Raw genomic sequence first — 43655 nt, 5'->3', positions numbered from 1 at the left:
GGCACACTATTGAGTTCTCAAACATCACTGTTGCAAAACCGTTCCACACTATTGTCTAGCGTAGTTCGTGCTTTGTAACTGGAATTTAAATCTTAGACCAACTTTTAAACCAAAGTCAACCTAGAGTTTAACTCCCTGTCACCTGCTCTCGCGGTGACTCGGATTAATTTACATACCGCTCTGACTTTCCACAAATCCCCTGCTAAACGCGCAAAACCCGTCACCGGTTGGTGACGGGTTAACTTTCGAAGCCGCTGTTTGCTGCATTTAATGGGTTCTAGACGAACCTGGCGCCGGCGAAGTTCTTCTTACCGCGGCGCAGGACCAACCAGGCCCCATGCAGCAAGTCACTCTCGGACGGCTCCCACTCGGAATCGCTTACCCGCTCGTTGTTGACGTAGGCGCCGCCTTCCTTGATGGTGCGGCGGGCCGCGCCCTTCGAATCCGCCAGGCCGCTGGCGACCAGAAGGTCCACGATGGTGCGGGGCTGGCCGGGCTCGATCTCGGCGACCTCGGTCTCGGAGAGGGCACCCCGCAGGGTCTCCTCGTCCAGGTCCGTCAGGTTGGCCTTGCCGAACAGCGCCTGGGCGGCGAGCTCCACAGACTTCGTTGCTTCCTTGCTGTGGACCAAGTCGGTCATCTCCTGGGCTAGGCGGCGCTGCGCCTCGCGCTTGTACGGCTCGGTCTCTACCTTCTGCTGGTACTCGGCAATCTCTTCCTGGTTCAGGAAGGTGAACCAACGCAGGTAGTCAATGACCACGGAGTCGCCAGCGTTCAGGAAGTACTGGTACCAGGAGAACGGGGAGGTCTTCTCCGCATCCAGCCAGAGCTTGCCGCCGCCGGTGGACTTGCCGAACTTCTGGCCATTGGCGTCGGTGACAAGCGGTACGGTCAGGCCGTGGACCTTGGCGCCGTCAACGCGTCGGTTCAGGTCCACGCCGGAGACGATGTTGCCCCACTGGTCGCCGCCGCCGATCTGCAGGATGCAGTCGTAGTTGCGGCGCAGCTGCACGTAGTCGTTAGACTGCAACAGCATGTAGGAGAACTCGGTGTAGGAAATGCCATCGGCCTCCAGGCGGCGCTTGACGGTGTCACGATCCAACATCGTGTTCAGGGAGAAGTTCTTGCCCACGTCGCGCAAGAAGTCGATGACGGACATGTTCATCGTCCAGTCAGCGTTGTTGACCAGGGTCGCTGCGTTTTCGCCCTCGAAGTCGACGAAGCGACGCAGCTGGCACTTGATGGCACCGAGGTTCTTCTCAATGACGTCCTCGGAGAGCATGGAGCGCTCCCCCACGTCGCGCGGATCCCCGATAAAGCCGGTGGCACCGCCCGCCAGGGCCAGCGGGTGGTGGCCGGCTTCCTGGAAGCGGCGCAGCATGATCATCGGGACTAGGTGGCCGGCGTGCAGGGAATCCCCGGTCGGGTCAAAACCGCAGTACAGGGTGATGGGCTGCTCGCAGGCCTCGCGCAGGGCCTCAAGGTCCGTGGACTGGTTGATCAGGCCGCGCCACTGCAACTCATCGATGATATTCATGAAAAATCGTCCTTCTAGTCGATCTCGTCTGGTGTAGTTTCCGGGGTGCCGCTGGGGCCAGGTTTAGGCCGGCCACTTCTTGGCCTCGTCGGCCAGCATGACCGGGATGCCGTCCTCGATGGGATAGGCGATCCCCAAACGCTTGTTTACTAGGACCTGCTGGTCCTCGATATACTCCAGCGGGCCTTTATCCTGCGGACAAACCAAGATGTCTAGGAGGGCGGGGTCACAACTCATGCCCATCATCGTACCCGTTGCGCTTCCACCCCGCGGGCTTGGCCCCGCGATTCCCAGCGGCGGGTTTCCGATTGGCTTCTCGCCCCAGTTTCGGCGCGGGTTTTCGCTGGGGTGGTCAGGGCCGGCGGCGGGCAAGACTAAACCCCGCTTCCCTATCGGCGTGTGCACCACTGGGAGGCGGGGTGGTCGGGCGCGCGGGTTCTAGGTTGAACCGCTGCCGGTTAAATCAGGGACGGGACGTTCGCCACGAGGGAGAACAGATCCTTGGGATCGTCCGGGTTGGCAATGATGTCGATGTCGGTCTCCAGCTCGGTGCCCTTGACCGCGTCGCGGACGTAGCGCAGGGCGGAGAAGTCGTTGATGGCAAATCCCACGTCGTCGAAGAGGGTGATCTGCTCGTCGTCATCGCGGCCGGTCGCCTGGCCGGTCAGGACCTGGTAGAACTCCGTGACCGGGAAGTCCTCCGGCATCTGCTGGATTTCGCCCTCGATGCGGGTCTGCTCCGGGAACTCGACGAAGACCTTGGACTTGTCCAGGATGGAGGCCTCCAGCTCGGTCTTGCCCGGGCAGTCGCCGCCGACGGCGTTGAGGTGCACGCCTGGGGCGACGTGGCGCTCGGCCAGAATCTGGTTCTGGGCCTTGTCCGCGGTGCAGGTGGTGATGATGTCGGCGCCCAGCACGGCCTCATCGACGCTGTTGCAAGCAGTGATGTTGAAGCCGAGCGGCTCCAGGTTGCGCTTGAACTTCTCGACGGCGTCCGGGTCAATGTCGTAGATGGTGATGTCCTCGATGCCCAGCACGCCGCGGAAGCCCAGCGCCTGGAACTCGGACTGGGAACCGGCGCCCACCATGGCCATGCGCTTGGAGTCCTTGCGGGCCAGGTACTTGGCCACCATCGCGGAGGTCGCGGCCGTGCGCAGCGCGGTCAGCAGGGTCATCTCCGCCTCGAAGGTCGGGTAACCGTTGTCCACGTCGGCGAGCACGCCGAAGGCGGTCACGGTTTGGAAGCCGCGGGCCGGGTTCGACGGGTGGCCGTTGACGAACTTGAAGGCGTACTCCTCGCCGTCCGAGGTCGGCATGAGCTCGATGACGCCGAACGGGGTGTGGGAGGCCACGCGCGGGATCTTGTCGAAGCGCTCCCAGCGGCGGTAGTCGTTCTCGAGGTACTCGACCATGCCGGTGATGATGTTTTCCACGCCGTCGCGCTGAATCCAGCGCGCCATGTTCTCTACGTCGACGAATTTAACCATTGTTTCTCAATCTTCCTTTCTTAACTAACGATGCCGTTTTCTTGAGCGCCGGTCCGTATCCCAACGCTCAATAGTCACCGTTAGAGATCCTACTTACTTTTGATTGCGCGGGTGCAGGTCCGTCTGCGGGGCAGCCGGGAAGCTGGACGTCGGCAGGTGCTTAGCGCGGCGCTCATCTGCGATAGCCCGGATGCGGTCACGCCAGGCGAACCACATCACCATGAAGACGGGGACCAGCAGGATGGAGGCCCCCAGAGCGTAGGTGCCGATCGGGTAGTCGAAGGCCATCAGGACGATGACCACGCCGATAAAGACCAGTGTGGCCCAGTCCCCGACCGCGCCGAAGGGCGAGCGGTATCCCGGACGCGTGTAGCGTCCGCTCTTGGACAAGCGCACGAACTTCAGGTGCGCCAGGGCGATCGCTGCCCACGATGCCAGCGTTCCCAGCGCCGCCAGGTTCAGCACGATTTCGAAGGCCGCCTCTGGGACGATGAAGTTCAGGAACACGCCTGCCAGGCCCACGAAGGCTGCCATGACGATGCCTCCGTAGGGCACGCCGGACTTGGATATCCGGGCGCCGAACTTCGGGCCGGAGCCGGCGGTCGACATGTTGTACATGATACGGCCTGTCGAGTACAGGCCGGCGTTCAGCGAGGAGATCGCCGCGGTGATGACCACCAGCTGGAAGATCGGGGCCGCAGCCGCGATGCCCAGGGACTCAAAGAAGGTCACGAACGGCGAGACGTTCGCAATGTATTCGGTGTACGGCAGGACCAGGGTCAGTAGCAGCACGGAGCCGAAGTAGAAGACCAGGATGCGGACTAGGACGTTGTTGACCGCTCGCGGGATGTGCTTCTCGACGTCCTTGGTCTCACCACTGGTGGTACCGACCAGCTCGATGCCGGCGTAGGCGAAAACCACGCCCTGGATGACGATGACGGCCGGGATGAAGCCGTTCGGCAGCCAGCCGCCGGCATCAGAAATCAGGCTGAACCCAGTCGGGTCGCCGCTCGGGTGGCCGAAAATGACCACGCCGATAGCCACCAGCATGAAGATGAGCAGCGCGACGACCTTGATCATGGAGAACCAGTACTCGAGCTCGCCGAAGATCTTCACCGACATCATGTTGAACAGCAGGATGCCGCCGATGACCAGTAGCGCCAGCACCCACTGCGGGATGTCTTCGATCCAGTGGGTGTACTGCGAGAACCACTTGATGTAGAGGGCCACGGCCGTGGCGTCGGCAACCAAGGTCATAGCCCAGTTGCCCCAGTAGAGCCAGCCGGTCACGAAAGCCGTCTTTTCGCCGTAGAACTCACGGGCATAGGAGACGAACGAGCCGGAGCTCGGGCGGTAGACAATCAGCTCGCCGAGCGAGCGCAGGATGACGTAGCCGAACATACCGCAGATGAGGTAGAGCACGGCCAGCGAAGGACCGGCCTGTTCAAGGCGGGTACCGGTGCCCAGCAAGAGGCCGGTACCGATGGCGGAACCGATGGCAATCATCTGGAGCTGGCGGTTGCCCATCCCCTGTTGCAAGCCATGGTCCTCAGAGGCATAGACGTTGCGCTCTGCCTCGTGGGGGGCTGACTCGGAGCCCGTTGGATTGGTTGTCATTGGTAGGCTTTCTAAATCTGTCCACGTTTAAGTAGCACGGATCACATCCGCTTCGGTGAACTGTAGTACAGCGTTCGCGTTTCTGTGACTGGACGCACCCTCCAACGTCTCGTTTCTCAGACTTGTGCCGGACACACCCCCGCCACCACAGAAAACAAGACGCCGTACGGTGAGAACCGCTAGCCCCGAAAGTGGTAGAACTACCCGAGCGATCAACAAAACCGGCGCGGCTTCGTCGTCTCCCGTAGGAGGCAACGAGACCGCGCCGGTTCGCTAATGGCGGCTGGGCTAGCTAGCGGCCCCTATTTCTGGGCGCCGAGGATAACCGGCGTACCGGCCCAGGCTTTCGCTTCGGCGTTGCGCTGGGCAACCAGCTCGCGCTGCTCCGCCACGCGCACGCCTGCGGTACCGCCCTTGGTGGAGCGGGAGGCGACCGCGCCATCGATGGTCAGCACCTCGCGGACCTCGGGCTTCAAAGCCTCGTGGATCCCGTTAAGCTCCGCGTCGGTGAGATCGATGAGGTCGACGCCACGCTCCTCGGCAATCCGCACGCACTCGCCGGAGGCCTCGTGCGCCTGGCGGAAGGGCACGCCCTGGCGCACCATCCACTCGGCCAGGTCCGTGGCAAGCGTGAACCCGCGCGGGGCGAGCTCGCGCATGCGGTCCTCGTGGAAGACCAGGGTGCTGACCAGACCCGTCATCGCCGGCAACAGCAGGTTGAGCTGGGCGACCGAGTCCACGATCGGCTCCTTGTCTTCCTGCAGGTCGCGGTTGTAGGCCAGCGGCTGCGCCTTGAGCGTGGCCAGCAGGCCCGTCAGGTTGCCAATGATCCGGCCGGTCTTGCCGCGGGTGAGCTCGGGGACGTCCGGGTTCTTCTTCTGCGGCATGATGGACGAGCCCGTCGACCAGGCATCATCCAGGCTGACGTAACCGTATTCCGGCGTGCACCAGTAGATGATCTCCTCGGCCAGGCGAGACATGTCGATGGCCGTCTGCGTGAGGACGTAGGCAGCCTCCGCAGCAAAGTCGCGCGAGGCGGTCGCGTCCAGCGAGTTCTCCGCCGCCGCGTCGAAGCCTAGTTCCTCGGCGATGGCCTCCGGATCCAGCGCCAGCGACGAGCCCGCCAGGGCGCCGGAGCCGTAGGGAGAAATCGCCAGGCGCTTGTCTAAGTCCTGGAAGCGCTCGATGTCGCGCAGCAGCGGCTGGGCATGGGCCAGAAGCTCGTGGGCCAGCAGGATGGGCTGGGCGGCCTGCGAGTGCGTCTTGCCCGGCATGATGGCCTCCGGGTGCGCACCCGCCTGCTCGACCAGGGCGTCGACCAGCTCGGTGATTTGCGCCGTGATATCGCGGATCGCGTCGCGGACCCACATGCGGAACAGGGTCGCGACCTGGTCGTTGCGGGAGCGGCCAGCGCGCAGCCGGCCGCCGACCTCCGGGCCGACGCGCTCGATGAGCCCGCGCTCCATGGCGCCGTGGACATCCTCGTCGTGCGCGTTCGGCGTAAACTCGCCGGAGGCGACGTCCTTGCCCAGCTGCTGCAGCCCGGAGATCATGGTCTCAAAGTCGGCATCGCTGAGCAGGCCGGCCTTGTGCAGGACGCGGGCGTGGGCCTGGGAGGCGAGCACGTCGTAGGGCGCCAGGACCCAGTCGAAGTGGGTGGACACGCTGAGGGCAAACATCGCCTCAGAGGGCCCGCCGGAGAACCGGCCGCCCCAGAGGGCGCCCTCGTTCGTCTTGTGGGGCTGCATCTACTTCGCCCCCGTGCGGAAGCCGCCGTCCCGGTCGCGCTGGTTAGAAATCTGCGTGGATAGGCCGTGCAGCTGTACGAAGCCCTTGGCCGCGGTCTGGTCGAAGGCGTCGCCGGTGTCGTAGGTGGCCAGGTCGAAGTCGTACAGGGACTGGCCCGAACGGCGGCCGTTGACCACGATGGAACCGGCGTGCATGACCATGCGGATGTCGCCGGTGACGTTCTCCTGGGAGGACTGGATGAACTGATCCAGCGCCTTCTTCAGCGGGGAGAACCAGAGGCCGTCGTAGACCTCCTCGGACCAGCGGGCGTCGGTGAGCCGCTTGTAGCGGGCCAGCTCACGCTCAACGGTCACGTCCTCCAGCGCCTCGTGGGCCTTGATGAGTGCGGTAGCGCCCGGGGCTTCGTAGACCTCGCGGGACTTGATGCCCACCAGGCGGTCCTCGACCATGTCCAGGCGGCCGATGCCCTGGGCGCCGGCGCGCTGGTTCATCTGCTCGATGGCCTGCAGGACGGTCACCGGCTGGCCGTCGATGGCCACCGGCTTGCCCTTCTCAAAGGAGATGACGACCTCGTCCGGGGCGTTGCCCAGGCCCGGATCCTCGGTGTAGGCGTAGAGGTCCTTTGTCGGCGGGTTCCACAGATCCTCCAGGAAGCCGGTCTCGACGGCGCGGCCCCAGACGTTCTGGTCGATGGAGAACGGCGAGGAGGCGGACTGCTCGATCGGCAGGTCGATCTCCTCCGCGAAGGCGATGGCCTTGTCGCGGGTCCAGGCGTAGTCACGGGCCGGGGCGATGATCTCCAGGGACGGATCCAGCGCGCGGAAGGAGACCTCGAAGCGCACCTGGTCGTTGCCCTTACCGGTGCAGCCGTGGGAGACGTGGGTACCGCCGTGCTCTTGGGCGGCCTCGACCAGGTGCTTGACGATGAGCGGGCGGGAGATGGCGGAAACCAGCGGGTACTGCTTCATGTACATGCCGTTGGCCTGGATGGTCGGCAGGCAGTATTCCTCGGCGAACTCGTCCTTCGCGTCGATGACGATGGACTCGACGGCGCCGCAGTCTAAGGCGCGCTGGCGGACCGACTCCATGTCTTCTCCCCCCTGGCCGAGATCCAGCGAAACCGCGACGACGTCGCCGCCGGTCATCTTGGCCAGGTACGGGATGGCCACCGAGGTGTCCAGACCGCCGGAATAGGCCAGCACTACGCGTGCACTCATTGCAAATCTTCTCCTTCTTGAGAACGGTTGTCTGCAATTAATTCATCTGGATAAATATTATACACCGGGAGCGCGGGGAACAAACTCCGCAACCCCGCGTGTCACCCCTGGTGCTGGTGCGCCGGCGCTACTCGCTCGCGGAGCTGCGGCCGGTCAGGCGCTCCCCTAGCTCCTTGCCGGCCAGCGGCTCGCGCGCCAGGACGAAGACCGTGTCGTCGCCGGCGATGCACCCGACGACGTCCGGCAGGCCCACGCGGTCGATGAAGCTGGCCAGGTACTGCGCCGCGCCGGCTGGGGTGCGCAGCATGGCTATATTGCCGGAGTGATCGTGGGAGACCACCAGCTCGTCGACCATGCGGCGCAGCTTCTCGCGCGGGCCGTTGACCTGGTCGTCAAAGTCTTCGTATTCGCCGCCGACCTTGTAGAAGGAACGCCCGCCGTCGCGCTTGACCTTCTTCGCGCCCAGCTCGTCCAGGTCGCGCGACAACGTCGCCTGGGTAATATCGATCCCCTCGTCCAGCAGCAGGTCAGAGAGCTGCACCTGGCTGGTCACCCGGGTCTTGCCCAGGATCTCCAGGATTTTGGCCTGACGCGCGTTCCGGGTACTCGGCACGGTCATGATTCTAGCTGTCCTTTCGTTCCAACAACCACGTCAGCAACGCCTTCTGGGCGTGCATCCGATTTTCTGCCTCATCGATGACCCGTGAGGCCGGCCCGTCGATCACCTCGGCCGTCACCTCGTTGCCGCGGTAGGCCGGCAGGCAGTGCAGGAAGATGGCGTCATCGGTCGCGGCAGCCATAATGTCCTGGTTGACCTGGTACGGCAGGAACGGGGTGCGGCGGTCCTTGCCGTCGCCCTCCTGTCCCATGGACACCCACGTATCCGTGATCACCACGTCGGCGCCGACCCCGGCCGCGACGTCATCACTGACAACGACGTTAGCACCGGTGGCCTCGGCCCGTGCGCGCGCCCGGTCGATAAAACGCTGCTCCGGCTGGAACTGCGCCGGCGCGCAGATGGTGATGTCCATACCGACCGTGGCAAACCCCAGCAGGTAGGAGTTGGCCATGTTATTGGCGCCGTCGCCGTAGTAGACCGCCTTCTTCCCGCGGAGTTTTTCTACCCCGCCAAAGTTCTCGGCGCAGGTGACCAAGTCCGCCAGGATCTGACACGGGTGCAGGTCGTCTGAAAGCGCGTTAATCACCGGGACCGTAGCGGTTTCCACCATGTCCACCAGGTTCTGGTGGGCGAAGGTGCGCCAGACGATCGCGGAGACATACCGCGACATCACCGCGGCAGTGTCCTGGATGGACTCCCCTTTGCCGATCTGGGTCTCCGAGGTATCCGAAACCACCGCGTGGCCGCCCAGCTGCGGCACGCCCGCACCGAAGGAAAAGCGCGTGCGCGTCGAGGTCTTATCAAAAAGCACCGCGACGGTCTGCGGGCCTTCCAGGGGCCGGTAGCCGTACGGGTCCTTTTTCATTTTAAGGGCCAGGTTCAGCACCTCGGCCTGCTCCTGCGGGCTCAGTTCATCATCGGCCAGGAAGTGCCGAAGCTTTGCGCTAGTAGTCATATCGTTGGTTGTCCTTTCGGTGTGTCTTGGATCTTATTTTATAGCCGCGCATGCATAAACCACAGCGACTTGCGGACACGTGTCGCCGCTAGGTGGATTGCTCGCTAGCTAGCTCGCCCAGGATCTCGGCTATTCCCTGGACTGCGAAGTCGATGTCGGCGTCGGTGATGACCAGCGGCGGGCACAGGCGCAGCACGTGCTCGTTGGGGGCGTTGAGCAGCAGTCCGTGGGCGTATCCGGCCGGCACGGCCTTCTTCGCCAGCGGCTGGTTGAGTACCACGCCCAGCAGCAGGCCCTGGCCGCGCACGTAGTCCACCTGCTCCAGGGCGGTCAGCCTTTCGCGCAGCGCGGCGCCGGCATCCTTCACGCGCTGACAGAAGGCCTCGTCGACGTGTTCTATGACCACCTGGGCGGCCGCCGCGACCACAGGGTTGCCGCCGAAGGTCGTGCCGTGCGAGCCGGGCGTGAACAGCTCGGCCGCCTTGTCCCGGGCAATCGTCGCACCCATCGGCAGGCCGCCGCCCAGCCCCTTAGCCAGGGTGATGACGTCGGGCTGGATGCCCGCCTGTTGGTGGCAGAAGAACGAGCCTGTGCGGCCGATGCCGGTCTGCACCTCGTCGATAATCAGCAGGATGCCGTGCTCGTCGCAGAGCTCTCGGGCGGCGCGCAAGAATTCCGGCGTGGCGGGCACGACGCCGACCTCGCCCTGGATGGGCTCGCAGATGATGGCGGCCGTATCCGCCGAGTCTTGCTCCACCAGGGTACGCAGGTAGTCGATGTCGTTGTAGGTGAAAAACTCCACCCCGCCGGGCAGCGGGCGGAAGGCACGCTGCTTGTCCGGCTGGCCCGTTAGCGCCAGCGATCCCATGGTCCGGCCGTGGAAGCCACCGTGGGCCGCCAGTATCCGCCGCCGCCCGGTCAAGCGGGCAAGCTTGAAGGCGGCCTCGTTGGCCTCCGCCCCGGAATTGCAGAAGAACACGCGGGCGCTGGCATCGCCCACCTTGTCCCGCAGGGCGGCCGCGACCTGGAGGGTCGGTTCGGAGGCGCACAGGTTGGACACGTGGCCCAGGCGGGCAATCTGCTGGCTGACTGCGGCGACGATGTCGGGGTGGGCGTGCCCCAGCGCGTTCACGGCGATGCCCGCCACCAGGTCAAGGTAATCCTTGCCGGCGTCGTCGGTCACCCAGGCACCGGTCCCGCTGCGCAGGGTCAGCGGCGGGGTGCCGTAGTTGTTCATCATGACGTCATTCCACTGCGGCGTGGTGCTCATTTCGCGTCGTCCTTCCTAAAGACCGTTCCGGCCGGGTAATTGTTGATCTGGTAGTCGTTGGGCAGCACCATCGTGCCGATACCGCCCATGGTCATCAGCTCGAGGAGCACGGTGTGGGCCTGGCGGCCGTCGATGACGTGCGCCGCCTTCACACCGCCTTCCACCGCCTTGAGACAGGCCTCCATCTTGGGGATCATCCCGGTGTCCAGTTGCGGCATGAACTCGCGCAGTTGGCTGGCCTCCAGCTTGGAGACCAGCGAGTCCGGGTCCGGGTAGTCGGTGTAGAGGCCCTCGACGTTGGTCAGCATGACCAGGCGCTCCGCGCCCAGGCCGACGGCCAGCTCGCCGGCGGCTATGTCGGCGTTAATGTTGTAAACCTGACCGTCGTTGCCCGGGGCGATGGTGGAGACCACCGGGATGCGCCCGGCGTCGATGATGTCGCGCACCGCCGCCGGGTTGACCTCGGTGATTTCGCCGACCAGGCCAACGTCGCAGCCCTTGCCGTCGATAGTGACCTCGCGGCGACGGGCCCGGAATAGCCCGGCGTCCTCCCCCGAGGTGCCCACCGCGTAGGGCCCGTGGGAATTGATGAGGTTGACCAGCTCCCGGCCGACCTGGCCGAAGAGCACCATGCGGACTACCTCCATGACCTCCGGTGTGGTCACCCGGAAGCCGCCGCGGAACTCGCCGTGCAGTCCGACGCGCTCCAGCATCGCGTTGATCTGCGGACCGCCGCCGTGGACGACCACGGGCTTGGCGCCCACCGTGCGCAGGAAGACCATATCGGCAGCGAAGGCCTCCTTGAGTGCGTCGTCCACCATGGCGTTGCCGCCGTATTTGACCACGACGCTCTTGTCGCGGAAGTGCTTGAGCCACGGCAGCGCCGCCGCCAGGACCTGGGCCCGCTGCCCGTCGCTGAACTTGTCCAGGCCGGGCTGGCCCGCCTCGGCGCCCGCGGTTGTGCCATTTTCCATTGCTTCTACTCCCCTAGTTCTTCTTGCACCTCAGTGTTTTACTCATCCCGCGCGCTGCTAAGAGCTGTAGGCGGAGTTGATCTCGACGTAGGCGTGCGACAGATCCGTCGTGCGCACCGTCGCGTGGCCTGCCCCGCCCGTTCCCAGGTCGACGGCGACGTCGATGTCCGACCCGCTCAGGTCCACCTCGCGCGCGGTCGGGGTGCCCGTGGTGTTCTCGCAGACCACATGGTCGTTGAAGCGCACGGCGATGCCGTCCGGGTCCATCGCCACCGGCGCCATGCCGACGGCGGCCAGCACCCGGCCCCAGTTCGGATCGGAGCCGAACATCGCGCATTTGAAGAGGTTGTCGCGGCCCAGCGTGCGCGCGGCGACCAGGGCGGCGGCATCGTCGTGGGCGCCGGTGACGGTGATCTGCACGCGCTTGGTCACGCCCTCGGCATCGGACTGCATCTGGGCGGCGATTTCGGCGCAGACTTCGTGGATAGCGGCGTTGAGCTCGGCCTGTTCGGGAGTGACACCCGCCCGGCCTGAGGCCAGCGCCACCACCGTGTCGTTGGTGGACGTGGAGCCGTCGATGTCCAGGGTGTTGAAGGTCTGCGGCATCGCCGCCTCCAGCGCGGTCTTCAGCTGCGCGGAAGTCACGTCGGCGTCGGTGGTGACAACGGCGAGCATCGTCGCCAACGACGGCGCCAGCATGCCTACGCCCTTGCCCATCGCGCCGACGGACCAGCCTTCGCGCTTAACCGCGGCCTGCTTGGGCACCGTGTCGGTGGTCATGATGGCTTCTGCGGCCTGGCCCGCCGCCTCCGGCGTTGCGCCTGCCCCCTGGGCGACCTGCGCGCCCAGCTTGTCGATGCCACCGGTAACCACCGGCATGTCCATCACTTCGCCGATGATCCCGGTCGAGCAGACCACCACCTCCTGCGGCTCTACCCCCAGCGCCTGCGCCGTTTCTTGGGCCATGGTCTCGGCGTCCTGGTCGCCCTGGGCGCCATTGCAGGCGTTCGCGTTGCCGGAGTTAATCACCACGCCGCGCACGCTGCCGTCGGCCACGACCTTCCGGCTGTATTTGACGGGCGCGGCCACGACCTGGTTCTGGGTAAAGACCGCGGCGGCCGCGCTGGACGGGCCCTCGTTGACGACCAGCGCCATGTCGGGCTTGCCGGAGGGCTTGAGCCCGGCGGTCGCGGCGTAAGCGCTAAACCCAGCCGGGGTCACGACCCCGCATTCGTCCGGGGCGGCGTTTGTTTCTAGGGTGTGGGTGTGCATGGGGTTCTCCTACAAGGTGCTTTAAATTTTTGGGGAAAGGAATGGCGGCGCAGAGGATTCTCCCGCCTTTAGGGCAGGACGGCGGTGCCGTTAAGCCCGGCCGTTTCCTCCCAGCCGAGGGCGAGGTTGAGGCACTGCACTGCGGCCCCGGCGGTGCCCTTAATCAGGTTGTCGATGGCGCAGGTCATGATCAGGCGGCGCGCCACCGCGTCGACGTGGACCTGGATGTGGGCGAAGTTCGATCCGACGACGTGCTTGACCTGGGGCTGCGCGCCGTGCGGCACCAGCTGACAGAAGGCCTCGTCCGCGTAGGCCGCTGCGTAAGCGCGCCGGGCGGCGTCCTCGACGGCGGCGGCATCCTCTGCGGCGTCGGCGGCCAGCGGAGCGGTCACCGTGGCCAGGATTCCCCGCGTCATGGGAGCGAGCACCGGGGTGAAGCTGACGGTCACGCCGGCCGCGATTTCGGAGAGGTTCTGGACCATCTCCGGGGTGTGCCGGTGGGTGCCGCCCGGGCTGTAGGCCTTGACGTTGCCAATGGTCTCGGAGCCGCTGAAGGCCACCGCGGCCTTCTTACCCGCCCCCGAAAGACCCGTCACGGCCACGACGTCGAAGTTCGGCTCAATGATGCCGCCCTGCAGCGCCGGGAAGGCCGCCAGCGTGACAGCCGTCGGGCAACACCCCGGCACGGCCACGCGGCGCGCCGCGGCGATGGCCTCTCGGTGGCCGGGCAGCTCCGGCAGCCCGTAGGGCCAGGACCCGGCGTGCTCGGTGCCGTAGTAGTTATCCCAGGCGGTCGGGTCTTGAAGCCGGAAGTCGGCGGCGCAGTCGATGACCAGGACCTCGTCCGGCAACTGCTGGGCCAGGGCGGCCGAGTGCCCGTGGGGCAAGGCCAGGAAGACGACGTCGTGGCCGGAAAGGGTCTCGACGGTCGTGTCTTCTAGCGTGCGGTCGGCCAGTTCGGGCAGGTGAGGGAGCGCCTCGGCCACGCTAGCCCCGGCCTGAGAGTGCGCGCACAGCGACCCGATGGTCAGGTCGCCACGGCGGTACGCGGGGTGGGCGAGCAGGAGGCGGAGGATTTCGCCACCGGCGTACCCGGTGGCGCCAGCTAGTGCGACGTGAATACTCATAGCGGCGAGCATAGCTAAATATGCATCCAGATGTAAGTTATGCACCTAAAGTGCGAGACTTTTGCCGATTTCTAGCGCTTTTACTCCCCCCGAAAATGCATAACCCCCCGCCGCTGGGTGCGGCGGGGGTAGGTGCGGGCGAGGACTTAGGCGCGGATCTGGGCGCCCAGCTCCTGCTCGGCCAAGGCAGCGGCCGCCTCGCGGTGCGCGTTGACTTCCTCGTCGGTCAGCGTGCGGTCCGGGGCGCGGAAGAGCAGCTTGAAGGCGAGCGACTTCTTGTCCGCCCCCAGCTGCTCGCCGCGGAAGACGTCGAAAAGCTCCACGGACTCGAGCAGCTCGCCGGCACCCTTCGCGATGACGCGGCGGACCTTTTCAGCCGGCACGTCCTCCGCGACGGTCAGCGCGATGTCCTGGTGCAGGGCCGGGAAGGCCGAGAGCACTGGCGCCGGGAAGCGCTCGTCCAGCGGCAGGGCCGTGACATCCAGCTCCATGGCGCAGGCGCGCTCCGGCGCGCCCAGCTTCTCCAGCACCTGCGGGTGCAGCTCGCCGGCGTAGCCGACGACCTTTTCGCCCACCTTGAGCGCGGCGCAGCGGCCCGGGTGCCACGGCAGCTCGCTAGCCGCCTCCACGTCCAGCTCCACGCCGGCCGCGCGGGCCACGACGCGGGCGGACTCGATGGCATCCGCGTAGGTGTAGGCGCGGCCCTCGCCCCACGGGCCCGGGTTATCCGCGAAGCCGGCGGAGACGGTAGCCACGTGCAGCGGCTGCTCCGGCAGGGTGCCCAGCAGCTCGGCCAGGGTCTCCTCGTCCGGGCGGGAGGCGACCGAGGGCATCGGAGTGGCATCCGCGCGGCGGAAAGAAACCTGCTGCAGCCCGTAGAGGCGCAGGTTAGCCTGGCCGCGGGAGACGTTGCGGTTGAGGGCTTCCAGCATGTTCGGCAGCAGGGTCGTCGACAGCTGAGCCTTGTCGGCCTCCAGCGGGTTCTGCACGGCGACGGTCTGGCGGCGGGCATCGTCGGCAGCCAGGCCCCACACGTCGAAGGTGTCGTTGGCCACGAACGGCGACGGGATGATCTCCGCGTAGCCGGAATAGGCCAGGCTGTGCCCGATCGCCCGGCGACGCTTCTGCGCCGGGGTTAGGCCGCGGCCGCCGCGCGGGGTCGGCAGGATGGACGGGATGTCGGCCAGGCCCTCCAGGCGCAGGACCTCCTCGATGAGGTCGACATCCATGCCAATGTCCGTGCGCCAGGTCGCCGGGGTAACCGAGAGGACGTTCGAATCCGCGTTCTCAACCTGGCAGCCGACCTCCTCGAGGCGGGCAGTGACCGTCTCGCGGGAGTAGTCGACGTCGGCGTAGCGGCCGGGCATATCCACCGGCAGCTCGATGGCGGCCGGCTGGGCAACCTCCCCGACAAGCGTGCGGCCGGCCTCGATGGTGCCGCCTGCCAGCTGCTGCAGCAGCGCGCAGGCGTAGTCCAGGGCCACTTCGGTAAGTGCCGGATCCACGCCGCGCTCGAAGCGGCGGGAGGCCTCCGAGGACAGCTTGTGGCGGCGCGAGGTCCGCGCCACGGTGATGGGATCCCAAATGGCGGCCTCGAAAATGACGTCGGTCGTCTCGTCCGAAATCTCGGAGGTGGTCCCGCCCATCACGCCGGCCAGGGACTGGATGCCGTTGTCGTCACAGATGACGACGTCCTCGGCGTCCAGGGTGCGGTCGACGTGGTCCAGAGTCTGGAATTCCTCCCCCGCCTCGGCGTTGCGGATAACCAACCCTCCGGAGACCAGGTTAGCGTCGAAGGCGTGCATCGGAGAGCCCAGCAGCAGCATGATGTAGTTGGTGATGCCGGTCGGCAGGTTGACGCTGCGCTGGCCGGAGAGCATGAGCTCGCGCTCCAGCCAGAACGGGGTGCGCGCGTTGGGGTCGATGCCGGTGACCTTGCGCAGGCCGAAACGCTGCGCCTTAGTCTCCTCCCGCAGGTCGACCGGCAGCGCGCCGGCGGCATCGTCGGCAGCCGGTACGTTTGCGGTATCGATGCCCGCGGCGGCCGGATCCGCGGCTAGGTCGCGGTAGTCGGCGTCGAAGGCGGAGGCCACCTCGCGGGCCAGGCCGCGCACCGACAGCGCGTAGCCGCGGTCCGGGGTGATGTTGACGTCGAAGACGGTCTCGTCCAGGCCGATGACCTCGCGGGCGTCGCGGCCGACCGGGCCGGCCTCCTCGCCGAGCGTAATGATGCCGTCGGCCTTCTCGCCGAAGCCCAGCTCCGCGGCCGAGGCCAGCATGCCGTTGGAGATGTGGTCGTAGGTCTCGCGCGCGGCGATCTTGAAGCCGCCAGGCAGCTCGGCGCCCGGCAGAGCTACGACCACGAGGTCGCCCTCGCGGAAGTTGCGGGCGCCGCAGATGATCCCCTGCAGCTCGCCGCTGCCGTTGGCCTCGCCCACGTTGACCTGGCAGTAGCGGATCGGCTTCTTGAAGCCGGTCAGTTCCTCAATCTCCTCGACTCGGCCGATGACCAGCGGGCCGGTGGTTTCCGGCAGCGCGGCATAGCCCTCGGTCTCGAAGCCGACGCGCACGAAGCCGCTGTCGAGCTCCTCCGCGCTGACCGACCAGTCCGGGTTCTGGGCGCCAAGCACGCGGGTTACCCAGCCTTGCGAAATAAGCATGTGGTAAATTCTTCCTTTCTAAAAGTCTGGGTAGCGGCCTAGGCCTGGATTCCGAACGGCAGGGTGAAGCGGACGTCGCCCTCGACCATGTCGCGCATGTCGGACAGCCCGTTGCGGAACTGGAGGGTGCGCTCCAGCCCCATGCCGAAGGCGAAACCGGTGTACTCGGACGGGTCGACCCCCACGGCGCGCAGCACGTTCGGGTTGACCATGCCGCAGCCGCCCCACTCGATCCAGCCGGCGCCGCCCTTCTTGTTCGGGAACCAGACGTCGACCTCGGCCGACGGCTCGGTGAACGGGAAGTAGTTGGTGCGCATGCGGGTCTTGGTTTCCGGTCCGAAGAGCACCTGGGCTAGATGGTCCAGGGTGCCGCGCAGGTGGGCCATCGTCAGGCCCTTGTCGACGGCTAGCCCCTCCACCTGGTGGAAGACCGGAGTGTGGGTGGCGTCCAGCTCGTCGGTACGGAAGACGCGGCCCGGGCAGGCAATGTACAGCGGGACGTCGCGGTCCAGCATGGTGCGGACCTGCACCGGCGAGGTATGGGTGCGCAGCACCTGCTTGGAGCCTTCCACGGAAACGTGGAAGGTGTCCTGCAGCGTGCGGGCCGGGTGATCCGGCTTGAAGTTCAGCGCGTCGAAGTTAAAGTACTCGGCCTCGACCTCGGGGCCGTCGGCGATCTCCCAGCCCATGCCAACGAAGATGTCGGCGATCCGCTCGGACAGCGCCGTAATCGGGTGCAGCGCGCCGGTCTGGGCGCGGGTGGTCGGGATGGTCACGTCCACGGTTTCCGCGACTAGCTGCTCCTGGCGGGCGCGCTCCTCGAGCTCCTTCTTCAGCTGTGCGTAGCGCTTCTCGGCCTTGCCGCGCGCCATGTTGACAGCCTTGCCCGCGTCCTTGCGCTGGTCCTTCGGCAGCGATCCGAGGGACTTGCGGGCCTGCGGGATATATCCCTGCTCGCCCAAGTGCTCCCGATGCGCCTGCGCCAGCCCGGCCAGGTCCTCGGCGCCCTCAAACGCGGCGATGGCCTCGTCTGCGGCCGCGGCCAGGGCCGCCTCTGTCAATTTAATCTCGGGGGTATCTGACACGTAGCTTCAACCTTCTTCTCACGCTTAAACTAACGGTGGCTATGTTACCCGCTCTAGCCCTGCGCACCGGCGCCGGGGCGGGAATTTTATCCCCTCCGCCAACTCGAGTTAACCGGGTTGGCTCGGGCTAGCCCTGCGCCTTGGCGGACTCGTAGAGGCAGATGCTGGCGGCCGTGGCGAGGTTGAGAGACTCGGCGCGGCCGCGGATCGGGATCCGCACCCTAAGGTCCGCCTGGTCCAGTAGGTCCCGCCCCAGCCCGTGGGCCTCGTTGCCGAAGAGCCAGGCCGTGGGCTGGGACAGGTCGACGTCCGCGAGATCCGCCTCCCCGTCCGCGGCGGTGGCCAGGATCTGCAGATCGTGGGAGCGCAGCTGGCCCAGCACGTCCTTGACGTGGGTCTCACGCGCCACCGGCACGTGGAAGAGCGATCCGGCCGATGCCCGCGCCACCTTGCAGCCCAGCGGGTCGACGGTCTCGCCGGCGAAGATGATGCCGTCCGCGCCCATGGCGTCCGAGGTGCGGATCAGGGTGCCGGCGTTGCCCGGTTCACTGGTCAGCACCGGGACCGAGACCAGCGAGGGCTTGCCCGCCAGAATCTTGCCAGCCGACCACAGCACCGGCCGGCACACGGCGAAAAGCCCGGTGGTGGTCGCCGTGTCGGACAGCGACTTGGCGGCCTTATCCGTCATCGGGTGAACGTAGACGTCCATGTAGCCGGCAGCAGTAAGGATCTCAACGAAACGCTCCGCCGCCTGCTCGGTGACGAAGACGTCGGTGGCCGCGCCGGTGGACACGGCGGCATCGACGGCGTTTTCGCCCTCGATGAGGAAGGCGCCGGCCTTACGCCGGGCCGCGGCGCGGTGCAGCTTCGCGGCCTTGACCACTCGGGGCGTGCGTTCGGTTAGAGGTTGGGAAAAATCCAGTGTCATACCCGCCAATCTAGCAGGCAGGGACCGCCCCACCGCGACGGGGACCGCCGCCCCAGACAAGAGAAAACCCCGCGGCCGGCGCACTGTTGACCAGTGGCGGGCGCGGGGTGGAAGGCGAAGTAGTAAAAAACTACTCCGAGACCCGTTCAGGCTTAGGCAGCCTTCGGGGCGTTGACGTCCTCCGGCAGGGCGGCCTTGGCGGCGTCGCACAGCGCGGAGAAGGCGTCGAAGTCGTTGACGGCCAGCTCGGCCAGGATCTTGCGGTCGACCTCGATCTCAGCCAGGCGCAGACCGTGGATGAGACGGTTGTAGGTCAGCTCGTTCATGCGGGCTGCAGCGTTGATGCGCTGGATCCACAGTTTGCGGAACTCGGACTTACGGGCGCGACGATCGCGGTAGGCGTAAGTCATGGAGTGCAGCCACTGTTCCTTCGCAATGCGGTAGCGGCGGGAACGGGCGCCACGGTAGCCCTTGGCGGACTTCAGAATCGCGCGACGCTTCTTCTTGGCGTTCACAGAGCGCTTTACTCGTGCCACGGTAGTACTTCCTTAAATCTTTCTCGACGGTATTGAGGTGGGGTGGATTCGGCGCTATTAGGAGCGGCCGAGCAGGCGCTTGACGCGCTTGACGTCGGACTGGGCGACAGCCTCGGTGCCCTTCAGACGACGGGTACGCTTGGAGGGCTTGCCCTCCAGCAGGTGGCGACGGCCAGCCTGCTCACGGCGCAGCTTGCCGGAACCGGTCACCTTAATACGCTTGGCGGTGCCCTTGTGGGTCTTCTGCTTCATGAGAATTAAGTCCTTAAATCCCTAGTGTGTGGTCTACTTCTTACCCTTGCGAACCGGGCCCAAGACCATGGTCATGTTGCGGCCATCCTGCTTGGGGCGGGACTCGACGACGCCAACCTCCGCGACGTCCTCAGCCAGCCGCTCCAGCAGGCGGAAACCCAGTTCCGGACGCGACTGCTCGCGACCGCGGAACATGATGGTCACCTTGACCTTGGAGCCCTTTTCGAGGAAGCGAACAACATTGCCCTTTTTGGTCTCGTAATCGTGGTCATCGATCTTAGGACGGAACTTCTGCTCCTTGACCACAGTCTGCTGCTGGTTCTTGCGAGCCTCGCGAGCCTTCTGGGCCTGCTCGTACTTGTACTTGCCGTAGTCCATGATCTTGGCCACCGGCGGCTTCGCCTTCGGTGCGACCTCGACCAGGTCCAAATCGGCTTCGTACGCAACCTTGCGGGCGTCGTCGGTACGGACAACTCCTACCTGTTCACCCTCGGGTCCGATCAGACGAACTTCGGGTACTCGGATTCGCTCATTGATGCGAGCTTCAGCGCTGATTGTGTGTCTCCTAAGTGAGAGGGGCCAATAGTTAATTCGCCTACCAACGCCACAAACAAAGAAACCCGCCTGCCAAAACTGACAGCCGGGAGGTCTCACCTAGATACCGCACCCCGAGGGGCTCGGTTACCTTTTGACCCGTTGCCTGCTCTAAGCGGCTGAGGGTGGGAGAATCTCCGCTTGTGACCCGGAAACCTTATGGAAGGTACCACGGGCGGTAGTGCTCACCACACTAGCACGCCATCCGCGCCCGGCCAAATCGCGGCCGTACTCCCCCGTTGTCCTGCCTCTTCCCCGGCTACTTGCCGGCCGGGGTAAGCACGTCGGCGAGGAACTGCCCGGTATAAGAGCCCTCGACGGCCGCGACCTGCTCCGGGGTGCCTTCCGCGACGACCGTGCCGCCGCCGTTGCCACCCTCCGGGCCCATGTCCACCAGCCAGTCCGCGGCCTTGATGACGTCCAGGTTGTGCTCGATGATGATGACCGAGTTACCCTTGTCCACCAGGCCCTGGATGACCAACATCAGCTTTCGAATGTCTTCGAAGTGCAGGCCCGTGGTCGGCTCGTCCAGGATGTAGACGGTGCGGCCGTTGGTGCGCTTCTGCAGCTCCGAAGCCAGCTTGACGCGCTGGGCCTCGCCGCCGGACAGCGTTGTCGCCGCCTGGCCCAGCCGCACGTAGCCCAGGCCCACCTCGACCAGCGTGTGCAGGTAGCGGTGGATGGAGGTGATCGGCTCGAAGAACTCGGCGGCCTCCGAGATCGGCATGTTCAGCACCTCGGCGATGTTCTTGCCCTTGTACTGGACCTCGAGGGTCTCGCGGTTGTAGCGCGCGCCGTCGCAGACCTCGCAAGGGACGTAGACGTCCGGCAGGAAGTTCATCTCGATCTTCAGGGTGCCGTCGCCGTGGCAGGCCTCGCAGCGCCCGCCCTTGACGTTGAAGGAGAAGCGCCCGGCCTTGTAGCCGCGCACCTTCGCCTCCTGCGTCTCGGCAAACAGGTTGCGGATCTTGTCGAAGACGCCCGTGTAGGTCGCCGGGTTCGAACGCGGGGTGCGCCCGATGGGGCTCTGGTCGACCTGCACCAGCTTGTCCAGGTGTTCCATGCCCTCCACGCGCTTGGCTCGGCCGGGCACTTGGCGCGCGCGGTTGAGCTCGTTGGCCAGGGTCTTGGCCAGGATCTGGTTGACCACGGTCGACTTGCCCGAGCCAGACACGCCGGTCACGCAGACCAGCACGCCCAGCGGGATGGTCACGTTGATGCCCTTGAGGTTGTTCTCCCGGGCGCCGACAATCTTCAGCACGCGCTGCCTATCGATCTCCCGGCGATGATCCGGCACCGCCAGCACCTTGCACCCGGACAGGTACTGCCCGGTCAGGGAGTCCTCGCAGCTTTCGATGCCGGCCGGCTCCCCCTGGTAGACCACGTGGCCGCCGTATTCGCCGGCGCGCGGGCCGATATCCACCAGCCAGTCGGCTTGGCGGATGGTGTCCTCGTCGTGCTCGACGACGATGAGCGTGTTGCCGATATCCCGCAGCCGCTGCAGCGTGGCGATAAGCCGCTGGTTGTCACGCTGGTGCAGGCCGATGGACGGCTCGTCCAAGACGTAGAGCACGCCCGCCAGGCCGGAACCGATCTGGGTAGCCAGGCGGATGCGCTGGGCCTCGCCTCCGGACAGCGTGGAGGCACCGCGGTCCAGGGTCAGGTAGTTCAGGCCGACGTCCAGCAGGAAGCGCAAGCGCGCCTGGATCTCCTTGAGCACCGCGCCGGCGATGATTTCCTCGCGGTGGCCCAGCTGCAGCGTGGACAGGAACTCGGAGGCGTCCTCGATAGACAGGGCCGTGAGCCCCGCGATGGACTGCTCGCCGTGCGCGCCGGAGGCCAGGCGCACGGCCAGGATCTCCGGCTTCAGACGGGAGCCGTGGCAGGTCGGGCACGGCACCTGGCGCGTGTACTGCAGCAGGCGGTCCTTCTGCGAGTCGGAGTCGGTGGTCTCCAGCTTGCGCTCGATAAAGCCCACCGCGCCCTCGAAGGGGGCGGTCCAGTTGCGCTGGCGGCCGTAGCGGTTCTTGTAGCGAACGTGGACTTCCTGCTCGGTGCCGTGGACCAGGGCATCGCGCTGCTCGTCGGTCAGCGAGCTCAACGGGGCATGCGGATCGAAGTCCAGTGCCTTGCCCAGGCCCTCAACCAGTTTGACGAAGTAGCGGCTGTTGGGGCTGGAGTGCCAGGGCTGGACGGCATCGACAGCCGGGGCATCCGGGTCTGGGACGAGCAGATCTTCGTCGACCTTGAGGCGGGTGCCCAGGCCGTCGCAGACCGGGCAGGCGCCGAACGGCGAGTTGAAGGAAAAGGCGCGCGGCTCGTATTCCTCGATGGTCAGCGTGTGTCCGTTCGGGCAGGCGGCCTTCTCCGAGTAGGTGTGGTTGAGCTCCGGCTGGTCCACGAAATCGATGCTGACCAGCCCCTCGGCCAGCCGCAGAGCCGTTTCCACCGAGTCCGTCAGACGCTGCTTCTGGGAGGCCTTGACCTGCAGGCGGTCGACGACGACCTCGATATCGTGCTTGATCTGCTTCTTCAGCTTCGGCGGATCCGACAGCTGGTGCACCTCGCCGTCGACGCGCACGCGGGCAAAACCCTGGGCAGCCAGGTCTGCAAAGAGGTCGACGAATTCGCCCTTGCGTTTGCGCACCACCGGGGCGAGCACCTGAAACTTCAGCTTCTCCTCGTGCTCGAGGACCGTGTCCACGATCTGCTGCGGGGTCTGGCGCTCGATGACGGCGTCACACTTCGGGCAGTGCGCCGTGCCCGCGCGGGAAAACAGTAGGCGCAGGTAGTCGTAGATCTCCGTAATGGTGCCGACGGTCGAACGCGGGTTGTGGTTGGTCGACTTCTGATCGATGGACACGGCCGGGGACAGGCCATCGATAAAGTCGACGTCCGGCTTGTCCATCTGGCCCAAAAACATGCGGGCGTAGGAAGACAGGGACTCCACGTAGCGGCGCTGGCCCTCTGCGAAGATGGTGTCGAAAGCCAGCGAGGACTTGCCCGAGCCGGACAGTCCGGTGAACACAATCATTTTGTCGCGGGGCAGGTCAATGTCTACCCCTTGCAGGTTGTGCTCGCGGGCACCGCGGACAACAAGGCGATCAGCCACAGTTTGCCTACCTTCCTTAATGGATCTGCTGCAGATTATTGACTGCAGGACTTACTGCTCGAATTTACCCGTAGACTGGTCAACATGACTAAAGAGCTCAAGCTACACCATATTTCCGTCTCCGACATGGACAACAATTGCTACCTGCTGGCCTGCGGCGACGAGGGCCTGCTTGTCGATGCCGCCGACGACGCCCCCGCCATCCTCGACATGGCCCGCCAGGCTGGCGTCACCATCACCGCGGTCTTTACCACCCACCGCCACTGGGACCACGTGCGCGCGCTGCCGGAGATCCTGAAGGAAACCGGCGCCACCCACTACGCCTCCTTCCTGGACTCGCCCGCCCTGCCCGCGCCCGCCGACGTCGAGCTCAACCACGGCGACACCATCACCTTCGCCGGACACGAGCTACCGGTTATCATCCTGCGCGGCCACACCCCGGGCGGGGCGGCGCTGGCCACCGAGCTGGACGAGGTGCCCAACCTCTTCGTGGGTGATTCCCTCTTCCCGGGCGGTGTTGGCAAGACCACCTCGGAGGGCGACTTCGTCCGCCTCTACAAGGACCTGACCGAACGCGTATTTGATATCTACCCGGACGAGACGGTCATCTGGCCGGGCCACGGCAAGCCCACCACCCTCGACGAGGAGCGCCCGCATCTCGGCGAATGGTGGGACCGCCGCTGGTAGTCTCCCCCGGCTGGCCCACAGCCGAGTAAAAAGTGCGTAAACTTGAACTCCTAGGTTAAATTTCTGGCTTAGAACTTCTAGGTTAGACTTACTGGTCTTTTCACTAAAGGAGCATTTTCAGACATGATTCGTAAGATTGCCCGCCCGATGTTGGCTTCGGTCTTCATTACCGACGGTGTGGACACTCTCCGTAACACCTCCGATCACGTGGAGGAGACGGAGTCTTTCCTGCAGACCCTGCGCAAGGCCCTGCCGGGTAGCTACGCCGGTTACGTCCCGAACGACCCGGAGCTGGTCGCCCGCGGCCTGGGCGGCGCCAAGGTCGGCGCCGGTTCCTTGCTCGCCCTGGGCAAGGCCCCGCGCACCTCGGCCGCCGTGCTGGCCGCCGCTACCCTGCCGACGATGTTGACCCGAAACAACTTCTGGGAGGCCGACAGCGCCGAAGAGAAGACCTCCAAGCGCAACGGCCTGCTGACCAACACCGCCCTGCTGGGTGCGCTGTTCATCACCACCCAGGACACCGCCGGTAAGCCCTCCCTGCGCTGGCGCGCCCAGAAGGCCGGCGAGCGCACCAACAAGAAGATCCAGCAGGCGCTGCCGACCAAGTCCGAGTCCCAGAAGTTCGCCGACGACGTGTCCGAGCGCGCCTCCGATTTCTCGGATCGCGCCTCCGACTGGTTCAGCGAGACCTCCGACAAGGTCCAGGCCTACATCGACGACAACAAGGACGACTGGCAGGAAAGCGGCAAGGACCTCCTGGAAACCGCCAAGGGCTACGTCAACGACGCCAAGGACTTCGTCACCGATAACAAGGACGACTGGCTGAAGGCTGCCCAGGACAACGCCGAGACCGCCCGCAAGGGCGCTGTCAAGGCTGCCTCCCGCGCGCAGGAGAAGGCCGAGCAGGCCCGCTCCGCCGCCGACAAGAAGAACGGCAAGCGCGCCGCCAAGAAGGCCTCCAAGAACGCCGACAAGCTGCAGAAGCGCGCCGACAAGGCCATCGCCAAGGCCATGAAGAAGCTCGAGGGCAAGCTCTAAGCTTTCCCACCCAGCTACTTTTCCACGCAACGGCCCAGCGAGTATGCTGGGCCGTTGTTCTTTTGCCCACCGCGCAAACCCGTGCACGAGACAGAAAGCCCACCTTATGACCGGTGAACGTGACCCGCGGCAGGCCTCGGTCCACCAGGCCGAGGTAGCCGCCGAGCAGGCCTACGTGGACGGCTTGTTCGACCGCCTCGACGACGCCGTCGCCCGCGCCAACGAATCCTTGGCCCGCGTGCAGGCGGACGTCGATCCCCAGACCCCGGACGCAGACGCCCTGGTGCGCCGCGAGACGGAGTACCACGGCCTGCAGGCCAAGCTGGACAAGCTCAACCTAGCGCAGCTGGGCCTAGTCTTCGGCCGGATCGATATCGAAGCCGACGGGGACAACCCGACCGAGGCGGGGCTCGACCGGCGCTACATCGGGCGCATGGGCATGGACGATCGCGCCGACGACTACCGCACTCTGCTGCTGGACTGGCGCGCCCCGATGGCCCGCCCGTTCTACCTGGCCACCACCGCCCACCCGGAGGGCGTCGAGCAGCGCCGCACCATCCGGATGCGTGGGCGCGAGGTCACCGATTTCACCGACGAGTACCTCTCCGGCGAAAGCGCCGGCACGGACACCGCGGGCGTGGCCAGTGAGTCGGCGCTCTTTCAGGCCCTGCAGCAAGCACGCACCGGGCACATGTCCTCCATCGTGGAGACCATCCAGCGCGAGCAGGACGAGATCATCCGCGATTCGACCCGCGGCGTCCTGGTCGTCGAGGGCGGGCCCGGCACCGGCAAGACCGCTGTGGCGCTGCACCGCGTGGCCTACCTGCTCTACACCTACCGCGAGCGGCTCGCGTCCACCGGTGTGCTCATCGTGGGCCCCAACCCGACCTTCCTGGACTATATTTCCCAGGTCCTGCCCGAGCTGGGTGAGACCGGCACCGTGCTCTCGACCATCGGGGATCTCTTCCCCGGCGTGACCGGCAACCACCCGGAGGGGCTCCTGGCCCGCGAGATCAAGGGCTCGGAGGCCATGGCCGAAATCCTGGCCAACGCCGTCAAGGACTACCAAAAGGTCCCCGCCGAGGCGCAGGAGATCACCGTCGAGCAGCTGCCGCTTACGGTCACCCCGGCCATGGTCAAGGCCGCCCGCACCCGCGCGCGCCGCTCCCGCAAGCCGCACAACGATGCCCGCCTGGCCTTCGCCGAGCACCTCACCGAGTCCCTGGCCCGGGCGCTCTCGGAGCGCATCGGTGCCGATCCGCTCGGCGGCCAAAACCTGCTCTCGCGCGCCGACGTCGACCAGCTCCATGACGATCTGGCCGAGTCCCCCGCCGTGCGCGAGCTCATCGGCGCCTACTGGCCGGAGCTAGACCCCCAGCAGGTGCTTTCCGAGCTCCTGTCCTCCCGCGAGTTCATTTCCCGTGCGGCTGCCGCCTACGACGAGGAGACCCAGGAGGCGCTCTACCGCGCCGACGGTACAGCCTGGACGGCTAGCGATGCCGCCCTCCTCGACGAGCTCGCCGTACTCATCGGCATGCCCGACCCGGCCGCCGTCGAGGAGGCGGAGCGCGAGGCCTGGAAGCAACAGGTCGCCGAGGCCGAGGACGCCCTGGATATCCTGAGCAGTTCCGAGTCCACGGACAACGACGACGACATGTTCGACGCGGAGATCCTCTCCGCCCACGACGTGATCGACGCCGAGACCCTGGCGCGGCGCCAGCAGGTCCAGGACCACCGCACCACCGCCGAGCGCGCCCGCGCCGACCACACGTGGGCCTTCGGGCACGTCGTGGTCGACGAGGCCCAGGAGCTTAGCGCCATGGAGTGGCGGATGGTCTTCCGCCGCAGCCCCTCGCGCTGGGTCACCCTGGTCGGCGACACCGCCCAGACCAGCGCCCCGGCCGGCGTGGACGCTTGGGCGGAGACCCTCGAGCCCTTCGTCGGCGGCCGCTTCCGCCATCACCGGCTCACCGTCAACTACCGCACGCCCGAGCCCATCACCGAGGTGGCCAACCGGCTGCTCGCACTCATCGACCCGCACGCCGAGCCTGCCACCGCCATCCGCCCCGGCGAGCCGGTTACCTACCACCGCCTGCCGGAAGAGGAGGCGGAGCGACCGGCAGCCGGCATCGGCAGCACTGCAGACGGGCGCTTGCGAGCGGTGATTGATGCCAGCAACGTCGAGGAGATCAAGGGCCTGGAATTCGACCACGTGGTTATCGTCGACCCGCAGACCATCGTCGCGGCCTCGCCGCAGGGGCTTCAAAACCTCTACGTGGCGCTGACACGCGCCACCCAGACGCTTACGGTCTACGGCGAGCTGCCCGCTTAGGATAGATTGGTCATCATGGCTTTATCTGATTTTGCCCGCCTCTGCGAGCGCCATATCAACCGCTGGAGCGTCAAGCGTTCCGAAGCCCGAGGGTGGGTGCCGGCTGTAACCGGCTACCTGGGCTACGGCAGCCCGGACCGGGTCCGTGTGCTGGGCCGCGTCCTGATGGAAAACCCCGACCGGCCCGCCCGCAACTGGGCCGAGCGCGGCTACCGCCAGTTTTTCACCATCCAGGTCGGCGGCCACGACGTCGCTGTGACCGCCGGGGACCAGACGGTCCATGCCTCCACCAACGACAACGGCTACATCGACGTCCTCGTCAAAGACCACGGCCTGAGCCCCGGGTGGCACGAGGTGACGATTGCCGCCGCGGGCGCCGAGCCGGTGACCGCGGAAGTGCTCATCATTGATGAGAGTACCCGCGTCGGCATCATCAGTGACGTGGACGACACCATCATGGTCACCTGGCTGCCGCGTGCCCTGCTGGCGGCCTGGAACTCCTGGTTTAAGCGCACCAACCGCCGCCAGCCTGTGCCGGGCATGGACGCGTTCTACTCGGAGCTTATCGACGCCCACCCGAGCGCGCCCGTGTTCTACCTGTCGACCGGTGCGTGGAACACCTTCGACACCCTGGTCAACTTCGTGCGCACGCACCGCCTGCCGCGCGGGCCGATGCTCTTAACCGACTGGGGCCCCACGCCCACCGGGCTCTTCCGCAGCGGCGTGGAGCACAAGAAGGTCCAGCTGCGAAACTTGATTATCGACTTCCCGCACATCCAATGGGTCCTGGTCGGCGACGACGGCCAGCACGACCCGCTGACCTACCGCGACGTGGTCAACGAGCACCCCGAGCGCATCGCCGGCGTGGCCATTCGCAACCTGTCGCCGCAGGAGCACGTGCTCTCGCACGGCACCGCCGCCCCGCTCGCCGAGGCCGGCAACAGCGCGCGCAGCGACGTCCCACTCATCCAGGGCGACAACGGCCACAGCCTCCTAGCCGTCTACCGCCGCAACCCCTTCGATCGCGTCGAAACGCACCGCGCCCACTAGGCCCGGGCACGCACAAGGCCCTCCCGACCGCACCACGAGGAATGCAGCGGAGAGGGCCTTTAGTCTTCGGCGAGTAGGCCGCGCCTTAGGCGACAGTGTGGACGATCATGACGTCGCAGTCGGACTGGCGGGCGACATCTGCCGGGACGGAGCCCAGCAGGCGGCCGGTCAGGGAGTTGATGCCGCGGTTACCGACGATCAGCAGGTCGGCCTTGTTGTCGTTGACAATCGACATCAGGGCCTGCACCGGGGTGCCCGAGCGGACGGCGGTCTTGACGTCCTTGGCGCCGAACTTCTCGGCGTGCTCGCGGCCGGCCACGAGATTGGCCTCGGCCTTGTCATCACCCAGGATGGTCACAGACTCCTGACGCAGAGTCTTGGAGGCCTCTTCCTTGTTCTCGTAGTAGGCGCAACCGATGATAAGGGTTGCGTCGAACGCAGCGGCAATCTTGGCTGCACGCTCCACTGCCAGCAGGGAGGAGTTGGAGCCGTCGGTGCCGACAACAATGGTGTTGTAATCGCTCATGGTGACCTTTCTGTGGACTCTTGGTCCGCAAAATATTCTTCTGGTATTTACCCTATTCTAGTGTAACAACCAGCCGGCGGGGCTTTGGTGCAGCGGGCTAGTCAGTGGTATCTGCCACAAGCACGTCGACGTGTGCCCGGCGGGTCAGATCCTTGGCCACGGAACCGAAGACGCGGCCGCGCATGGAGTTGAAGCCCTTGTTGCCCACGACGAAGAGGTCGACATCGAAGTCCTCGCCGGCCGCCAGCAACGCCTTGACCGGATCGCCAGAACGGCCCACGATCTCGACGTTGTCGGCCTTCTCCTCTTCCGCGACCTGCAGCGCGGTAGCCAGGAAGTCCTTCGCCATGTCCTCGCTGATGACCGGCACGCCGGTGTTGTCCGAACCGGTCGCGCCCAGCATGGAGCTGGAGTGGTTGAAGAACGCGGAGACGATGATGAGGCGGGCCTCGTAGACGCGCGCCAGGGAGGCGGCGGTACGCACCGCGCGCAGGGAGGTAGCCGAGCCGTCGGTGCCGACGACGATATTCGAATAGGTAAGCATGTTCTTTCTTTCTTGCAGATTCAGCTTGCTTCCGCCCCAGTATAGCCTCTAAATGCCCGCCTCTTTGAGGCCTCGCGCTTCCTTTTTCAGGTCCGCGATCTCGTCGCGCAGACGTCCTGCAAGCTCGAACTCGAGCTCTCGGGCGGCCTCCCCCATTTGGGCGGTCAGATCGTCGATGAGCTTCTCGACTTCCTCGACCGCCATCGAGGACACGTCCGGCTTGTCCACCATCGCCGCCGGGTCGCTGGCCGAGGCCGATTCCCCGTCGCCGTCGCCGTCGTTGTCGTAGACTTGGTCCAGGATGTCGGCGATCTTCTTGCGCAGCGGCTGCGGATCGATGCCGTGCTCGGTGTTGTAGGCGATCTGCTTTTCGCGGCGGCGCTCGGTCTCCTCGATGGCGTTGTTCATCGACTCGGTGACCTTGTCCGCGTACATGATGACCTCACCCGAGACGTTTCGGGCCGCGCGCCCGATGGTCTGGATGAGCGACGTAGTCGAGCGCAGGAAGCCCTCCTTGTCCGCATCCAGGATGGCCACCAGGGAGACCTCCGGCAGGTCAAGGCCCTCGCGCAGGAGGTTGATGCCCACCAGCACGTCGAACTCGCCCAGCCGCAGCTGCCGCAGCAGCTCCACGCGCTGCAGAGTGTCGATGTCGGAGTGCAGGTAGCGCACCTTGATCCCGTGCTCGAGCAGGTAGTCCGTGAGATCCTCGGCCATGCGCTTGGTCAGCGTGGTCACGAGCACGCGCTCCTGCTTGTCAACACGGGTGCGCACCTCATCGATGAGATCGTCGATCTGCCCCTTCGTGGGCTTGACCGTGACCTTCGGGTCCACCAGGCCGGTCGGGCGGATTACCTGCTCGACAAACTCGCCGGCGGAGGCGGACAGCTCGTAGTCGCCCGGGGTCGCGGACATGTAGACCGTCTGGCCTACGCGCTGCTCGAACTCGTCGAAGGTCAGCGGGCGGTTGTCCACCGCCGAGGGCAGGCGGAAGCCGAACTCGACCAAGTTGCGTTTGCGGGCCATGTCGCCCTCGAACATGCCGCCCACCTGCGGCACGGTCACGTGGGACTCGTCGATAATCGTCAGGAAGTCTTCCGGGAAGTAGTCCAGCAGCGTCGCCGGCGCGGATCCGGCCTCGCGGCCGTCGATGTGCCGCGAGTAGTTCTCAATACCCGAGCAGAAGCCGACCTGCTCGATCATCTCCAGATCATATTCGGTGCGCATCCGCAGGCGCTGGGCCTCCAGTAGCTTGCCGCGGTTTTCCAGGTCGGCCAGGCGCTCGGCCAGCTCCTCCTTGATATCGGCCACGGCCTTTTCCATGCGCTCCGGGCCGGCCACGTAGTGGGTGGCGGGGAAAATCCGCAGCTCGTCGACCTGCTCGAGGACGTCCCCGGTAACCGGGTGGATGTAGTAGAGCGAGTCCACGTCGTCGCCAAAGAACTCAATGCGCACCGCTCGCTCCTCGTAGGCCGGGATGATGTCAACGGTGTCGCCGTTGACGCGGAAGGTGCCGCGGGTAAAGCCGACGTCGTTGCGCTCGTACTGGATATCAACCAGCAGGCGCAGGAAGCGGTCGCGCTCGACCTCGTCGTCGACGGCGAGAACCACCGAGCGGTCCAGGTAGGACTGCGGCGTGCCCAGGCCGTAGATGCAAGACACGGAGCTAACCACCACGACGTCGCGGCGCGAGAGCAGCGCCGAGGTCGCCGAGTGGCGCAGGCGCTCAACGTCCTCGTTGATCGAGGAGTCCTTCTCGATATAGGTATCCGTCTGCGCGATATACGCTTCCGGCTGGTAGTAGTCGTAGTAGGAAACGAAGTATTCGACGGCGTTGTGCGGCAGCAGCTGGCGCAGTTCGTTGGCCAGCTGGGCGGCCAGGGTCTTGTTCGGTGCCATCACCAGCGTCGGGCGCTGCTGCTGTTCGATGAGCCACGCCGCCGTCGCCGATTTACCGGTACCGGTCGCGCCCATGAGCACCACGTCGGACTCGCCGCGGTCCAGCCGCTTGTCCAGCTCCGCGATCGCCGCGGGTTGATCGCCGGCGGGCTCGTATTCGGACTCGACCTTGAACTCACCGGGGGTGCGCTCCACCTCGCCCACGGGGCGGTGCTCAGACTCGGACAGGATGGGGTGTTCCGCTGCAAAGGCCATGCCGTCCAGTCTACCCGCCCGCCTGCTCGCGCCCTAGGCGAAGACGCGCTCCCGGATGGCCTCCACCCGCTCGCGCAGTTCCTCCAGGCTGCCGTTGTTGTCGATGACGATATCGGCCGCCGCGCGGCGCTTATCGTCGGGGATCTGGGCCTTGATGCGGGCGCGGGCATCGTCAGCGCTCAGGCCGCGGCCGACCAGCCGGGCAACGCGCTCCTCAGGTTCCACGTCCACGACCAGAACCAGATCCATGTCTTTGTCCAGGCCCTTGTCGACCAACAGCGGCATGTCGTAGACCACGACCTCGTCGCCGCGCTCGCGTGCCCTGCGGAAGGCTTTGCGGGTCTGCTCCCCGATGCGCGGGTGGGTAATCCGGTTGAGCTTATCGGTGGCCTCCCGGCTGGCGAAGGCGCGCTCGGCGAGCTTGCCCCGATCCAGGCTCCCATCTGGGTTGAGAATGTCTGGGCCGAAGGCGTAGGCCGCGTCCTGGAGGGCCGGGCGGCCCGGCTCCATGATGTCGCGGGCAATCTGGTCGGCGTCCACCACCGTGGCGCCTGCCTCTTCCAGCATCTTGGCCACGGTCGACTTACCGCTGCCGATGCCCCCTGTCAGCCCCACCAGCCGCATTAAGCGTCCTCCTTCGTCTCATCCTACTTGTCTCGCGGCACCACCTCGATGACTGGAGTGGTGGTCTCGACTGTACCGAGCGTCGGTTCCACGCGCGCGAATTTCTTCGTGTTGGTCACCACCACCGGCGTAATCAGGTTGTAGCCGCGGGAGGCGATGAACTCCGGGTCGAAGCTGATGAGCTTGTCGCCGGCGGCCACGCGCTGCTTCTTGTCCACGTGGACGGTAAAACCTTCCCCGCCCAGCTCCACGGTGTCCAAGCCGACGTGGATCAGCAGCTGCACGCCGCTGTCCAGGCTCAGCCCCACCGCGTGGCCGGATTTCTGGACGGTGAGCACCTTGCCGTCCGCCGGGGCGTAGACCGTGGTGCCGGTCGGTCGGATGGCCACTCCCTCGCCCAGCTTCGCGCCAGCGAAGATGGGATCGGGGACCTCGCTGAGGGCGACTGCCTTGCCGGCCAGGGGCGCATCGATAGCCACGGCGACCTCCTGGGCCGGGGCGGCGACGGCCACGGCAGCCGGAGCGGCGGCCGAGTTAGAGGGAGCCGGCTGCGGTGCGGCCGGGGCCTCCTTGCCCTCTTCCGCGCGGCGGGCAGCGATACGCTCCAGGTCCGCGGCCTTTTCCTCCGGGGTGCGGTAGCCGAAGAATACGGTCAGCAGGAACGAGGTCATGAACGCCACCAGGAGGCCGAGGGCGTAGCCGGCGGCCGGCTCCATCGCGAAGACGGTCAGGGCCGAGGTGAAGACGAAGGCGTTGGCCTTGACGTTGAACAGGCCCATCACCGCGCCGCCGATGGCACAGCCCGGCAGCAGCCGGTAGTAGCTGCGGCGGAAGCGGAGCAGGATGCCGTAGAGCGACGGCTCCGAGACGCCGCCTAGCAGGCCCGCGGCCAGGCCGCCGATGGAGACCTGGCGCATCTGATCGTTGTGCTCCCGGAAGGAGATGACCATGACGCCGGCAACGACGCCGAAGCAGGCGAAGTTCCAGGCGCCCATGGGACCTTGGATGAAGTCGTAGCCGTAGGTCGCGATGTTCTGGACCATGATGATGTTCAGCGGCCAGTGCAGGCCCAGCGGCACTAGGAACGGGTACAAAAGCGGCACCACGATGGCCAGGATGAACGGCGAGAACTCGTTGATACTGTGCAGCAGCCAGGAAATCCCGTTGCCCACGCCCACACCGAAGGGCCCCAGCAGGAACGCCGTCGCCGGGATCATGATGAGCAGGGAGAAAAACGGCACGAAGACCATGTGCACCGCGGACGGGATGATCTTCTTCAGCCCCTTCTCCAGCCAGTACAGGCCGATGGCCGCCAGGATCGGCGGGAAGACCTGCGAGCCGTAGGAGTTGATGACCAGCGGCAAGCCGAAGACGTCGACGACGTCGCCCTGCTCGCCCATCGCCAGGAACTCCGGGGTCAGCAAGGCCGCCGGGATGGCCGCCGAGACCCACATATTCGCCCCCAGCTTATTGGCCGCGGTGGCCGCGACCATCACCGGCAGGAAGTAGAAGACGCTGCGCCACATGGCGTGCCCCAGCTGGTAGGCCGCGGGTTGCTCCTCCATCGGGGCGCGGAAGTCCTGCCAGCCGATGGTGTCGGCCAGGATGAGCAGCATGATGATAAGGGAGGCGCCCAGCAGGGCCCATAGGATGGGCCGGAAGGTATCCGAGAGGAACTCGAAGCAGTAGTCGACCCAGGAGTACCTCCCGCGTACGCCGTCGTACTGCTTCTTCTTTCCGCGCGCCTTGTCCCCGGCCGAGGCCGAAACGCCCGGCTGCTTGATGATGGCGTTGTAGTATTCCGCTACCCCGCCGCCCATGACGACCTGGAAGCCGTGGTCGCCCTGCGGGACGGTGCCGAGCACGGCCTGGTCTTCGTCTAACTTGGCGTTGTCGACCAGCGAGGTGTCTGCCAGCTGGAAGCGCAGACGAGTCGCGCAGTGGGTCAAGGACGTAATGTTGTCGGCGCCACCGATACTTTCCACGATGTGCCGCGCCGTGTCTTGTGTAGTCGCCACGACGAAAGCCCCTTCCTAATGAACCGGACCACCGCCGCGGCAGTGGTTATTACCAGGCCAGTATAAGGGGGCGGGTAGGCCAAAACCTAATAGTTAGGCCGGCCTATGACATATCCCACTCTTCGGCGCGCGGGGGCGGCTTCGCGCAGCGTGGCGAGGATAGAACAGGTCAGCCCTGAGCATAGAAAAGGCCCCCGGACCGCGGGTGCGGACTGGGGGCCTTAGCGGCGAACTAGCGCGGTATTACTTACCGGCGAGCTTGTCGCGCAGCTTAGCGAGCTGCTCGTCGGAAGCAAGGGAGCCAGCCTCTTCTGCCGGAGCCTCAGATGCCGGAGCTGCATCTGCGGACTCGGAGGAGTAGTTGGAGGACTCGCCGGCCTCGGCTGCCTCGGCGGCAGCGGCACGGTGACGCTCGATCTGAGCGGAGTGCAGCTGGAAGCGGCGCTCGGACTCGGCGTAGCGGGCCTCCCATGCCTGACGCTGCTCGTCGAAGCCTTCCTTCCACTCGTTGGTCTCCGGGTCAAAGCCTTCGGGGAAGACGTAGTTGCCCTGCTCATCGTAGGAGTCGGCCATGCCGTACTTGGACGGGTCGAACTCGTCGGTGTAGTCCTCGTCAGCCTGCTTGACCGACAGGGAGATGCGGCGACGCTCGAGGTCGATGTCGATGACCTTGACCATAACCTCTTCGCCGACGGTGACGACCTGGTCCGGGACATCCACGTGACGCTGAGCCAGCTCGGAGATGTGAACCAGGCCTTCGATGCCCTCCTCGACGCGGACGAAGGCGCCGAACGGAACTAGCTTGGTGACCTTGCCCGGGACGATCTGGCCCACAGCGTGGGTGCGGGCGAAGACGCGCCACGGATCTTCCTGGGTTGCCTTCAGGGACAGGGACACGCGCTCGCGGTCCAAATCGACGTCGAGAACCTCGACGGTGACCTCGTCGCCCACGGTAACAACCTCGGACGGGTGGTCGATGTGCTTCCAGGACAGCTCAGAGACGTGAACCAGGCCGTCGACACCGCCGAGATCGACGAAGGCGCCGAAGTTGACGATGGAGGAAACAACGCCCTTGCGGACCTGACCCTTCTGCAGCTGGTGCAGGAACTCGGAGCGGACCGCGGACTGGGTCTGCTCGAGGTATGCACGGCGGGACAGGACAACGTTGTTGCGCTGCTTGTCCAGCTCGATGATCTGGGCCTCCAGCTCCTGGCCGATGTACGGCTCCAGGTCGCGGACGCGGCGCATCTCGACCAGGGAAGCCGGCAGGAAGCCGCGCAGCCCGATGTCGAGGATGAGGCCGCCCTTGACGACCTCGATGACGGTACCGGTGACAGGCTCTTCCTTGGCCTGCAGCTCCTCGATGGCGCCCCAAGCACGCTCGTACTGAGCGCGCTTCTTGGACAGAATCAGGCGGCCTTCCTTGTCCTCCTTGGTGAGGACCAGAGCGTCGATCTCATCGCCGACCTCGACGACCTCATCCGGGTCGACGTCGTGCTTGATGGACAGCTCACGGGAAGGGATAACGCCCTCGGTCTTGTACCCGATGTCGAGCAGCACCTCGTCGTGGTCAACCTTGACGACGGTACCGGCAACGATGTCACCATCGTTGAAGTACTTGATCGTCGCGTCAACGGCTGCGAGGAAGTCCTCAGCGGTTCCGATGTCGTTGATCGCAACCTGAGGGGTGTTAGAAGATGGCATGCGTAAAAATGCTCCGAAATAACGTAGGAAATCGAATTTGGACATTCGCACGTCTCTTGCGCCACCGCATTAATGCTGCTGAGAGTATTGATGAACGGATAGACGCAATCCCGCCCCAAGCGCCATTTGGCTTTCCTACCAGAGCCGAACGACCGCTTGAGAGCATAGACGCACCTGCTACACACTACATCCGTGCAGCTACTTGCGCAAATACCGGCGGTTTTCTTCTAAGGTGGAAGGCTATGTGGACCGAAAGAATTGCCGTACTGCTCCGCCGCGCCGTCGCCTGGTGGATCGACGCCTTCGCGGTCGCCGCGGTCTTAGTGCTGCTCCGAGGGCTTATCAACCTCATGTTTTCCGAGCCGCTGACCGGCCCGGCGGCCGAAACCTACAACGTCGTCGGCTTGGGTTTAGGCTTTTTCGCCTACCGCGTGGTGGTCGAGGGCCGCTACCGCACCAGCCTGGGCAAGTGGTCGCTGGGGCTACAGGTCTACGAGGGCGCCCGCGGCTATACCGGCGCGGCGATCCGCAACAGCTGGGTGCTGCTAACCATGCTGGCCGCCATCGGCCCGGCCATCCTGGACAAACTCATCATCGGCCTGGTCGCGCTCAGCGTCCTGCTGCTGGGCCGCCACCCCGGCGACTTCGCCGCCCAGGCCCGCGTCGACCGGCGCCTGGATCCCTTTGACCCCATGGAGGAGGTCTAGAAGAGGTCTAAAGGAAATGGCCTATACCCCGCGCCAGCGGAGTTTGTTTGACTAGTGTGCGGCGTCGTCCCAGTTGGTGCCGGCCCCGGCCGAGACCTCCAGCGGCACGCGCAGGCTAATGGCTGAATCCATCTCCTTTTCCAGGATTGCGCGCACTTCGTCGAGCTCGCCGGGGGCGATTTCGACGACCAATTCGTCGTGGACCTGCAGCAGGACGCGGGACTTTTTGCCCTGGAGTGCGGCATCGACGCGGATCATCGCGACCTTGATGATGTCGGCCGCGGTGCCCTGGATGGGGGCATTGAGGGCGGCGCGCTCGGCGTTCTCACGGGCCAGCCGGTTGTCGCTGGCCAGCTCCGGGAGGTAGCGCCGGCGCCCGAAGATGGTCGAGGTATAGCCGTCCTTGCGGGCGGTATCGACCACCTCGTCTAGGTAGGTCTTGACCCCGCCGAAGCGCTCGAAGTAGCTTTCCATGATGTCCTTGGCCTCCTTCGGGCTGATGCCCAGCTGCTGGGAGAGCCCGAAGGCGGACAGGCCGTAGACTAGGCCGTAGGACATCGCCTTGACGCGGCGGCGCAGCTCGGAGGTGACCTGGTCGACCGGGACATCGAAAACCTTGGAGCCGACATAGTTGTGCAGGTCTTCGCCCGCCTGGTAGGCCTCAATGAGCCCCGGGTCCTGGGACAGGTGGGCCATCACGCGCATCTCAATCTGGGAGTAGTCCGCGGTCAACAGGGTCTCGAAACCCTCGCCCACCACGAATCCCGAGCGGATCTTGCGCCCGGCCGGGGTGCGCACCGGGATATTCTGCAGGTTCGGATCCGCCGAGGACAACCGGCCCGTCGAGGCCACCGTCTGGTTGAAGGTGGTGTGGATGCGCCCGTCCGGCTGAACCGTCTTGATAAGCCCCTCCAGCGTGGACTTGAGCTTCTGGTACTCGCGGTGGGCCAACAGGTGGTCTAGGAACGGGTGCGGGTGGTTGGCCGCCAGGGCCTCGATCTCCTTGGCCGCGGTCGAATAGCCGGTCTTGGTCTTTTTCGTCTTCGGCAGGTCGAAGGTATCAAACAGCACCGCCTGCAGCTGCTTCGGCGAGTTCAAGTTCAGCGAGGGGTCGCCGGCTAGCTCGCGCGCGGCGTCCTCCTGCTCCGTCACCTGGGCGACGAAGGCCTCCAGCTGGGCGTCCAGCGTGTCGATATCGACGGCGATGCCGGTGGCCTCCATCCGCGCCAGGATGGAAATCAGCGGCATTTCCAGGTCCGTGTACAGCTGGAAGGAGTCGATGTCGTGCAGCTGCCGGGTCAGCTCCGCGGCCAGCTCCATGATCGCGGCCGCGGAATCCACCAGGGAGGTCTCATCCAACAGGCTCAGCTGGTCGCTAGCCGCCCCCAGAGTCTTGTGCAGGTGGCGCTGGTAGACGTCCGGCAGCTCGTAGGTGCGCTGGCCCGGGCGCAGCAGGTAGGCCGCCACCGCGGTGTCGTGGGCGATGCCCGCCAACTCAATGCCGCGCCCCAACAGCATGTGGTAGGCCGCCTTGGCCTCGTGCAGGTACTTGGGGCAGTCGGCGTCGGCAAGCCATGCGGCCAGGGCCTTGTCATCGGCCGCGTCGAGTTCGGCCAGCTCGACCTGCAGGCCGTGGTAGTCGGTGTCGACGAAGGCCATCGCGGCGGCATCGCCCTGCCCGGGCCGCCCGTCGCCCTGGACGAAGACGGCCACGTGCCCACGCCCCGGCAGCCAGTCCGCCAGCTTCTCACTAACGATGCTCACTTCCGGCACCTGCGCATCCTCGTCCTGCGAGGCGGCCTCACCGCCGTCATTCGGGATGGCCTTGAGGACACGATCGCGCAGGTTGGTGCCGAATTCGAGGTCGTCGAAGTGATCGGCGACCTCGCTGACGACCGCGCCCTTAAAGGCCAGGTCAGCCGGGCCGACCTCTAAGTCCATGTCCGTAATCATCTGGGTCAGCTCGCGGTTGAGCTGGACCTGCTCCACGCGATCTCTAAAGTTCTGGCCGGCCACGCCCTTAATATCATCGGCGTGGGCGACCAGCTCGTCGAGGCTGCCGTACTGGGTAATCCACTTGGTCGCCGTCTTCTCCCCGACCTTCGGAATGCCGGGCAGGTTATCGGACGGATCGCCGCGCAGCGCCGCGAAGTCCGGGTACTGCCGCGGGGTCAGACCGTATTTCTCCTCCACGGCCTCCGGGGTGAACCAGTGCAGGTTGCTGACCCCGCGCATGGGATAGAGCACCGTCGTGGACTCGTTGACCAGCTGCAGGTAGTCGCGGTCGCCGGTGACGATATAGGTATCGAAGTCCTGCGCCGCCGTAGCTTCGGTGGCCAGGGTCGCCAGGATGTCGTCGGCCTCGAAGTTCTCCCGCGATAGCGTCGTAATGCCCAGGGTGGTCAGCACCTCGCGGATGATGTCCACCTGGCCCTTGAATTCCTCCGGCGCCGCCTCGCGCTGGGCCTTATACTCCGGGAACTTCTCTGTCCGGAAGGTCTTGCGCCCCACGTCGAAGGCCACGGCCATCTTGTCGGGGCGTTCCTCGCTCACGATGCTCGACAGCATCGACAAGAACCCATAGACCGCGTTGGTGTGCTGGCCGCCCGAGGTGGAGAAATTTTCTGCCGGCAGCGCGTAGAAAGCGCGGAAGGCCATAGAGTGTCCGTCGATGAGCAGAAGGCGTCGTTTGGAATCAGTCACGGCTCCCTATTCTAGGCAATAGGCGCCCCGCCGCGTGGGTCGGCGTGCGATTTCTCTTCCCCGCTCTCCATGCGCTAGTATTTCCCCAGTGCGGCCATGCCCGCGCGCCCCTGTAGCCCAATTGGCAGAGGCAACGGATTCAAAACCCGTCCAGTGTGAGTTCGAGTCTCACCAGGGGCACCACTACCAGCGGAACCACTTCGCACCCAGCGCGAGAACCCCGTTTAGTGTCAAAAAGTGTCAAAAATAATTCGCACAACAACCGGCCAGGGCAAACGCCTCGGCCGGTTTTTTGATCGGGGATAGAGGCTGGGCGAGGTAGAGAACGAATCTCGCGTTCCGGCGCGGTAATTTCTTAAATGCGGTCGAATATTATACATTTGAGGGGTAACTATTCATCCGCACGTTTTCCCAAAGGACCACACGACTATGGTTGTGCCTGCACCAGGCAAAGTCACCGTCGCGCGCCGCGCCCGCCGGGCTACGGTCGCCGCAGTGACGATAGCCACGTTGGGCTTGAGCGGCTGCGTGACCAACGTAGAAAAATCCACGCCCGACGGGTGGGAACCCATCCGCGCCGACAAGGTCGACGAGATCGCCGCAATGTATGACGATGATGACGGTGTGCTCAGCATCGGTGTCAACCCGCCCTTCGCCCCTTTCCAGCTCAAGGACGCCGACGGCCAGATCGTCGGCCTAGAGATGGATCTCGTCCACGCCGTCGCTGATGTGCTGGGGCTCGATTTCCGCATCGAGGAGCAAGACTTCGCCATGATCCTGCCGGCCGTCCAGTCCGGCCAGATTGACATGGGTGTCTCCGGCTTTACCGATACCCCGGACCGCCGCGAGAACTTCGACTTCGTCGACACCCTCTACGCCGGCATCCAGTGGACCAAGCGCACGGACTCCTCCAAGGAGATCGACCCGCACAACCCCTGCGGCTTGACCGTGGCCGTCCAGCGCACCACCGTCTCCGACACCGACGACGTCCGCCCCAAGGCGGAAGCCTGCGACGGCGACATGCAGGTCCTGGCGTACGACACCGCCGACAACGCCGCGCTCGCGGTGCTCATGGGGCGGGCCGATGCCCTCTCGGCCGACTCCCCCGCCGCCGGCTGGGCCGTCAACCGCGCCGACGGCCGCCTGGAGCTAGTCGGCGACATCTCCCAGGCCGCCCCTTACGGGATGGCCGTCCCCAGGGGGTCGGAACTAGGCCTCGCCGCAGCGGCCGCGCTGCAGCACCTCATCGACAACGGGCAATATGCCGAAATCCTCGCGCAGTGGGGCGTCGAAGACGGGCTCGTCGACGAGGCTCTTATCAACGAAAGGCCAGTGAAATGACACAGGATACCCCCTCCACTCCCCCGGAAATCCACGCGAAACCGCTGCGCCACCCGTGGCGCTGGGCTTTCGCCGCCCTACTGCTCGTGCTGGCCGCCTGGTTCGTCATCGCCGCCGCCAACAACGAGGCCTACGGCTGGTCGACGTACTTCAGCTACCTGCTGGATACGCGCATCGCCATCGCCTCGCTGCACACCATTGCGATCACCATCCTGGCGATGGTAATCGGCGTCGTCGGCGGCGCCGTCTTGGCCATCCTGCGCATGTCGCCCAACCCGGTGTTGCGCGCGGTCGCCTGGGTCTTCCTCTGGATCTTCCGCGGCACCCCGATCTACGTGCAGCTGGTCTTCTGGGGCCTGCTCAGCGCCATCTACCAGTCCATCAACCTGGGCTTTGCGGAGATCTCCCTCGAGGAGCTTTTGTCCAACGCCTTCTTCCTGGCCGTTATCGGCCTGGGGCTTAACGAGGCCGCCTACATGGCCGAAATCGTGCGCTCCGGCATCAACTCCGTGGGCGAGGGCCAGCGGGAGGCATCGAAGGCGCTCGGGCTGAGCTGGTGGCAGACCATGTACCGCACGGTCATGCCGCAGGCCATGCGCATCATCATCCCACCGACGGGCAACGAGTTCATCTCCCTGCTGAAGACCTCCTCCCTGGTCGTGGCCATCCCGTACACCCACGAGATTTTCGGCCGCGCCACGGACATCTCCGCCGCGCTCTTCGAGCCGATCCCGCTGATGATGGTTGCAGCCACCTGGTACCTGGTCATCACTTCGCTGCTGATGATCGGCCAGCACTACCTCGAGCGCTACTTCGACCGCGGCGCCACCCGCGAGCTGACCGCCCGCCAACTGGCCGCGCTCGCCGATGCCGAAGGCGTCATTCCCAACAATGTCAACGTCGTCCAGGAGGCCCCGCGCAATGAACGCTAAAGATACCCGCCAGCCCATGGTGCAGGCGCAGCAGATCCACAAAAAGTTCGGCTCCCTGCAGGTTCTGCGCGGCATCGACCTGGAGGTCCAGCACGGCGAGGTCGTCTGCCTCCTGGGGCCGTCCGGCTCCGGCAAATCGACCTTCCTGCGCTGCATCAACCACCTAGAAACCATCGATGCCGGCCGCCTCTACGTCGACGGCGACCTCATCGGCTACAAGGAGCGCAACGGCGTCCTCTACGAAATCTCCGAGAAGGAAGCCGCCGCCCAGCGCGCCGACATCGGCATGGTCTTCCAGAACTTCAACCTGTTTAGCCACCGGACGGTTCTCGAAAACGTCGTCGAGGCCCCCATCCACGTCAAGAAAGTCGACCCCGAGGCCGCCAAGCAGCGCGCCATGGAGTTGCTCGACCAGGTCGGGCTGGCATCGAAAGCCAACGCCTACCCGGTCCAGCTCTCCGGCGGCCAGCAGCAGCGCGTGGCCATCGCCCGCGCCGTGGCCATGGATCCGAAGCTGATGCTTTTCGACGAGCCGACCTCCGCGCTTGACCCCGAGCTCGTCGGCGAGGTCCTGCGCGTGATGAAGGAGCTGGCCGCCGACGGCATGACGATGCTCGTGGTCACCCACGAAATCGGCTTCGCCCGCGAGGTCGCCGACAAGATCGTCTTCATGGCCGACGGCCGCGTGGTCGAGGCCGGCCCGCCGAGCCAGGTCATCGACAACCCGCAGCAGCCGCGTACGCAGGAGTTCCTGTCTTCCCTGCTCTAAGCGCGGGAGTGGCGCGACCACCGCGGGTTTAGTTGCCGCTAGGCTGGAAAGAATGAATCATCTTGCCAATGCAATCCGCGGTGGGCTCATCGGCTCCGCCGAGCTAGTCCCCGGCATCTCCGGGGGCACAGTTGCCCTCATCGTAGGCATCTACGAGCGGGCCCTCCACAACGCCGACAAGATCCTCAAAGCCCGCTTCAAGGAAGTCGAGTGGGGCTTCATCATCGCCGTAGCCGTCGGCATGCTCGCCGCGGTCTTCGGCCTCTCGTCCGTCATGTCCAGCTTCGTCGAGGGGCATGTGTCCCTGTCGAAGGCCCTCTTCCTGGGCATGGTCGCCGTCTCCATCATCGTGCCGGTGTCCATGATGGACAAGGCCGACCGCTTCAAGGCCCCCTCCCTCATCGCCTTCGTGGTAGCCGCCGTGCTCATTTTTTTCATCACCGGCTTTACCTCCGCCCCGCATGAGGACCCGTCGCTGGTCGTCGTCTTCTTTGCCGCCGCCATCGCCGTCTGCGCCCTGGTGCTGCCGGGCGTGTCCGGTTCCCTCATCCTGCTGACGATGGGCCTCTACCAGCCGATCATCGGCGCCGTCAGCGACCGCGAGATGGGCACCGTCGCCGTCTTCGCCTTGGGCGCCTTGTGCGGCTTGGCTGCCTTCGTCAAGGTGCTCAACTATCTGCTGGACAACCACCACTCCGTAACCCTGGCCGCGATGGCCGGCTTCATGCTGGGCTCGCTGCGTGCCCTGTGGCCCTGGGGCGAGAGCCAGGACGCCGGCACCCCGGCCATCCTCGGCATGATTGTCCTCGGCGTGGCCATTGTCTCCGCGTTCATCTACTTGGACAACCGCAAGGCCAAGTCCTACCAGTAGCTTCGCGCCCACGACGCCCCTCCCAGTTGCAGGCTGGCAGGGGCTCCTTTAGTGTGTGGGGTATGACATCGGGGGATTGTTTTTCTAGGTTTGTGGCTGCTGTGACCCAGCCTGGCATTGAGATCGTGGAGGGTGCTTGGCACGCCGACTGGGATGCCGAGCGTGCGGCCGCTGGGTCCGGCCGTGACGAGCTGGAGCGTCTCTTCGACTTGGCCGGGGTGTTTTTCGGCCCGGTCAGGCAGGCCCGCCGCCAGCGTCGGGTGCGCGCGAATGTCGCCCGCCACGGCCACTGCCTGCCCGTGCTCGACGTGTTGCGTGGGGTGCTGCGGCGGGTGAAAAACACAAACGATGCTTGGCGCATCATGGAGGAGTTGTCTGCCCAGCCGGTTGATGTCAAGGAGATGGCCGCCACGGCCCGCCGCAAGATTCAGGAGGCCCGGCCTGCCCTGACGCCGCAGCCGGGGGTGATCTACCGGCGTTCGGCTGAGGGGTTGTGGTCGATGCGTCTTCTCGCCGATGCTGGTCTCGTCGCCGATATCAAAGCCCAAGTCCGCACCGTGGAGGATGCCCGCGCGGTCTTCACCGGCGGCGACGAGACCGGTGATGCTGCCAGTGTCGGCGGCGGTGCTGGTGTTGGTGTCGGTGGTAGGCGCCGCGGTGGGGT

36 protein-coding genes and 1 tRNA gene are annotated in these 43655 nt (G+C 65.6%); 11 read left to right on the top strand and 26 right to left on the bottom strand.

Annotation, left to right across the window (positions count from 1 at the left end; genetic code table 11):
• Nucleotides 1–277 precede the first annotated feature (277 nt).
• The 19 genes from tyrS to uvrA form a co-directional block, all read right to left on the bottom strand.
• Entirely contained in the window at nt 278–1537 is a 1260-nt protein-coding gene (gene tyrS, locus HMPREF3067_RS08705; protein WP_070769333.1) for a tyrosine--tRNA ligase, read from the bottom strand.
• 63 nt (nt 1538–1600) lie between these two features.
• A complete protein-coding gene (locus HMPREF3067_RS08700) occupies nt 1601–1774 on the bottom strand; it encodes a Trm112 family protein (RefSeq protein WP_070769337.1) in 174 nt (57 codons plus the stop codon).
• Between the two features lie 221 nt (nt 1775–1995).
• On the bottom strand, nt 1996–3024 hold the full coding sequence (locus HMPREF3067_RS08695; RefSeq protein ID WP_070769332.1) for an ornithine cyclodeaminase: 1029 nt from the start codon (nt 3022–3024) through the stop codon (nt 1996–1998).
• 93 nt (nt 3025–3117) lie between these two features.
• Nucleotides 3118–4641 carry an amino acid permease gene (locus HMPREF3067_RS08690; protein WP_070769331.1) on the bottom strand — a complete coding sequence of 508 codons (1524 nt, stop codon included), beginning with the start codon at nt 4639–4641 and terminating at the stop codon, nt 3118–3120.
• Between the two features lie 302 nt (nt 4642–4943).
• Complete coding sequence (gene argH / locus HMPREF3067_RS08685; RefSeq protein ID WP_070769330.1) at nt 4944–6389, bottom strand: argininosuccinate lyase; 1446 nt, start codon at nt 6387–6389, stop codon at nt 4944–4946.
• Nucleotides 6390–7607: an argininosuccinate synthase gene (locus HMPREF3067_RS08680; RefSeq protein ID WP_070769329.1), complete on the bottom strand. Its 1218-nt coding sequence runs from the start codon at nt 7605–7607 to the stop codon at nt 6390–6392.
• Nucleotides 7608–7734: 127 nt separating this feature from the next.
• Nucleotides 7735–8229, bottom strand: a complete 495-nt coding sequence (locus HMPREF3067_RS08675; protein ID WP_210400103.1) for an arginine repressor — start codon at nt 8227–8229, stop codon at nt 7735–7737.
• A 1-nt stretch (nt 8230) separates the two neighbouring features.
• A complete protein-coding gene (gene argF, locus HMPREF3067_RS08670; RefSeq protein ID WP_070769327.1) occupies nt 8231–9181 on the bottom strand; it encodes an ornithine carbamoyltransferase in 951 nt (316 codons plus the stop codon).
• An 88-nt stretch (nt 9182–9269) separates the two neighbouring features.
• Nucleotides 9270–10451: an acetylornithine transaminase gene (locus tag HMPREF3067_RS08665; protein ID WP_070769326.1), complete on the bottom strand. Its 1182-nt coding sequence runs from the start codon at nt 10449–10451 to the stop codon at nt 9270–9272.
• The gene (gene argB, locus HMPREF3067_RS08660; RefSeq protein WP_070769325.1) at nt 10448–11425 is read right to left on the bottom strand and encodes an acetylglutamate kinase; all 978 of its coding nucleotides are present in this window, start codon (nt 11423–11425) and stop codon (nt 10448–10450) included. The genes HMPREF3067_RS08665 and argB overlap by 4 nt, the downstream gene beginning before the upstream one ends.
• A gap of 57 nt (nt 11426–11482) precedes the next feature.
• The gene (gene argJ / locus HMPREF3067_RS08655) at nt 11483–12697 is read right to left on the bottom strand and encodes a bifunctional glutamate N-acetyltransferase/amino-acid acetyltransferase ArgJ (protein WP_070769324.1); all 1215 of its coding nucleotides are present in this window, start codon (nt 12695–12697) and stop codon (nt 11483–11485) included.
• A gap of 68 nt (nt 12698–12765) precedes the next feature.
• The gene (gene argC, locus HMPREF3067_RS08650) at nt 12766–13824 is read right to left on the bottom strand and encodes an N-acetyl-gamma-glutamyl-phosphate reductase (protein ID WP_070769336.1); all 1059 of its coding nucleotides are present in this window, start codon (nt 13822–13824) and stop codon (nt 12766–12768) included.
• A gap of 146 nt (nt 13825–13970) precedes the next feature.
• The gene (gene pheT / locus HMPREF3067_RS08645) at nt 13971–16484 is read right to left on the bottom strand and encodes a phenylalanine--tRNA ligase subunit beta (RefSeq protein WP_070769323.1); all 2514 of its coding nucleotides are present in this window, start codon (nt 16482–16484) and stop codon (nt 13971–13973) included.
• A 38-nt stretch (nt 16485–16522) separates the two neighbouring features.
• On the bottom strand, nt 16523–17569 hold the full coding sequence (pheS, locus tag HMPREF3067_RS08640) for a phenylalanine--tRNA ligase subunit alpha (protein ID WP_070769322.1): 1047 nt from the start codon (nt 17567–17569) through the stop codon (nt 16523–16525).
• 127 nt (nt 17570–17696) lie between these two features.
• Nucleotides 17697–18497 carry a TrmH family RNA methyltransferase gene (locus HMPREF3067_RS08635; RefSeq protein WP_070769321.1) on the bottom strand — a complete coding sequence of 267 codons (801 nt, stop codon included), beginning with the start codon at nt 18495–18497 and terminating at the stop codon, nt 17697–17699.
• A gap of 152 nt (nt 18498–18649) precedes the next feature.
• Complete coding sequence (gene rplT, locus HMPREF3067_RS08630; protein ID WP_070769320.1) at nt 18650–19033, bottom strand: 50S ribosomal protein L20; 384 nt, start codon at nt 19031–19033, stop codon at nt 18650–18652.
• Between the two features lie 57 nt (nt 19034–19090).
• Nucleotides 19091–19285 (bottom strand): 50S ribosomal protein L35, encoded by a 195-nt coding sequence (gene rpmI / locus HMPREF3067_RS08625; protein ID WP_070769319.1) that lies wholly within the window; start codon nt 19283–19285, stop codon nt 19091–19093.
• A gap of 33 nt (nt 19286–19318) precedes the next feature.
• The gene (infC, locus tag HMPREF3067_RS08620) at nt 19319–19876 is read right to left on the bottom strand and encodes a translation initiation factor IF-3 (protein WP_083319235.1); all 558 of its coding nucleotides are present in this window, start codon (nt 19874–19876) and stop codon (nt 19319–19321) included.
• Nucleotides 19877–20138: 262 nt separating this feature from the next.
• Nucleotides 20139–22991: an excinuclease ABC subunit UvrA gene (gene uvrA, locus HMPREF3067_RS08615; RefSeq protein ID WP_070769318.1), complete on the bottom strand. Its 2853-nt coding sequence runs from the start codon at nt 22989–22991 to the stop codon at nt 20139–20141.
• Between the two features lie 84 nt (nt 22992–23075).
• On the opposite strand from uvrA, the gene HMPREF3067_RS08610 reads away from it, so the two are divergent.
• The 4 genes from HMPREF3067_RS08610 (at nt 23076) to HMPREF3067_RS08595 (ending at nt 28098) form a co-directional block, all read left to right on the top strand.
• The gene (locus HMPREF3067_RS08610; protein WP_070769317.1) at nt 23076–23678 is read left to right on the top strand and encodes an MBL fold metallo-hydrolase; all 603 of its coding nucleotides are present in this window, start codon (nt 23076–23078) and stop codon (nt 23676–23678) included.
• 123 nt (nt 23679–23801) lie between these two features.
• Nucleotides 23802–24716 carry a DoxX family protein gene (locus HMPREF3067_RS08605; protein ID WP_070769316.1) on the top strand — a complete coding sequence of 305 codons (915 nt, stop codon included), beginning with the start codon at nt 23802–23804 and terminating at the stop codon, nt 24714–24716.
• Between the two features lie 106 nt (nt 24717–24822).
• The gene (locus HMPREF3067_RS08600; RefSeq protein WP_070769315.1) at nt 24823–27048 is read left to right on the top strand and encodes a HelD family protein; all 2226 of its coding nucleotides are present in this window, start codon (nt 24823–24825) and stop codon (nt 27046–27048) included.
• Between the two features lie 15 nt (nt 27049–27063).
• Complete coding sequence (locus HMPREF3067_RS08595; RefSeq protein ID WP_070769334.1) at nt 27064–28098, top strand: App1 family protein; 1035 nt, start codon at nt 27064–27066, stop codon at nt 28096–28098.
• An 85-nt stretch (nt 28099–28183) separates the two neighbouring features.
• On the opposite strand, the gene HMPREF3067_RS08590 is transcribed toward HMPREF3067_RS08595, so the two are convergent.
• The 6 genes from HMPREF3067_RS08590 to rpsA all read right to left on the bottom strand — a co-directional run bounded on the left by HMPREF3067_RS08590 (nt 28184) and on the right by rpsA (nt 35668).
• On the bottom strand, nt 28184–28624 hold the full coding sequence (locus HMPREF3067_RS08590) for a universal stress protein (protein WP_070769314.1): 441 nt from the start codon (nt 28622–28624) through the stop codon (nt 28184–28186).
• 97 nt (nt 28625–28721) lie between these two features.
• Nucleotides 28722–29168: a universal stress protein gene (locus tag HMPREF3067_RS08585; protein WP_070769313.1), complete on the bottom strand. Its 447-nt coding sequence runs from the start codon at nt 29166–29168 to the stop codon at nt 28722–28724.
• A gap of 48 nt (nt 29169–29216) precedes the next feature.
• Nucleotides 29217–31322 (bottom strand): excinuclease ABC subunit UvrB, encoded by a 2106-nt coding sequence (gene uvrB / locus HMPREF3067_RS08580; RefSeq protein ID WP_070769312.1) that lies wholly within the window; start codon nt 31320–31322, stop codon nt 29217–29219.
• 33 nt (nt 31323–31355) lie between these two features.
• A complete protein-coding gene (coaE, locus tag HMPREF3067_RS08575) occupies nt 31356–31946 on the bottom strand; it encodes a dephospho-CoA kinase (protein ID WP_070769311.1) in 591 nt (196 codons plus the stop codon).
• A 23-nt stretch (nt 31947–31969) separates the two neighbouring features.
• Nucleotides 31970–33964, bottom strand: coding sequence for a glucose PTS transporter subunit IIA (locus tag HMPREF3067_RS08570; protein ID WP_070769310.1), 1995 nt, complete (start codon nt 33962–33964; stop codon nt 31970–31972).
• A gap of 243 nt (nt 33965–34207) precedes the next feature.
• Nucleotides 34208–35668: a 30S ribosomal protein S1 gene (rpsA, locus tag HMPREF3067_RS08565; protein WP_070769309.1), complete on the bottom strand. Its 1461-nt coding sequence runs from the start codon at nt 35666–35668 to the stop codon at nt 34208–34210.
• A 242-nt stretch (nt 35669–35910) separates the two neighbouring features.
• On the opposite strand from rpsA, the gene HMPREF3067_RS08560 reads away from it, so the two are divergent.
• Nucleotides 35911–36375 carry an RDD family protein gene (locus HMPREF3067_RS08560; protein WP_070769308.1) on the top strand — a complete coding sequence of 155 codons (465 nt, stop codon included), beginning with the start codon at nt 35911–35913 and terminating at the stop codon, nt 36373–36375.
• 51 nt (nt 36376–36426) lie between these two features.
• Here the strand turns inward: HMPREF3067_RS08560 and polA are convergent, their stop codons facing one another.
• Nucleotides 36427–39033 (bottom strand): DNA polymerase I, encoded by a 2607-nt coding sequence (polA, locus tag HMPREF3067_RS08555; protein ID WP_070769307.1) that lies wholly within the window; start codon nt 39031–39033, stop codon nt 36427–36429.
• A 151-nt stretch (nt 39034–39184) separates the two neighbouring features.
• Between polA and HMPREF3067_RS08550 the strand changes: the two genes are divergently transcribed.
• The 6 genes from HMPREF3067_RS08550 to HMPREF3067_RS08525 all read left to right on the top strand — a co-directional run.
• Nucleotides 39185–39261: transfer RNA gene (locus tag HMPREF3067_RS08550), tRNA-Leu, on the top strand.
• A 252-nt stretch (nt 39262–39513) separates the two neighbouring features.
• Nucleotides 39514–40419, top strand: a complete 906-nt coding sequence (locus HMPREF3067_RS08545) for an ABC transporter substrate-binding protein (RefSeq protein WP_371259790.1) — start codon at nt 39514–39516, stop codon at nt 40417–40419.
• The gene (locus HMPREF3067_RS08540) at nt 40416–41351 is read left to right on the top strand and encodes an amino acid ABC transporter permease (protein WP_070769305.1); all 936 of its coding nucleotides are present in this window, start codon (nt 40416–40418) and stop codon (nt 41349–41351) included. The genes HMPREF3067_RS08545 and HMPREF3067_RS08540 overlap by 4 nt, the downstream gene beginning before the upstream one ends.
• The gene (locus HMPREF3067_RS08535) at nt 41341–42120 is read left to right on the top strand and encodes an amino acid ABC transporter ATP-binding protein (RefSeq protein ID WP_070769304.1); all 780 of its coding nucleotides are present in this window, start codon (nt 41341–41343) and stop codon (nt 42118–42120) included. The genes HMPREF3067_RS08540 and HMPREF3067_RS08535 overlap by 11 nt, the downstream gene beginning before the upstream one ends.
• Before the next feature lie 52 nt (nt 42121–42172).
• Nucleotides 42173–42991, top strand: a complete 819-nt coding sequence (locus HMPREF3067_RS08530; protein ID WP_070769303.1) for a DUF368 domain-containing protein — start codon at nt 42173–42175, stop codon at nt 42989–42991.
• Nucleotides 42992–43092: 101 nt separating this feature from the next.
• Nucleotides 43093–43655: hypothetical protein (locus HMPREF3067_RS08525; protein WP_371259789.1), on the top strand; the 563-nt coding region annotated here is incomplete at its 3' end.

The organism is Corynebacterium sp. HMSC04H06 (assembly GCF_001815935.1).
Classification (GTDB): domain Bacteria; phylum Actinomycetota; class Actinomycetes; order Mycobacteriales; family Mycobacteriaceae; genus Corynebacterium.
The sequence above is the reverse complement of the archived record's forward strand: the minus strand, read 5'-3'. Positions and strand labels throughout refer to the sequence as shown.

Excerpts from the sequence above, each read along its gene's own strand:
- tyrS (WP_070769333.1), bottom strand. The coding sequence starts at position 1,537 with ATGAATATCATCGATGAGTTGCAGTGGCGCGGCCTGATCAACCAGTCC.
- coaE (WP_070769311.1), bottom strand. The coding sequence starts at position 31,946 with ATGCGGCTGGTGGGGCTGACAGGGGGCATCGGCAGCGGTAAGTCGACC.
- HMPREF3067_RS08695 (WP_070769332.1), bottom strand. The coding sequence starts at position 3,024 with ATGGTTAAATTCGTCGACGTAGAGAACATGGCGCGCTGGATTCAGCGC.
- HMPREF3067_RS08560 (WP_070769308.1), top strand. The coding sequence starts at position 35,911 with ATGTGGACCGAAAGAATTGCCGTACTGCTCCGCCGCGCCGTCGCCTGG.
- HMPREF3067_RS08680 (WP_070769329.1), bottom strand. The coding sequence starts at position 7,607 with ATGAGTGCACGCGTAGTGCTGGCCTATTCCGGCGGTCTGGACACCTCG.
- polA (WP_070769307.1), bottom strand. The coding sequence starts at position 39,033 with ATGGCCTTCCGCGCTTTCTACGCGCTGCCGGCAGAAAATTTCTCCACC.
- HMPREF3067_RS08590 (WP_070769314.1), bottom strand. The coding sequence starts at position 28,624 with ATGAGCGATTACAACACCATTGTTGTCGGCACCGACGGCTCCAACTCC.
- HMPREF3067_RS08605 (WP_070769316.1), top strand. The coding sequence starts at position 23,802 with ATGATTCGTAAGATTGCCCGCCCGATGTTGGCTTCGGTCTTCATTACC.
- argB (WP_070769325.1), bottom strand. The coding sequence starts at position 11,425 with ATGGAAAATGGCACAACCGCGGGCGCCGAGGCGGGCCAGCCCGGCCTG.
- HMPREF3067_RS08665 (WP_070769326.1), bottom strand. The coding sequence starts at position 10,451 with ATGAGCACCACGCCGCAGTGGAATGACGTCATGATGAACAACTACGGC.
- HMPREF3067_RS08600 (WP_070769315.1), top strand. The coding sequence starts at position 24,823 with ATGACCGGTGAACGTGACCCGCGGCAGGCCTCGGTCCACCAGGCCGAG.
- pheT (WP_070769323.1), bottom strand. The coding sequence starts at position 16,484 with ATGCTTATTTCGCAAGGCTGGGTAACCCGCGTGCTTGGCGCCCAGAAC.
- HMPREF3067_RS08540 (WP_070769305.1), top strand. The coding sequence starts at position 40,416 with ATGACACAGGATACCCCCTCCACTCCCCCGGAAATCCACGCGAAACCG.
- argF (WP_070769327.1), bottom strand. The coding sequence starts at position 9,181 with ATGACTACTAGCGCAAAGCTTCGGCACTTCCTGGCCGATGATGAACTG.
- HMPREF3067_RS08610 (WP_070769317.1), top strand. The coding sequence starts at position 23,076 with ATGACTAAAGAGCTCAAGCTACACCATATTTCCGTCTCCGACATGGAC.
- HMPREF3067_RS08690 (WP_070769331.1), bottom strand. The coding sequence starts at position 4,641 with ATGACAACCAATCCAACGGGCTCCGAGTCAGCCCCCCACGAGGCAGAG.
- HMPREF3067_RS08700 (WP_070769337.1), bottom strand. The coding sequence starts at position 1,774 with ATGAGTTGTGACCCCGCCCTCCTAGACATCTTGGTTTGTCCGCAGGAT.
- HMPREF3067_RS08635 (WP_070769321.1), bottom strand. The coding sequence starts at position 18,497 with ATGACACTGGATTTTTCCCAACCTCTAACCGAACGCACGCCCCGAGTG.
- HMPREF3067_RS08535 (WP_070769304.1), top strand. The coding sequence starts at position 41,341 with ATGAACGCTAAAGATACCCGCCAGCCCATGGTGCAGGCGCAGCAGATC.
- rpmI (WP_070769319.1), bottom strand. The coding sequence starts at position 19,285 with ATGAAGCAGAAGACCCACAAGGGCACCGCCAAGCGTATTAAGGTGACC.
- rpsA (WP_070769309.1), bottom strand. The coding sequence starts at position 35,668 with ATGCCATCTTCTAACACCCCTCAGGTTGCGATCAACGACATCGGAACC.
- HMPREF3067_RS08530 (WP_070769303.1), top strand. The coding sequence starts at position 42,173 with ATGAATCATCTTGCCAATGCAATCCGCGGTGGGCTCATCGGCTCCGCC.
- argJ (WP_070769324.1), bottom strand. The coding sequence starts at position 12,697 with ATGCACACCCACACCCTAGAAACAAACGCCGCCCCGGACGAATGCGGG.
- HMPREF3067_RS08595 (WP_070769334.1), top strand. The coding sequence starts at position 27,064 with ATGGCTTTATCTGATTTTGCCCGCCTCTGCGAGCGCCATATCAACCGC.
- HMPREF3067_RS08585 (WP_070769313.1), bottom strand. The coding sequence starts at position 29,168 with ATGCTTACCTATTCGAATATCGTCGTCGGCACCGACGGCTCGGCTACC.
- argH (WP_070769330.1), bottom strand. The coding sequence starts at position 6,389 with ATGCAGCCCCACAAGACGAACGAGGGCGCCCTCTGGGGCGGCCGGTTC.
- uvrB (WP_070769312.1), bottom strand. The coding sequence starts at position 31,322 with ATGGCCTTTGCAGCGGAACACCCCATCCTGTCCGAGTCTGAGCACCGC.
- argC (WP_070769336.1), bottom strand. The coding sequence starts at position 13,824 with ATGAGTATTCACGTCGCACTAGCTGGCGCCACCGGGTACGCCGGTGGC.